Genomic DNA, 57,671 nt, shown 5'->3' on the forward strand with positions numbered 1-57,671 from the left:
CAAGCCTCACTATGAGAAGTTTATTGAGGTAGCCAAAGCTAACGACCCTACTAAGTATAAGGAAGGTTTGGTTGAGGCTAACAAGTATCTGGGTTACTACTACTATCAGAAAGGTGAGAAGGCCACTTCACTGCCTTACTGGAAGGAAGTAATAGCGCTTGACCCTAATGACACGCAGGCTAGCACTGCTATCACTGAGATTACGAAGCGTAAGAAGTAATTTGCTTCAACGATCAATAAAAAAGCCCCCCAGCAAATGCTGGGGGGCTTTTTTATTGATCGTTGAAGCAAGCCAGCTTAATTAAGCTATTCATCGACATCGGCGGCAAACTTCTCCCACTTATCCAGCACGGCAGCAAAATCGGCCGGCAATTCTGATTCGAAGTGTAGGTGCTGACCGGTATCAGGATGTTCAAAACCTAAGGATTTGGCGTGCAACGCTTGTCGTGGCATTAGGGCGAAAGCTTTCTCAACAAAGGCCTTATAAGCGCCTGTACGCTGTCCGTACAGTATTTTATCGCCACCGTAAGTAGCATCTGAGAACAGCGGATGGCCAATATGCTTCATATGCACCCGAATCTGGTGCGTTCGTCCAGTTTCGAGGTTGCATTGCAGTAGCGCTACGTGCCGAAACGTTTTGAGCACCTTATAATGTGTTACAGCAGGCTTACCCTGCTCACCATCGGGAAATACTGCCTGTACCTTGCGGTCCTTCACGCTACGGCCTACATGGCCCCTTATGGTGCCTTCCATCTCTTTCGGAACACCCCAGACCAGCGCCAAGTACGTGCGCTCAATGGTATGATGAAAGAACTGCTGCGAGAGGTGTGTCATTGCCCACTCCGATTTGCCTATTACCAGCAGACCCGACGTGTCTTTGTCAATGCGATGCACAAGGCCCGGACGTATCTCGCCATTGCGGCCTGTAGGCAGGTTTTGTAGGTGGTGCGCCAGTCCGTTTACTAATGTGCCCTGCCAGTTACCGAAAGCCGGATGCACTACCAACCCTGCGGGCTTATTTACAAGGAGCAGCGCCGAGTCCTCGTAAGGAATATCCAGTTCCATCGGTTCGGGCACCACCTTGAACTCGCGGGGAGGCTCTGGCAGCGTGATAGTAATAATATCATACGGCTTTATCCGATAGCTGGCCTTTACGACCTTTTCGTTCACTTGCACCGCTTCAGCTAGAATAGCATTCTGAATCTTGGTGCGGGAGGTATGCGAAAGTCGATTCAGCAAAAACTTGTCAATGCGCAGCATTTCCTGCCCCCGATCTACCTGAATGCGGTGGTGTTCATAAAGTTCGTCGCCGCCTTCGCCGAGTTCTTCATCAGTTAAATCATCGGGGGGCAAATTTTCAGTAAGCATAAGCGAATGGGTTGCTGTTGCTAATAAGGTCTCAAAAACAAGAAAGCCGGAACATTAAGTCCCGGCTTTCCTGATATGTAGCAGATGAAGTGCTTACTTCTTCTTGCTTTTTTTGCCTGTAGTAGCTGGTGCTGCCGCTGGAGCAGCAGGGGTAGTCTTAGCCGGAGCAGCTTGAGCCGAAGCTTGATTTGCACCAGGCGTTACGCCCATCTTCTTCAGTATCATGTCGGAGATGTCGCCTTCTTTCGGGCCGTGCAACAGCACAGGGCTAGCACCATCCGAATTCAATACATACGTATAGCCGTTTTCAGTAGCTACTGCATCAATCGTCTTTTGTAGCTTATCCAAAGCGGGCTTTAGCAGCGTTTGCTGCTTCTGCTGGAGTGAGTTGTCAGCGCTGCGCTGGAACTCCTGGATAGAGCCTTGTAGGCCCGTCAACTCCTTCTCCTTGTCAGCGCGTACAACTTCAGTCATCGCACTGGCACCTTTCTGATAAGCCTCAGCCTTCGTCTGATAATCAGCAATCTTGCTCTTTAGCTGAGCTTCCAACTGCGAGCTGTATGCTTTCAGATCTGACTCGATCTGCTTGCTTTCAGGCATCTGGCTGAGCACATAGTCCACGCTAGTATATCCGATCTTTAGCGGAGCCTGCTGCGCTAGCGTAGCCGTAGAAGTAGTGAAAATGAGGGCGGCCGCGGCCAAAGCAAAGCGGATTTTGTTCATGGTGGTCATTAAAAGGGAAGTTGCAAGTTAGAAAGTCAAAGTTAATTTTTTCGTTTTACCGGCTGAGCCGGTTGCCGAGTGCGGGGTGCCGGACGAGTTGTTGCCGGCGCGTCAGCAGCTTCAGCATTTACGCCATCGGTGGGCGTAGCAGGCGTTTCTACCGTCTGGACTGAGCCCTTGGTACCAAGTTGGTTTTTCTCTTCAGAAGCCAACCCCAACTCCTCCAATACGAATTCAGTGTAGTCATGCACTGGATTTGTGTAAAGCATGGTTAAATCACCAGCCTTATCAAATACAATCGCGAGTTGTTTTTTCTTAGCCACTCGTTCAATGGCTTCAAATACCTGGTCCTGAACAGGTTTTGTTAGTTCTTGACGCTTTTTAAACAGCTGTCCTTCAAAACCAAAAATCTTATTTTGATAAGCTTTAATCTCCTGTTCCTTTTTCAGAATTTCATCTTGCCGCTTCTTTTTTGCGGCTTCTGTTAGTAACACCTCTTCTGCCTGATAAGTGCGATATAGCTTATCAAGATCCTTCTTTTGATTCTCGATATCCTTCTGCCAGTTGCCAGACAGTGTATTTAACTCCTGCTGTGCAGCAGCATAGGCCGGCAATTTTCCCATCACGAATTCGGAATCTACGTACCCGAATTTTTGCGCCTGGGCTGTAGAAGCCGTTAGCAGTACTGCTAGTGAAAGAAAAAAAGAATAGAGTAGCTTTTTCATGGCGACGACTTTAAGAACCCAGCTAACTGGCTAATGAATTAGCGAATCTGCTGGCCGATTATAAAGTGGAAAATCCCCTCCTTTTTAGTCTGGCCAGGCACCGTATCAAGCGGCAGACCATAGTCAAAACCGAGCAAACCGAATGCCGACATGAATATGCGGGCACCAACACCTACCGAACGGTACAGCTTATAAGGGTTGTAGTTGGTGTATTGATCAAAGGAATTACCTGCTTCCGCAAAGCTCAAGACATATACAGTAGCTGCCGGATTAAGCGACACTGGATAACGTAGCTCCATTACGTATTTATTGTAAGCCACACCCCCACTTGATGACTGCCGAGCCGTAGGAATGGCGGTGGCGTCGCCGGGGTCACCATAGCCCCGCAAACCAATGAACTCGGTACCAACTAAGAAGTTGGCTGCTCCGCCAAAGCCCAATCCGGCACCACCCATCTTGAATCGCTCGAAAGGCCCTATCTGCCGGTCGGAGTAGGAGCCAATATAGCCGAAGTGTGCTCGAGAGTTTAATACTAGCTTACCTACAATAGGTGTAAACCACGAAGCATCAAACATCCACTTATGAAACTCAACCCATTCATTCACGGAAGGGTGCGCCCCTTTAAACACCGAATAAGGAGGAGTCAGGTTCAGACTTAGTGACAGCGACGAACCGCGACGAGTATACGTCGGATTGTCGATGCTATTGCGTGACAAAGTTGTATTCAGCGTGATATTGTTGGCATTACCCGTACCATTTTTGAAGAACTCAGTGCCAAAAGCAGAGTAATTATTCAACTTATATTGGCTAATGGAAAGCGAGTTAGTCAACGTGAAATAATCATCAGGAAAGCGTAACTGCCGTCCTAGGCCGATAGATGCGCTATTCACTTTTATAAAGCGATCTGAACTAGCATCTAATGCTTGTCCCAAACGCTGAATACTTTTGTTTAGGCTAAAGGTGAGCGAGTTACGTTTGCGACCACCCAGCCAAGGCTCTGTGAAGGAAAAAGAATAAGCTTGGTACTGTAATCCGTTTGCCTGAATATTCAGTGCCAACCGTTGGCCATCACCGGCTGGTACGGGTTTCCAATTGCTAAAATCCCCCGCTTTACGAAGCGAAAAGTTGTTGAAAACCAAGCCTACCGTACCAATGAAGCCAGCAAAGCCACCCCAACCGCCCGAAAGCGTAATCTGGTCAGAAGGCTTCTCAACTACTGTGTAGTTAATATCTACTGTGCCTTCAGCAGGATTAGGGACAGGATTAATGCCGACTTTTTCTGGGTCAAAATAGCCAAGTGTAGAAATCTCCCGCTGTGAACGAATCAATAACTCCCGATTGAATTTATCACCCGGCAGCGTACGCAGTTCACGGCGCAATACATGGTCACTGGTTTTTGTGTTACCAGCAATATTTACTTCTTTAATACGAGCCTGAACACCTTCACTTATGCGCATCTCTAAGTCAATAGAGTCACCTTCAATCTTGGTTTCAACCGCATCAATATTGAAAAACAGGTAACCGTCATTCATGTAGAGCGACTGCACATCTTGACCGGTAGGGTTGTAGCTGATGCGCTTCTCAAGCTCTTCCTTATTGTAAACGCTTCCCTTCTTGATACCTAGCACAGAGGCTAGCGTCTTATCATCGTACAGATAGTTACCGTTCCAGGTGATATTGCGGAAGTAATACTTCGGTCCTTCATCCACAGTAATTCGCAAGGCCAGACCGTCCTCCTGCCGAATCAAAGTATCAGCAACGATAACAGCATCTCGGTAGCCTTCAGCATTATAGAATTCTAATAGCTTCAGCTTATCCTCTTCGTATTCAGCACGCTGGAATTTACCAGCCGTCAGCAGCTTATATGACTTTTTAGCCTTTGTTTTCTTTAGCTTCTTTTGGAGCTTACTATCAGAAAACGCCTCATTACCTTCGAAAGCAATGTCACGAATGCGGATTTTATCACCTTTATCTACTTTAATTTTTAGTACTACGCTATTCGACAAGCTCGAATCGGGTACCTGTGTGATGTTTACTTTGGCATCCAGAAAACCCTTATTCGTGTAGAATTTGCGCACCTGAGTGCGCGTGTTATTCAATAGTGCGTCCGTAACCACTTTACCCCGGATAAGCTTGATCTTGTCCCGTAGCTCATCACCCTGGCTCTTGCTGATGCCTACAAAATCGAACTTAGAAAGGCGAGGACGCTCACTCAGGAAGAAGTCGAGAAAAACGCGCTGTCCGTCTATGCGAGTAACAGACACGCTCACATCACCGAGGATGCCTTGCTCCCACAAGCGGCGAATGGCTTTACCAATCTCCTCCCCTGGAATAGTTATCGGGTCGCCTACCCGCAGTCCAGTTATTCCAATCAGCGTATTTGCATCCAGATAGCGCGCTCCACTAATAGTAATGCCCCCCAGCTCGTAACGCTGAGGCTCGGCAGGCGCTGATGCAGGCGCAGGCGTTTGGGCACGCAATTGTCCAACGCCAACTAATCCAAGCGACAATGTGAGGGCTAACAGCCTGATAAATCTATTGAGAGAAGCAATCATTCTAAAAACTTACGAAACGGTTAGTTGCTCACTGGTTTTGCCAAAACGGCGCTCGCGCCGCTGATAGGACTGAATGGCATCATAGAAATGTTCACGCCGAAAGTCAGGCCACAACAAATCAGTGATATAAAGTTCAGTATAAGCCAGTTGCCAAAGCAAAAAGTTACTGATACGCTGCTCTCCGCTAGTCCGAATAAGCAACTCAGGGTCAGGAATGCTCCCCGTAGCAAGGTATTGGGCTATTGTGGCCTCATTTACAGCGGTAGGCTCCAATCGGCCAGCAGCCACCTCTTCGCTAATGCGGCGCATGGCCTGAGTCAGGTCCCAGCGCCCGCTATAGCTTAAAGCCAGTACAAGCGTCATACGGGTGCCGGCGCGGGTCAATTCCTTCGCTTCAGCTAGTTCACGCTGACAGGATGCTGGCAAACTATCAATCTGCCCAATAGACTCGAGCCGAATACCATTTTTAAGTAAAGTCGGTGTTTCTTGGCGAATAGTATGTACCAACAACTGCATCAGGGCTGTCACTTCATAGGCTGGCCGGGCCCAGTTTTCGGTCGAAAAAGCGTAGAGCGTTAGGTACGCAATGCCCAGTTCGGCTGCCGCTTCCACTGTATCCCGCACAGCCGTAATGGCGCTCTGGTGACCAAAAATGCGTAGGCCACCTTTTTGCTTAGCCCAGCGGCCATTACCATCCATGATAACGGCTACGTGGGCGGGTAAATTCTGAGAGTCAACTTCGGACCTAGAGGCCATTGCTATTTTTTGCGTAAAGAGGCTGCAAGTTACGCAAATGGTTGCATTTGCCTTCCGTCGGAATGAGCGCTACTCCTCTGCGCTTTAGTCGGGGCAATAAATTTTATAGAATGTATAGGAGATGCTTACACCATTATAGAAATACCAATCCTTGGTATTCCGATTTGCTATGAATGCATTTTCGTTGCTTAGATGATCTAATTTATCTGTAAAGGTTTTGCGAGCCCCAGCTTCCAACCCCAGGTTCCACCTAGGTGATAATGCATACTTTATTCCCGCACCAACTGGAATAGCAACACCTAGCATACCTCCACTGGTATTGGGAATATTAAAGCTTTGCCCTTCGAAAGTCGTTTTTGTATTGGCATAAAATCCTGCAACGCCAATAAACACATAAGGCGTGAAGTGAATCTTATCCTTTCGGTTATGATAATTGAAAAAGTTGTATTCCAATACGCCAGACACCTCAGCCAGACCACCCTTCATAGTAGCTTGCCGATAACTATGTAATGGTGCTGTCGCATCATTTACGCCTTGTACATTCTCATCGTTCGCTTGGAGCATGCCGCCTGTAAAAGCCCCCCGGAGTGTAATTGGCACTGAGATATCCTTTCGATAGAAAATAGTCAGAGCCGGCCTATTATTCTCGAACTGATAATTGGGTGAGAGCTCACCTTTATAATTCAGCCCCCCAATACCAATACCCAACTCACTGGTATTTTGAGCATTAGCAGAAGCAATAAAAAAAACACTCCCTACTTGCAAAAAGCAAGTAAGGAGTGTTATGCGGAGAAGCAAATGCAGCATCAGACTGACTCTTGAGTGGAATAGACAGCCAGATATTATACGGCTATCGGAATTTAGGACTCTTCACGCGTGGCTGAAGAATGTAGTTGAGCGTGATACCAGTAACGATATACCAATCATCTTCATTGCTCTTGCCACGCATATTTCCTGGATCATTGAAGCCAGCAAACTCGCCAGTGCGGCTAAGCGTTATATCACGACCGAAGTACTCAGCAGCAGGGCTACGAAGATCAGCGTCGGCAGCAAAGTTACCGCTTACATCATCAAGGTAGTCAGTGAATGTCTTGCGCCAGCCTATCTCCAAGCCGATATCAAAGTCTTTATTGATTTTGTAACGAACGCCACCGCCAAATGGAATGGAGATCTGGGTTTTGCTGTAGCCTTCTGTCTGGCCTTCTGTATTCAAGGACTGAAGCTCTACATAATCACCAGGAGTCAAAGTCGTTGCGTTATCCTTTACCAAACCCTTGGGGTTATGATAGAAGGCAGCAATACCAGCGAACACATAAGGCACAAAATCAGGGCGCTTAACGTAGGTATTGCGGTTTTCGATCAGATCGAAAACTCCGATAGCTGACAATTCAACTATATCATTGCGGAAAGCGAAATTACGGTTGTAGCGATACTTGGCATCCGAATCGTTCTGGTTAGCAGCTTTCGTGTCATCGCCGGTAATACGGCCATAAGACAGACCAGCCCGACCAGATATCCGGGGGGCAAAACGGCGTGTGAAAGTCAGGCCTATGTTGGGCCGGGTAGCAGCAAAACGGAAACTGGGAACACTGGCCTTCGGTACTATATCACCGAAATAATTCATAGCGTTCAGGCTTACTCCTACGGAATTGTACTGTTTCCGTTTGTTAAACTGCTGGGCGCTTGCCTCATTGGCTACCAGTGCAAGCACGAGCAACACAGCTAAGGTGTGGGTAAAGAAATGCTTCATAATCAAACCAAGGTTAGTAATATCAGATTTTGAGAAAGCGAGGTAGCCAATAGGCACAAGTAGCAGTCAGCGACAAAAGTAGGGTTTGTAAGGAACTTTAAAAACAAATATTACAAATAGCCCTTCACTTATACGGGGGCTCCAGCAGGGTTACGTCGATCTAAGCCCCAGTTTAATTTACTGCGCAAGGTGGTCAGAAAATTAACGTGATTCAATTTGACCAGTCGTGCCCCAAAGTTTTCACGTCTTACAGCAATCTGCACATTAGCCTCTACCGGAACTGAGCGTGAATCGAGCGACAGCAAGAAATTGTTGCTTCTACCTTCTATTTCAAAGGAAATAACGCTACGGTCTGACACGATTAGAGGACGCACATTAAGATTGTGTGGGCACACGGGTGCGATAATAAAGTTGTTGGTTTGTGGCAACATCACGGGTCCTCCACAGCTCAAAGAATAGCCTGTAGAGCCGGTAGGAGTAGCTACAATCAGGCCATCTGCCCAATAAGAATTCAAATATTCGCCATCGATATAGGTATGCACCACAATCATAGACGACGTGTCTCGCTTGAGAATGGAGAATTCATTAAGACCAAAATTGATCTTACCGAAAACATCCGGATCGGTTTCTACGCGGATCAAACTTCGTTCCTCAATTACGAAATGTCCTTTATATAAGGCGTCTATAGCCTGAGCTATACGCTCTGGCGTGATGGTAGCCAAGAAACCGAGCCGACCGGTGTTTATACCTAAAATCGGAATTTGTAGGCTCCCAACATAGGTTACTGTATCTAATAGAGTACCGTCACCACCAATGCTAAGAACGAATTGTACGCCTCGCAAAGAATCGCCACGCTGAAAAATCGTGATTTTTTCAGGCAAGTGGAGCCGGGATGAGAGGGAGGAATGAAACGACTCGGCAATGAGAATTTCGGTCTGACGAGATACCAGATCGTTTAGCAGAGCCTGCACGAATGGCAAGTTAGAATCGTCTAGGGGCTTACCAATTATGGCGATTTTCATAACAAAAGAGTAACCTTCGGTAAACCGTCGGGATAGAGTTTAGATAGGAAAATCGCTGCGAAGGAAGAAACCGCCTTCTCCTCGACCATTTCGGGTGTACTCCACCGTTAGCACCCGATCGTAGTAGGTGACGAAATGCAGCCCGACCCCGGCGGCCCCCAATAGTTGGTTGGGCAATCTGTTTTCTGGGAAAGTTGTTCGGGCTAACACGTACCCGGCGTCAGTAAAGGTATTCAAATAAATAACCAAGGGTAAGCTGTTTATCTTGGAATTAGTTATGCCCTGCAGCTTGATTTTACCGGCATCAAGAAGTCTATATGACACACTTTGCCGCGCTAATCCATAGTGACGGCCGTCTATAACATAGGCATCATACCCCCGCACATGTGAGTCGTAGCCAAGAGCTCGGTTATCGGCGTAGCCAATCCGTTGGGCAAACCGCAGTTGACTCTGCAAATTGAAATTGTAGTAAAAATTGCCCCCCAGCGCGAAATATTGGGAATACCGGCCCACGAGGGTAGTAAAATTGGCGTTACCTGATGTCAGGAAAATGCGATGTGACAAGACTACTTGAGCGAATCGGCCGGTAAGGGGATAGGCAAACGTATTCCGTTGATTCAGGGTGCTGGTGAGTTTAAGTTCCAGATACTCCCGCCGCGGCCCATTTAGAAAATATACAGGATTGAGTTCGACAACCGAATCGGAAACCTGCTCCTTATAATAAGCTACATCTAAGGCAGAGAAACGCTGCACCGATTGGCGCCAACGTAGCCCCAATGAGCCATACTGGCGCATAAGCGGTAAGCCATCTTCGGGGCGAAACGTGACGAGTCGGTCGCGAATGGTGGCGTAGTCGAGGGCACGGCTACGCGTGTATGAGATGCCCGCCCCAAAACCGATACGCCGGCGCGGACCATAGCCTGGCGCTTCGTAAAACAACTCGTAGCGGCGGTTGAAGCCTAACTGCACATTAGCGCGTACTTCTTCATTCCGGCCCCGGAAGTTTTTGCGCACAATGTATAGCCCGTAGTTGACCCGGCGCAATCGGTCGGGGCGGTCAAGCCAGGCGTTAAAATTACGCTCAGCAAATGAAAGCGTTGGAATGGGAAAGGTGTACCATCGTTCCTGGACCGCAAACAGCACGGTAATTTCGCCGTTGCGACAAACTGTTTGCTGAATGACGCTGTGGAACAGCCGCAGGTTGAATAGTCGCAGGCGGTTATTTTCAAGCCGAGCAGCCAACGTAGCAGCATCAAGGGTATCTCCTTCGTGGAAATCTAGTTCAGCACGTAGTACTACCTCCTTGGTGACCTCATTGCCCGCAAACAAAATGGTACCCACGCGCACCACGGCATACTGCGGGCATTGCGTCTGTAGCAGGCTATCAGTTGGAGCGCGTTTTAGAGAATCGGGAACCAGCCTGGAGGGCAAAATGCTGCTGCCCAGCAGTAAGGAAAGCAAACAGGCGAGCAGGCTCAAGTAAGTAGCATTAAGAATGGAGTATCAGGCGAAACACAAGTGTCGTTCCGCAACGCCAAGAATAGCTTAGAGCTTACAGCAGTGCACGGCTAAGCTATTATTCTTTGCGAATACAACTCTCTTACCCAGAAGAGGTTAGGCTCACAAACTCAAATACTTCAAAAGAGCATCGAAGCGGTCCTGCTCGCCTTCGCCTACATCGGTAGCGCCGCTAAACTGAGCGGTGATAACGTACCCGAACCGCTCCAGCGTAGCTACGATGCGGGTGAGCGAAGGTGTGTTGAGCTTCAGCGTCAGCCGAATTTTATATGGGTCGCTTTCATCCTGCGCAACGTGGGCACTCAGGATTTTGGCGTTATTTTCCTCTACGTACCGGCTGATTTGGGTGAGAGAATAATCGCGCTCATCCATAGAAAGCACCAAAATCCCCCCCTGCCCTACGGCAATGGGCATCTGGCCAAGCGCGGCCAGCGTATCGCCTACCGTCACTACACCCATATATTCGCGCTGCTCATCGAGGACGGGCACCAGCTGAATTTTATTCTGGATAGCTATTTCCATGATGCTATAGAAATGTTGATCGTGCTGCACGTGCACATCGGCGTAGCCCAGCGTCAGGTGGCTGAGCAACTCCTCCGTCTGGTCATAGTCCAGCAGATCAGATTCGGTAATAAGACCGCGATACTGGCGGTTGTCGACGACGGGAAGCTGCCCCACGTGAAACTCCTCCAGCCATTTGGCAGCCTTCCCGGTCGAGTCCGTCACTTGTAGTGCCGGAATCATATGGTTGAGCAATTCTTCGGCAAGCATAGAATGCATGTGTAGGCTGAGAAACGGAAGTAAACGTGGATAAGCTACAAACCAAAAGGCAAACAAGCGCCAAGGAGCAAACTTTGTTTAGCTAAGTTGGCCCCGAATTACAAATTGAAACGCAATTTGCCTTCTATGTTACGGAGCTAATGACCTGCTGGTGCTTAGTGCTATGCAGAAACTGACGGAGCCGTGCATTAAATGCCTCGGGGCGCTCCATCATGGGCGCGTGACAACAGTGGTCCAGAAAATGCAGCTCGGAGTTGGTGATAAGGCGGTGAAACTCGTGCGCTACTATTGGGGGGGTAATCGTGTCGTTCAAGCCCCAGACGAGCAGGGTTGGCACCTGAATTCGGCCTAAGTCTTTGGCTAAATTATGGCGTTGAGCTGAGCGAGCGATGTTGATGATACGAAGTACCTTGATGTTAGAGTTCGTAACGTTGAACACCTCATCTACTAAGTCTTTGGTCGCTAACGAAGGATCGTAAAATGTGTAAGCCACCCGCTGCTGCACGAAACCGTAGTTGCCCCGTTTTGGAAACGAGCTGCCCATCGAGTCTTCAAACAAACCACTGCTGCCAGTGAGCACTAGGCGTTGCACCTGCTGCGGATTGTGCAGCGTATAAACCAGTGCCACATGACCACCCAGCGAGTTACCAAGTAGTGTAAAAGGCTGATGCAAGCCCATTTCGGCCACAAATTCCTCTACGTACCCCACCAATCCAGGTACGCCAGCCTTGGTGAGGGGCATCTCATAAATTGGCAGCATCGGAATGATGACGCGGTAGTCGCGCGCGAAATCACTTACAACGTCCTGCCAGTTGCTCAGGGCGCCAAACAAGCCGTGCAGGAGCAGGAGCACCTCGCCGGTGCCTTCCTCCACGTACTGAAATCCATTCTTTTCCTTAATCTGCAATTCCATCATCTCGGCTTCTCAGCGGGCAGACGCGGGTACGGCGGGTGCCGACCGGGCGTCCATTGCAATGATACAACACTTGACCCAATTGCCGAGCAAGGCTAAGCCGTGACTCGTCAGTAATGCTTCGGGATGGAACTGTACGCCGTAGAGCGGCAATGAGTGGTGACGCAAGGCCATTATTTCCTGATATTCATCCGTAGTGTGGGCCAATGGCACAAGTACTTCGGGCAAGTCCTTGATTATTAAGGAGTGGTAACGGGTGACCATCAATCTGGGGGGCAAATTTTCGAATAACGACTCTTGGGGGGCAATTTCGATTTCCGAAACTTTACCGTGCATAGGCCGCACAGCACGTTGCAGTTTTGCCCCAAAAAATTCGCCTAATGCTTGGTGCCCTAGGCACACGCCCAGCATTGGTACCCGCTGATGATACGCTTGGATTAGTTCGGGCATTACGCCTGCCCTGCCCGGTGTACCTGGCCCCGGCGACAACACGATTGCATCGAACTCAAGCTCCCTGATATTCGCCAAAGGCACATCGTTGCGCACGACTTGCACCTGCACATTCAACTGCTGCAAGTAGTCTAACAGGTTGTAAGTGAAGGAATCAAAGTTGTCGAGCAGAAGAAGCCGCACAGGATAACTAACTAGTTGAATAACTAAGGGACTGAGCTGTTGATGGGTTGAAAGGTTGCAAGCTTAAAGCCTTGATTGTTCACCTTACAAGCGACAAACAAATTAGCTCCAGTAATGGCTCAATAGTTCAGCTCTAAAATACCCCCCGCAAGCGGGTTAGAAGCGTACTGGCGAATGGCATTACAAAACCCACCACCTCCAAGGCTACCGGGGTGGCCTGTCGCACAACGGTGAGCATCTGCGAGTCGCCAGTTAGGGTGGGGGAGAGCAGATTTACGCCAGCTAAGCCCAAACCGTGTAGGAGCAGACTTAAGCCCAATATCCATTTCAACGCCCCAGCAGCGCCGCCCAGCAAGTTGTCGAGCAAGCCGAGCGGGGTCAGATGCACGGCGCTCTTTACGAAGCTGCCTAATAAATGAACTCCCCAACCAATGAGCACGCACACCAACAAGAATGACACGATGGGCAGTAGCCCAAAGGCCTCACCCACATAATGCCGAACCAGCGGAATAGCATCGTTGAGCAAGCTGAGCCCGCCTACCACCCCTAGCACAAAGGCCAACAGTGACGCGACCTCCAACACTAAGCCCCGCCGAAACCCCTTCACTGCGCCCACGCCCACCACCAAAAGCAGAAAGAGGTCGAAACCAGACATTTTGGAAGGGGCTAAAAAATTAGGAGTTGGAGCTAGAAATAGATTCAGGCAACTTCCAGGTTCAACTCCTTAAAAACTAGACGTTTGTATTGTTCAGTAAGTGACCTACAACTTGCGAAATCATGCGCCCGTCTGCTTGGCCACCTAACTCGCGAGCTGCTACCCCCATTACTTTGCCTAGGTCTGAAGGACCAGTGGCGCCCACGCGCTGGATAATATCAACGAGGCGCTCAACCAAATCGGCTTCGGAGAGTTGCTGAGGTAAGTATTCTTCGATGATGGCCAACTCCGCCAGCTCAATTTCTTCGAGATCGGAGCGAAACTGCTTCTGATACATTTCGGCAGCTTCTCGGCGCTGCTTGGCCTGCTTGGTGAGCAGCTTGATTTCGGCTTCGGGCGTGAGGGCTGCGCCGTGGGCGCCTTCAGCTGTTTCGGCCAGCAATATCTGCGATTTGATGCTGCGCAGAGCCGTGAGGCGTACTTTATCTTTAGCAAGCATCGCTTGCTTGATAGCAGCGTCGATAGTTTCTTTCAGGGCCATAATAGAGGAATTGTAAAGTAAAAAAAGCCGCCTGTGACGAACGGGCGGCAAGCCAACGAACCCAAAAAAGCTCCCGTAAAATCGGCGTACTTTCGCGGTGCGCTGGCTTCAGATCAAAGCCAATTTTCGCTTTCTAACGAGATGACAAAACTAAGCGTAAACATAAACAAAATCGCTACCCTGCGGAACGCCCGCGGCCACAACCGCCCCGATGTGCTGCAAGTGGCCCGCGACTGTGAGCGGTTCGGGGCCCAGGGCATCACGGTGCACCCACGGCCCGATGAGCGCCATATCCGCTACCAGGACGTGCGCGACCTTAAGCGGATTGTGACTACAGAGTTAAACGTGGAAGGCAATCCGACACCCGATTTTATTAATCTGGTGCGAGAAGTGCGCCCCGAGCAGGTAACCCTCGTGCCAGACGCGCCTGATGCTATTACTTCCAATGCCGGTTGGGACACCATCGAGCATCAGATTTATCTGCTGGGCGTCGTGACGGAGCTTAAGGCGCTGGGGTGCCGGGTTTCTATTTTCCTAGACCCCAATCCAGCTATGGTGAAAGCCGCCGTAGGTACCGGCACCGACCGCATTGAGCTGTATACGGAAGCGTATGCGCAACATTTTCATGCTGATCCGGCCGCTGCTATTGCCCCTTATCGTACTGCGGCTATTCTGGCGCAGGAACTCGGTATCGGTTTGAATGCCGGCCATGATTTAGACCTGGATAACCTTGCTTACTTAAAGCAGAATTTACCCGGGCTGGAAGAAGTGAGCATCGGGCACGCGCTCGTCTGTGATGCGCTCTATTTCGGGTTGGAAAACACAATTCAGCTGTACCGCCGGCAATTACTGTAGGAACGCATCACGCCCGCTGCGGCGTTAGACCTTGCGCTTTTGGCTTATTTTATCAGGCTGCGTTTCTACCAAATTCTACTACATGCCTCGTCTTTCTCTCTCCGATTTTCTGCAAGGCCCGCCCGAGGTGCCCATTCTGGATGTGCGGGCTCCGGTAGAATATGCCCATGGTCACATTCCGGGGGCCGTGAGTTTGCCGCTGTTTACGGATGAGGAGCGGGCCCGCATTGGCACTACTTATAAGCAGGTCAGTCAGGAGAAAGCCATCCATATCGGTCTGGATTTTTTTGGCCCAAAGATGAGTAAGATGGTGAAGCTGGCGCAGAAAATTGCCCCCCAGAAGGAAGTGCGTCTGCATTGCTGGCGCGGGGGCATGCGCAGCGGAGCCGTGCTGTGGCTGCTGGAGTTGGCCGGCTTTAAAGTGCATCTGCTGGACAAAGGCTACAAAGACTATCGCCGCTGGGCACTAACTCAATTTGCCCAGCCGCGTTCTTTATTCGTGCTTGGCGGCCTGACGGGCAGCGGCAAAACCGACGTGCTGCACGAGTTAGCCCGTCAGGGCGAACCTATTGTTGATCTGGAGGGTTTGGCCAGCCACAAAGGCTCTTCGTTTGGCAGCATTGGGTTGTCGCCGCAGCCTACGGCCGAGCAATTTGAGAATGAGTTAGCCCTTGAGTTGTCAAATTTGCCCCCCAATGCCATGCCGTGGTTCGAAGACGAGAGCCTGTCTATTGGCCGCGTGACGATTCCAAAGCCACTTTTCGAGCAAATGCGCCTCGCCCCACTCGTGGTGCTCGACATTCCGCGGACGGTGCGCACCAGTAAGTTAGCAGCTGAGTACGGTCGCGAAGACCCCGCTGAGTTAGCCGGGGCCATTCAGCGCATTAGTAAGCGATTGGGTGGTTTGGCAACGAAGGAAGCGTTGGCGGCCATTGAAGCGGGCGATATGGAAAAAATGGTGGACATCGCCCTCGATTATTATGACAAAACCTACGGCCACGGGTTAAACACCAAAATCAACAGCACCATTGTGCGTGTTCCTTCTCACACCTGCGACCCGGTGGTGAACGCGGAACTGGTGCGGGCCGCGGCCAAAACGGTAGTTGCCCAGTCTCTTTTTGCTTCCCGAGGCGTAGCTTAATTCCAGGTTCTACATCAAGCTACGAAGCACCACGATAACCTCCTTATTGAATTTATGATCTCCGAAGAAATCGACCAGATTCGCCTTACTCAGTATAGTCATGGGGCAGGCTGCGGCTGCAAAATCGCGCCGAAAGTGCTTGACCAAATTCTGCACACCAGCATTCCGCAGCCTCAAAACGATAAGCTGCTGGTGGGCAATAGCTCCCGCGACGATGCGGCTGTGTTCGATATCGGCGGCGGTCAGGCCATTATCAGTACCACCGACTTTTTCATGCCCATTGTAGATGACGCCTACGACTTTGGGCGTATTGCCTCGGCCAATGCCATCAGCGACGTGTATGCCATGGGCGGCCGACCGGTTATGGCTATTGCCGTGCTAGGCTGGCCCATCGATAAATTGCCCCCTGAGGTGGCGCGCCGCGTTATTGAAGGTAGCCGTAGCATCTGCGCCGAAGCGGGCATCCCGCTGGCGGGCGGCCACAGCATTGACTCACCAGAACCCATTTTCGGCCTAGCCGTGACTGGCATGCTTGATATTGCCAACCTCAAGCGCAACGACACGGCCACGCCTGGCTGTGAGCTTTACCTTACCAAACCGTTGGGCGTGGGCATGATGACCACAGCGCAAAAACGCGCCATTCTGCGGACTGAGCACGAGCAAATTGCCCCCCAGCAAATGATGCAGCTCAACAAAATTGGCTACGAACTTGGGCAACTAGCCGCCGTGCACGCCATGACCGACGTGACTGGTTTTGGTCTGCTCGGGCACTTGGCGGAGGTATGCGAAGGCAGCAACGTGACGGCAGAAATTGACTTCGCGAAAGTGCCTTTGCTCAAGGAAGCAGAGGAATACCGTCAGCAAAAAGCAGTTCCCGGCGGCACTATCCGTAACTGGGACAGCTACGGCCACAAAATCGGGCCGGTGACAGATGAGCAGCGCCAGTGGCTTTGCGACCCCCAAACGTCGGGGGGCTTGCTGGTGTGCGTAGCGCCGGAAGGACGCGAGGCGGTGGGGGGCATTTTTGCCCAGTACGGCCTTGACTTGCAATCCTTTGGCACGCTGCGGCCACATACGCCGGGCGAGGCCTGGATTCAGGTTCGGTAAGCGGTGAAGATATTCCAGATACTGCGGCCCCTGCTGGAAATTGGGGTGGTCGTGTTTGCCATTGTCTTCGGGCTACGCTTTATCACCAGCTTTTTCTCACAGAAAAGCAAAGTCTATCGGCCTACATTTCTGCGGCAATTTTACCTGCTATTCTGGCCGTTGCTGTGCCTAGGCGTGGGCTTGCCTAATCTGGGCTTCTACTTTTACACGACTCACTTAGCGCCCCACGAGGCGGTTTTGCTGCTGGCTCTGGCAGCCGTACTGCTGGGCTTTTCGATGCCAGCATTGCTGCTGCACGCTCAATATTACGCTCGCAATCTGCACACCACGCTGGTTTTTGACCCGAAGGACAATCGCTTGGAAGTGTATGAGGGACGTGTGCGAATTCCGTTCCGACAAAGCGAACTGGTGCGCGTGGAGCGCGTTACTTGCAAGTCGAAGCGATTATTTTGGAGCAACTACGACTTTCTGCGCCTGCACCTACGCACTGGCGAAGTACTCACGCTTACGTCTTTGCTACTCAACCTCGCTCCGCTGACAGAATTCTTGCGTAATACGCCCCTGGAGCACCGGCAGCGCTGGTTTTGCTGGACCTGAGTGACCGAATTGGCAACGCATCATCCCCAAACGCGTTTGCTTACTAGAAGATTTGAACCTCGCTATCTATGCAATTACACTACCGCGAACAGGGCCAAGGCACACCGCTAGTTATTCTGCACGGCCTTTTTGGCACTCTCGACAATTGGCAAACCTTGGCTAAACGCTGGGCGGAACATCATCGGGTTATTGCCGTGGACTTACGCAACCACGGCCGTTCGCCCCATACCGAGGAGCATACCTATGAGTTGATGAGTGAGGACGTGCGGGAGCTTTTCACCCAACTCCAGCTCGAAGCCCCTACCCTACTCGGTCACAGCATGGGGGGCAAAGTAGCCATGCGCTTCGCCCTCGATTACCCCGATTTGCTAGCGCGACTGGTGGTGCTGGACATTGCGCCCAGCTTCTCGGATATGCTCCACCAAGACAACATTTTGGCGGGCCTTCACGCTGTAGATCTACCGCGCGTAGAAAACCGGCAGCAGGCCGACGAGATGATGGCCCAGCATATAAAGCAAGATTCGGTACGGCAGTTTCTGCTAAAAAACCTTTACCGCCGCGAAGACCATTCGTTTGGATGGCGCCTTAACCTAGAGGCGCTCACCTCACATATGGCACACGTCGGTGCGGAGATAAAAGCCCCCCAGCCTTTCCTGAAGCCCGCTTTATTTGTTCGGGGGGGAAAATCAGACTACATCACGACGGAGGACAAGCTGCATGTTATTCCGACGCTCTTCCCCAATTCTCAGGTTGAAACCATTCCTGATGTGGGTCACTGGCTCCATGCCGAAGCTCCAGACAAGGTGTTTGAGCTGGTTAATGCCTTTATGCAAGGTTAGGGTACTAACCTCTTGCACTACATCTTAAATCTCACTTCTCTTGCCCGGCATCCTCTATCTTATTCCCACTATTCTAGCCGATGATACGGCCGCGCAGGTATTGCCAGCGCCGGTAGCTACCCATGTGGCTGCACTCTCGAATTTTCTGGTAGAGAATGCTCGCACGGCCCGGCGCTTTGTGAAAAGTGTAGCCCCAGCGCACGTAATCGAAGATCTACGCTTCACGGTGATTGACAAAGACTCATCGGAAGCAGAAATTAGAGCAGCGCTGAAGCTGGTATCCGCCGGCCAAGATGCGGGCATATTATCGGAAGCAGGCTGTCCTGGTGTGGCTGATCCGGGCGCAGAAGTGGCCCGGGTGGCGCACCAATTAGGTATTAAGGTGGTGCCGTTGGTGGGGCCGTCGTCGCTGCTGCTGGCTTTGATGGCTTCGGGTATGAATGGGCAAAGCTTTGCTTTTCACGGCTATTTGCCCATCGAAAAAGCCAAGCGAATCGCGGCGTTAAAGCAGTTAGAACGGACGGCTATTGCGCAACATCAAACGCAGCTTTTTATCGAAACGCCTTACCGCAATATGCCGCTGCTGGATGACTTGCTGGTGCATTTACAGCCTACTACCCGCTTGTGCATTGCTGCCAGCCTTACGGCTCCAAATGAGTTTGTCCAAACTCATACCGTAGGTGATTGGAAAGGCAAGCTACCCGAGATTCATAAGCAGCCAGCGGTGTTTCTACTAGGAAAGTAAACGGTACTAGAACGCCTTCTACTTAAACACCTGATACACAATCAGCGACGACACGTAAGCCAAGCCTGTCATGTAGACTAGCTGCATCAGGGGCCATTTCCAGCCTTTGGTTTCGCGGTACACAACGGCCAGCGTACTCATGCACTGCATGGCAAATACATAGAACACTAGCAGAGAAAACGCGCGTGCCGGTGTAAAAAATGGCTGCCCATTTTCGTCTTTCTCAGCGGCGAGCTTTTGTTGCACTGTGCGCATATCTGCATCCTGTCCTACGCTATAAATCGTAGAAATGGTCCCCACAAATACTTCGCGGGCCGCAAAAGACGTGATCAACGCAATACCAATTTTCCAGTCGAAGCCCAAGGGACGAATTGCTGGCTCCAACGTTCGGCCAAACAGCCCAGCATAAGAGTTCTCGAGCTTCTCAGAGGCAATTCGGTTGTCGGTTTCCTCCGGCGATAGTTGCTGCTGGGCGGCTATAACACGGGCCTGCTGCTCAGCTTTATCTAGGGCATCGCCCGGACCATATGAGGCTAGTACCCATAAAATAACGGAAATGGCCACAATGACTTTACCTGCCTGAAACACGAAGGTTTTTACCTTCTCAACGATGGTAATACCCACGTTTTTCCAGCGTGGCCAGCGGTACACCGGGAACTCCATAATAAAGTAGCTCCGCTCCTGGGTTTTGAGAAGGAATTTCAAGGCTAAAGCCGAGAAGATAGCCGACAGGAAGCCTAGTAGATACAAGCCCATCAGCACCACGCCTTGCAAATTGAAGAAGCCCAGCACTTTTTCATCAGGTACCACTAAAGCCGTCAGAACCGTGTATACCGGAATCCGGGCCGAGCAGCTCATCAGCGGCGTAACGAAGATGGTAATAATACGGTCCTTCCAGTGCTCAATGGTGCGGGCGCTCATGATAGCGGGCACTGCGCAAGCCACGCCCGAAATGAGTGGAACCACGCTCTTACCGTTCAATCCGAACTTGCGCATAATGCGGTCCATCATGAATGTGACGCGGGCCATATAGCCTGTCTCTTCCAATACCGCGATGAACGCAAACAGCAAGGCAATCTGTGGAATAAAGATCAAAACGCCCCCCAGACCTGCAATAACCCCCTCAGTCAGCAGATTTATCAGCGGCCCGTTGAAGTTGGTTTGGATAAGTGAGTTGATCAACGCAATGCCCTGATCGATCAGGTCCATGGGGTAGCTGGCCCAGGCAAAAACGGCCTGAAACATCATAAACAGCACCCCAAAGAAAATCAGGTAGCCCCAAACCCGATGGGTCAGGATTTTGTCTAACTTATTGCTGTACGGCTCATTGCGCTCCGTACGCGTCACTGATACCGCGTTGAGCAGAATCTCATTGATGCGGGCGTAGCGGGCAATGGTTTCCTGCGCCTGGCGAGCGGTAGGCTCGAAGCCATACTGCTCAACCAACTCCTGCACGTACTGGCGCTGATCGGGCGTTAAAAAGCTGATATGCCGGAACTGGTGCGCATAGTGCAGCGCCAGATAATCGTTGTGCAAATTGAAATAGTATCGAATCTGCCGGATCATGGGCAGCAGTTCCTCCGCGGGCTCATAAAAGCTTACCGTAGGTGCGTCCAGATGCTGCGCCATTACAATCTTGAGTGCAGCCACTCCAATGCCCTTCCGGGCATTCATAGGTATCACGGGGACACCTAACTCCTGCTGCAGCTCAGCAGTATCGATATGCACGCCATGCTGCTCGGCGACATCCATCATGTTGAGAGCCAATACAGCAGGCAATCCCAAATCGGCGAGCTGAGTAAACAGCAATAGGTTACGCCGCAGATTGGAAGCATCAACCGTTACTACTACGAAATCAGGATACTGAGCCGATTCACGGTCGTAAAGCAAGTCCGTGATTACCTTCTCGTCCAAGCTTTTCGGGTACAGTGAATACGTACCCGGCAAGTCGATAATCTCGGCGCGGTGCTGGGGTGTAAGCTGGCTGATGCCGGTCTTCCGATCAACAGTTACCCCGGGGAAGTTACCTACTTTCTGGTTCAGCCCCGTAAGCTGATTAAACAGCGAGGACTTGCCCGAGTTAGGATTGCCCACTAAGGCAATCCGCGTAAGCTCTCCACGGGCGTGAGGCGTAGGTATGCTATCAACGCCTGAGGCGACGGCCGCCGGAGCGGACAATGTATGTATAGTTGCCAGGCGAGCCATCCGCGCCGGTTAGTTTTTCAATAAAATAGTAGCCGCCTCGCTTACTCGCAGCGAAAGCGTGTAATCTTCGTCGCCGAGTACCAGCGTGATGGGGCACCCCAACGGAGCGCGGCTATTCAGGCGCACTTGCGTACCCGGAATGCAGCCCATTTCTAACAGTTTCAATGCCATCTCGGGATCCTGCAGACAGCAAATCGTCCCGCTCTCGCCCAGACGAAGGTCTTTCACACTACGTTGGGTCGTAGGGGCAGCGGTAGTAGAACGAATAGCCACAGGCAGGATTGGTTATTTAGACAGGATTCAAACAAAGGTACGCCCCATTTAGGTTTCGGCCAAAAGATGGTTTTCTTCAACCACTTATAATATGGTACAAGAATCTGCTTAGAATTATTCCATCAGAAAATTGCACAGGTATAACTATTCAAGGAAAACAGGGATCACATTGGCACATTCATTGTAGTTTTGGGGTACAACTACTCATTTTCAATATGTTTAAACGTGTACTTTCTTTAGTCGTCTTTGCTGTGATGCTGCCTTATTTCAGCTTCGCGCAGGCCGACCGAATTTCAGGTCGAGTAGTTAATAAAGAAACCCAGGAGCCTATTCAGTACGCTTCCATCGGGTTGAAAGAAGAGCAAGTAGGTGCTTTGACCAACGAATACGGCTATTTTCAGATAGCCATGCCAGAGAAAAATCAGAAAGACTCGCTGATTGTGATAGCGCTGGGCTTTAAGCGCACAGCCATTCTGGTAAGAAAAAGCGATAAGAATCTGGAGGAAATAATTCTTGAGGTGCCCAAGCGCGAATACTTGCTCAACGCAGTTAAAGTTGAGGCTAGCAAGGTAAAGCCAATCGGACTTGGAGCGCGCTCCAATACGCCCGGCGACGGCATGATTCAGGGCATGCCCGGTACTCAATATGCCTTCTATGTCAAGAATGACAAAGGCAAGAAACTAGGCTTGGTACGCACCGTGTCATTCTTTATTGGTGAGCATGGCTTTCCTCGCGAGCCGTTCCGCATTCGTATTTACGCCCCCGACGGCAACTATAGCTCGCCAAACTCCGACTTACTGACTGAGAACGTCGTGGTATCGGCTATGAAAGGTGGCGCCTGGTACACCGTCGATTTGACGCAGTACAACATCGTGGCGCCGGACGAAGGGTTCTATGTCGCCATGGAATGGATCGTGACGGGTGACAAGTTTTACACCACCAACTTCATGGACACCTACACGCCCTACGGTCAGATCCTGCGGCCGACGTTCGAATTCAAAGAAAGCCGCACCTGGAATTACACTATCGGACGCGGCTGGAGCTTAATCACCTTGGCTAATAATGGTATGCGCTACAATGCCATGATTAAGGCCGAGGTAGACATGTATAAATAGAGCATAGCTGCTTTCTCCTCCTTATCAAGCTGTTTTTAAACCCCTGTCTCTACTCGTAAGTCGGTATTTAATTATACTAAACGCCGCTTTACGCGCTTTTACAAAGCTTCATTAAACAAGTCCCTCTCACAGCCCTCTCTCTCTTACAAACTTGTCTCCCGGTCTGTAAACCTCCCTTTATGTTCCAACGCGTACTATTCACCTTTACCTTCTGTTTGCTGCTTCCGGCACTAAGTATGGCCCAGGAGACTCGGCTATCCGGCCGTATCATCGACAAGAAGACGAAAGAGCCCATTCCCTTCTCTTCCATCGGTTTGAAGGATGAGCAAAGCGGTGCTCTTACCAACGAAATCGGCATCTTCCAAATGAGCGGTCCTACCAAAAATGCCCAGGACTCGCTGATCGTTCTAGCCTTGGGTTACGAGCGCAAAGCTGTGCTGGTAAAGCGTGGCGCGAGCCAGGCCGATATGGTAATTGAAGTTTCCAAACGGGTATATGAGCTGGCTGAGGTTAAAGTACAGGCCAGCAAGGTGAAAGACCTGAAATTGGGAGCCCGCTCTAACACACCCGGCGATGGCATGATTCAGGGCATGCCCGGCAGCCAGTATGCATTTTTCGTGAAAAACGAAAAGGGCAAAAAGCTGGGTAACGTGCGCTCCGTTTCGTTCTATATTGGGGAGCACGGCTTCCCGCGCGAACCATTCCGGGTGCGCATCTACGCTCCCGACGGCAACTACAGTTCGCCAAACTCCGACTTGCTGACTGAGAACGTGGTGGTGTCGGCACCGGGCGGCGGACAGTGGTTTACGGTTGATTTGACGCAGTACAACATCGTGGCGCCGGACGAAGGATTCTATGTAGCCATGGAGTGGATTGTAAGCGGTGACAAGTTCTACACCACCAACTTCGACGACAACTACACTCCTTACGGACAGATCATGCGTCCCACGTTTGAATTCAAAGAAAGCCGCACTTGGAGCTATACGCTCGGTAAAGGCTGGACACTGATGACCATGTCGGGAGCTGGTGGCTTGCGCTACAACGCCATGATCAAGGCCGAAGTTGACATGATTAAGTAGACTTTATTTCGTTCAATAGCTATTTTATTCTTACAAAAAAGCCCCCCAGACATCGTTTGGGGGGCTTTTTTGTAAATCTGAGCTTGAACTCAGCAATTTCTTTTACCTGTTGATCACGGCTATTTCAACGCGACGGTTTTGCTGGCGGCCAGCGGCCGTAGCGTTAGAAGCCACAGGTTTCGACTCGCCCATAGGCTGAATAGCTACGCGCGAAGCTTCGATCTTGCCATTCTGCACCAGCCAGTTTTTCACTGCTTCGGCGCGCTGCTCGCTTAACTCTTTGTTGTACGACTTGGTATCGCGCGAATCAGCATGACCAATAATATGCAGCTGCTTACCAGCCGAACGTTGCCCAATAGAAGCGGAGATCTGCTCCAGCGCTTTGGCTGCGCCCGGCTTAATCGTGGCTTTGTCGGTATCAAACAGCACCGTTTCCTTGATGCCATACACGCTGTACTGGTCATTGCCGCGCACAGACACGTCCGGAAGATTAACCTCCGGAAAATCGACGTCGGGCAAATTCAGCGCGTCGGTATCGATCAAATCGCCCTCGGCAACGGCGACAGCGGGGCCTTCTTGGCCTTCACGATAAACTATAGCTGTATCGGCGCTGGCTTCTTCGGGCTCGTTTTTGGTAGCCGGATTTTTCAGGTTGTCGCAGCTAGCCAGCAGGACAGCGGCACTGAGAATCGTAAGGAGGAACTTTTTCATAGCCTCGGTGAACCGTTGTGGAGCCCTGTTCTACGAACACGACCCCACAACGGTTCACCGAGGCTATTGCCTTGCTTTCCTTTTACTTCGCTTTCTCCGTGGCCTGCACTATAATCCACTGCCGGATTGCCTCCTGCGCCTGGGGCGAAAAAGTAGGCTGTGGCTGGCCATTCACCACTGCCCACTCCGATGGATCCGCCTGAAACATATGGTTTACGCCAGTCAATTTGCGGGTATTCACCGAAGAACTACTTTTCAGACCTCTCTGCAAGGAATTAAGATTAAGTTCAGCTTCAATATACGTGTCGGCAGTACCAGAAAGCAGTAATACTGGGCACTTCACACTAGGCAGTTTATCGGCAGGGTTAAAATCCAGAAAGTAGCGATACTTATCAGTAGTTAACAAGCCAGCACTAATCTTAGCTGTGGCCATATCGATAGATGGATTCGTTTCTCTTAGCATGATAGCCACTAAGCGCTGAGCCTTAGTGTTATCAGGCGTTTGACGAATTACATCAAGAATAGCCTGTCGGCGCATAACTCCTATTTGCATTTGCGTCAGGCTGGCGCCCAAGGAGCGATGCAATTCGGCTTGCTGCTGCAGTACCAAGTCGCGGCCAGATAACCCACTGGCGGCCATGGTAACCACGAAGTTGGGAGCGTCTTCTTGGGCGGCGGCGAGCAAAGCAAGATTGCCCCCCTCACCGTGTCCAACAAACCCAACTTTGGCAGCATTGATCTCGGGCCGACTACGCAGCGCACGCATAGCTGCCTGTAGGTCGGTTAATAAGGCCGGAGGTGTAGCCTCATTATAGTCACCGCCTGATTTGCCTACGCCCCGGTCATCGAAGCGAAGCACGGCAATACCACGACGGGTCAGGAAGTCGGCCAGCACGCCCATGGGGCGGTAGTCACCTACAGCAGCATCACGATCTTGGGCTCCCATATCCGAAATCAATACGACAGCAGGAAATGGACCTTCACCCGCCGGTACCGTGAGCATTCCTCCCAAGGTCAAATTGGCTTCGGTGTTAGTCACAGCTACTTCCTCCTCGCGATAAGGAGGCGTTAGTCGGGCACTTTTGGCCGTGCTTATCGGGGCCGACGTGTAGCCAAGCGTCAAAGCCACTTGGTAGCCAGGCTGTTGCCAGGTACCAGTCAATGCTTTGCCATCTGCTGACACCAAGCCCATGAATTGACTGCCCGCTTCGGGAGCCATAAATACGATGGTATCACCTCTTACTTCAACGCTGACAGCCATGCGGCTAATCTTTTGCTGCGGCACGTCAAGCGTAGCGAAGAAAGAGCCCCCAGTGAGGGCTACTACTCTAAATACCACCTCTAGCTGGCCGCCTGGCACAGGTAAAGGCCCCTTCCACAGACCATCTAATGCAGGCGCTGCCGCACGAGCTGGAGTGGACAGAAGCAGCCCAATAACCATACAGAAGCTTAAACAAGATGAGTAGAGAATTTTCTTCATGCAAAAGGAAGTGAGGAATGAATGTGGGTAGCTTAAGATAAGCGTGTGGTAAGCCAAGGACGCAATGCGTTACCACATCAGATCGGAAATTTCGGCTTATACAAAACGTGCACCAGAGGCACACAAAAATGGCATTAAGGCCAGAAAAAAAACTTTTTCTGGCCTTAATGCCATTTTATTTATAAACTAAGATAAGAAAGTTGTCTTAATGCTTACAAATTAACGAAATATAACATGACTCAATCGGATAGTGCATTTGCAAAAGCATTCGAAGTCTACCCATTCATACTTATAAACGGATTATTTTGAATTTAATCACCCGTTAGCATCCTACTATATTTTGGGACTTACATCAACTCAGAATTATCTATTTCAATTTCTATTTTTTAAATTATACTAAGGAATATACATAGCATATAAAGACATATAAGCAGAGATTAACTATTCAGTTATGAATATGCGCTTTACTCGCTCGCTCACATTTGTCAATAGCTCGTAGGGGATGGTGCCGATGCGGGAAGCCAGTTCAACCAAGGGCATCTCCTCACCAAATACAACTACTGAGTCGCCGGCCTGCACATCGGGAATGTGGGTTACATCGACCATGCACATATCCATGCACACGTTGCCCAATATTGGAGCCCGTAGGCCGCGTATTACTACTTCGCCCACGCCATTGCCGAAGCGCCGATCATAGCCATCGGCGTACCCGATGGCTATTGTGGCAGTGCGCCGCTCAAAGTTGGTGGCAACACCCCGGCGTCCGTAGCCAACAGTTTGACCAGCAGGCAGTTTTTTAACCTGAGAGATGACTGTGCGCAAGGCGCTAACTGGTCGCAGAGCCGCTGAATCCTGCCCCGAGGCTTCTACTCCATAAAGGCCGATGCCCAGCCGCACCATGTCCAGATGAGCCTCCGGAAAGCGTATGATGCCAGCAGAATTTAACGCATGCTTCAATACAGGATAACCAAGAGCGGCTTCCACAAGCGGAGTCATTCGCTGGAAAGCGGCTAGCTGCTGGTGCGAGAAATCGTTGTGCTGCTCTTCGTCAGCACCTGCCAAATGGGTCAGCATGCTGGCTATGCGCAGTTGGGTGGCTTTTTCGCGCAATAGTTTGCACAGCTCTTCCAGGTCCTCCTCAGCAAAGCCTAACCGCCGCATACCTGTATCGAGCTTCAGATGAATGGCCGGCATGGACTGATCCTGGGTGGCCAACAGGTAATCGTGCAGACGCTCGAAGGAGTAGATTTCGGGTTCCAGATGATACTGATGCAACTTTTGAAAGCTGTCGGGCGAAGGATTCATCACCATAATCGGCAGACTAATACCGTGTTGCCGCAGCTCGACGCCTTCATCAGCGTATGCCACGGCCAGGTAATCGGCGCGGTGAAACTGGAGCAGGTTGGCCACTTCGTAGCTGCCGCTGCCGTATGCAAAGGCTTTTACCATTACCATCAGGCGGGTGCCGGGCGCGAGGCGGGCACGGTAGTAGTTGAGGTTGTGAACCAGCGCATCCAAGTTCACTTCCAGTACGGTACCGTGAATCTTTTGCTGAAAAGCGGCCACAATCCGCTCAAACTCAAAGCGGCGGGCACCCTTCACCAGAATCGTCTCGTGGCGAAACTGCTCGGGCTGAAAAGCAGCCAGAAACGCTTCGGTACTGTCATAAAAAGCCCCCCGGACCTCGCCAAACAGCTGCTGATGCGCGCTTATTGCCTCGCCAATGCCAATGATTCGACCTACACCGTGAGCGGGCAGTTGAGCTGCGATTCGAGTATATAGATCCGCTGCCGGTAAGCCTGATTCGAGCACGTCGGAAAGGATAAGGGTGCGTTGCCCACGGCGCGGCTGACGAGCCAAGGCATCAAGGGCCAGCGTGAGGCCGGCTAAGTCATTATTGTAAGTATCGTCGAGCACGTAGCAGTCGTTGAGGGCCTGCTTCATCTCTAGGCGCATGGCCACGGGCAGCAGGCGGTCGAGGCGGCGCTGAATCTCGGCGGTGGGCACGGCGTACCAGAGCAGCACAGCCAAACAATGCAGGGCATTTTCTACCGAAGGCTCATCGGCGAAGGGCAAGGTAAACGTATATTCTTCAACTCTCGGGCGGACCAGATTCACATGCACCACCGTGCGTTCGGCACTGGCCTCCGTTATCGTAACGCCCAAATTTGCTCCCCGCTGCTGTTGCCGGCTCCAGGTAAAGGTTCGGGCCGGATTAAGCCTCTGCTGGGCAGCATTGTGAATGGCTTCATGGTCGCGGCAGTAAAAGAGCGTATCTACAGCTTCAAAAAGCTGCATTTTTTCCTGCACTTTCTCTTCTGCCGAGGCAAAGCCCGCATCGTGGGCCGTACCAAGATTGGTGAAAATGCCGAGTGTGGGCTGAATGATAGCGGCGAGTTTGGTCATTTCGCCCCGCTCTGAAATGCCTGCCTCAAAAATTCCGAGCGTGTGCGTTGCGTTCAACTCCCACACCGACAGAGGCACGCCAACTTGCGAATTATAGCTACGCGGGCTTTTACAGATCAGCTCATCGGAGCTAAGCAATTGGGCCAGCCACTCTTTTACAATGGTTTTGCCGTTGGATCCTGTGATCCCAACTACCGGAATATCAAATTGTCGCCGGTGCCAGGCTGCCAGCGCCTGCAGGGCCGCCAAACTGTCTTCCACTTGCAGAAAGCCTGCTTCGGGAAAGGCCGATTTGCCCCCCGGAATCTCTTCGACACTATCGACAACAAACAGGCGCACGCCGCGCTGATACAAGTCGGGCAGGTAGCGGTGGCCGTTGTGCTGGGCTCCGCGGATGGCAAAAAACAGGGACCCGGCCGGCTGCCCCACGCGCCGGCTGTCGAGCAGCAGGTGTTGCACGCGACTCGCCTCGGGAGGCGTTTGGAGCAAGGTGCCGCCGGTGAGAGCGGGCAAATCGGAGAAGGATAGCATGGAGAGCAAAGGTACGGCGTGTGGTATCTTTGCGGTCTTTTACGTTTGTTTCTTCCTCGTGCAACTCACTCGCTACCACCTGGCCGCCCTTGCGGCTTTTCTCATTTGGGGGTTTTTCCCCATTCCGCTCCGTACGCTCACCAGCTACAGCAGCGGACAGATTCTGTTTTTTCGGGTGCTCATTTCCCTTCTAATTCTACTGATTATTAACCTACTGTTCCGCGCTTCGGCCGTGCGCACAACCTGGCGAAAGTGGCGTGCAGCGCCAGTAGGTGAACGACGCGGAGTGGCCGGCAGCACCTTGCTGGGGGGCATTTTGCTGACGTCCAACTGGCTGCTGTTTATTTATGTCATTAATAAGGTAAGTGTGCAGGCGGGCTCGTTTGCCTACCTAATCTGCCCTATTCTGACGGCGCTACTAGGATTTTTGGTGCTCCGCGAAAAGCTGCGGCGTAATCAGTGGCTAGCCATCGGGCTGAGCGCTTTGAGCTGCGCGTTGCTGGGTACGGGCTCGGCGCGCACTTTACTTATGAGCTTGGTCGTAGCGGCCACGTATGCCTTGTACCTCATCACTCAGCGGCGCCTGCAAGGCTACGACCGGCTGGTGCTCCTCACTGTGCAGCTTTCCCTGGCTGCCGCCTTTATTCTCCCCACTGCGAGCTTGTTAGGGGCTTCTCCCCTGGCTGGTTTCCACGACCTGCATCTGCTCCTGATGACGGCCATTCTGAGTGCCGTGTTCACGGTGCTACCGCTGTTTCTGAACCTGTATGCCTTGAATACGTTGCCTTCAGGCACGGTGGGTATTCTGATGTATCTCAATCCGGTCGTGAGCTTTCTGCTGGCTTTCCTTTATTTCAACGAGGCCGCGACTACGCTGCAGGCCATTGCGTACGCGATTATTCTAGGCTCCGTTGTGCTGTATAATATGCGTTTTGGAGCCAAACTGGCCAGTAAAGAGCTCGGTAGTTGACCCTTTTTCGCTTCGGCTGAGTTAAAACCCGTACAGGTTACCAACTTCCATTTCCAACGCATGCAGCAGCCCGCTAAGAAGTTTTATACACCGCCTGAAGCGCTTCAGAAAATAGCCGCTTTCTGCACCTACCAAGAACGCACGTTCAAGGAAACCGAGGAAAAGCTACGTAGCTATGGCCTTACAGAGGATGAAGCTGGCGAAATCATTATTCGGCTGAGCCGGGAGAAGTTGCTGGATGAAGAGCGCTACGCCAAAAGCTTTGTGCGGGGCAAATACCGGCTCAAAAAGTGGGGTCGCCGCCGCATTCTGCAAGACCTCAAGTTCAAGGGCATCTCAGAGTACTGCATCAAGGAAGGCATGAAGGAGATAGACGGCGATGAGTACTACCAAAATCTAGTGGATGTGCTGGAAAAGAAGGACCGGCAGGAAAAGGAAAAGAACCCGCGCATCCGCCGCCAAAAGCTCCAGCTTTTCATGACCAGCAAAGGCTACGAGTCCGACCTAATTAAGATGGCCCTAGAGGATCTGGGTAAGGAAAAGACCGACGACGAAGACGAATAGCAGTATTCACAAAGCAAAAAGCCCCCCAGACTAAGTCTGGGGGGCTTTTTTACGACTATCTGCTATTAATATGGCCGTGCGTCGTGAGCCATTTCTTCGGCTTGTGCCACGGCTTCAGCGCTTTTGCTTTCGTTAGCCTGCGTGGCACCTTGGGCGCCGCTAGCGGTTTGCTTCAGCCCTTCGGCCAGACGATTGCCCCAATCCGGGTCGCAGTTGGTGCACAACTCGATCATCTTTTTCTGGATCACCTCATTGGCATCGCTCAGAGCGCCTACCATATTGCTGATCAGATCGTTGCGCTCCCAATCTTCGTGCAGACGGTACCGCTCACCGGCTTGCTTGAAGTTGTTCTGACGGTCAATGGTCTGACGAATCAGGCGGCCCGTGTACTCCGGCGTGTGGTCGGGAGCCGAGCGGGGAGCTTCTTTCAGGCCGTTCAGCGAGGAAGGCTCATAGTTGACGTGCAGGTTCTGGCCAGGCGCCGAATCGACGTGATAAGCCATCTGACCATCACGCTGATTTGTAGCTACGTGCTTCTTGGGCGCGTTGATGGGCAGCTGCAAATAGTTGGTACCCACGCGGTAGCGCTGCGTATCGGAGTACGAGAACGTACGGCCCTGCAACATTTTATCATCGGAGAAGTCCAGTCCATCTACCAGCACACCGGTACCAAAGGCTACCTGCTCCACCTCCGCGAAATAATTCTCGGGGTTTTTGTTGAGCGTCATCTTTCCCACGGGCAAGTGGGGGAACTGATCTTCGGGCCAGATCTTGGTATCGTCGAGCGGATCGAAGTCTAGCTCCGGATGCTCGTCGTCGCTCATGATCTGCACACGCAGTTCCCACTGCGGGAAGTTGCCGTTCTTGATATTATCAAACAGGTCCTGGGTGGCGTGGTTAAAGTTTTTGGCCTGAATGGCTTCTGCTTCGGCTTGCGTCAGGTTTTTAATGCCCTGAAGAGGCTCCCAGTGGTATTTCACCAGTACAGCTTCGCCGGCTTGATTTACCCACTTATAGGTGTTTACGCCTGAGCCCTGCATCTGACGATAGTTGGCTGGGATACCCCAAGGCGAAAATAGGAAGCTCACCATATGCATGGCTTCCGGCGTGTTGCTAATGAAGTCGAAAATGCGCTCCCCGGTCTGACGGTTGTGCACCGGATCAGGCTTCTGGGAGTGAATCAAATCCGGGAACTTCATCGCATCGCGGATAAAGAACACCTTCAGGTTGTTGCCTACCAAGTCCCAGTTACCGTCTTCGGTATAGAATTTCACTGCGAAGCCACGCGGGTCACGCAGGGTTTCAGGCGAGTGTCCGCCATGGCCTACCGTGGAGAAGCGCACAAATACCGGCGTCTCTTTACCCTTAGTATTGAATAGCTTAGCGCGGGTATACTTCTCAATTGGCTCGTCGCCTACTTTGCCGTAGGCTTCGAATACGCCGTGGGCACCGGCACCACGGGCGTGCACCACGCGCTCCGGAACTCGCTCCCGGTCGAAGTGGCTGATTTTTTCGATGAACTGATAGTTCTCCAGCGTAGCGGGGCCACGGCTGCCCACGGTGCGCGTATTCTGGTTGTTTGTGAGTGGATGCCCCTGACGGGTGGTGAGGGTCTGCGCATTTTCGCCGGCCGCCGTACGCGTATCGTGCGAAGTGCCAGCCCCGGTTACGGCCGTACCCGTACCGTTGCCGGACGTGGGATTCTGATCTTGGTCCATAGTAAGCTTTTGTTAGGTGATTGGTTACTTATACGAGAACCGTTGGAAGACAATCTTATATAATTTCCACCAAAGATGGTGTCAGTGCAAGTATAAATCAAATCATTTGTTTTGATAACAGTATCAGCAACGCTTATAGTTTAACTTCGCATCGTGAATCTTCAACAGCTAGAATATCTTATCGCTCTCGATACGCACCGGCAGTTTGTAGGCGCCGCCAATAGCTGCCACGTAACACAACCGGCCCTTAGTATGCAACTCCAAAAACTAGAGGATGAGTTGGGCGTGCTGCTCTTTGATCGCAAGAAAAAACGCTTGGAGCCAACTGCTGTAGGCGTTAAAGTAATACAGCAGGCACGCCATGTGATCCGCGAGGTACAGCTACTGCGCGAAGTGGTAGAGGTGGAAAAGGGAGAGCTAATTGGTGAAGTGCGGCTCGGCATTATTCCCACGCTGGCGCCCTATCTGGTGCCCTTGTTTTTAGTGCCATTGGCCGAACGTCACCCTCAGTTGCGGGTACGCGTGGAGGAACTACAGTCCGAAGAATTGGTGCGCCAGCTCAAAGCGCACCAGCTTGATATAGGGCTACTTATCACTCCCCTCGACGATGCGCAGCTCCGCGAAGTGCCACTGCTGGAAGAGCCGTTTTTGGGATATGTATCGGCCTCGCACCCGCTGTATGCGCACGCCACCCTACGCCCCTCCGATCTTTCGGGGCCCGGTTTGTGGCTGCTGCAGCAAGGCCATTGCTTCCGCAATCAGGTGCTCACTATCTGCGCGCCGCCGACTGGCGTGCACACCTATAGCTACGAAAGTGGCTCCATTGAGACCTTAAAAGAATTGGTGCGCCGCAACCATGGCTATACACTGGTACCCGAATTGTCGGTACTGGAAGAGGCCGAGGAGAACCCTATGGTGAAACGCTTCGAGGATCCTGAACCGGTGCGCGAAGTAAGCCTAGTGGTGCATCATGGCTTCGTGCGCACCCAACTGCTCACCAATTTGCGCCAGCTGATTCTGGAGCAGGTGCCCGAGCGGCTGCACGCAGGCTGGGCTACGCAGAAAATAAAATGGCAGTAAAAAAAGCCCCCTAGCGCTTCGCCGGCCGCTGCGGTGGGGCCATTTGCTGGGTCAGTACCACACGGCGGCCCGTCATGATTTCGAGCATGGGGCGCAGAATCTTCTCTGCATTTTGCGTGGTCTGGGGCAGGATACCCGACTGGAGCGCTGTTTGGCGCACGTTGCGCTCGGCATAGCGGTACCCTTCATCGATGAGTTCGGCATCCTGAAAAAACGAGTTTTCGGTGCTGTATACTTTGCTTTGGCTATGGTCGACGCGCCAGGTGCACAGCTCAGGCGCGGGTAACGCCACTCTTATAATAGAGTCGCCCTCAAACACCACATCCTGGGCGCGCACTTTGGTCATGTCAAGGCAGCCAACTGCCTCACCAGCTACGATAATAGCTACTTTGGAATCGGGCAGAAAGCGGTAGGTGCTTTTGTGGTATTCCACCACATCCTTGAAGCGAAAGCGCACCAGCTCCATGCGACCCAGGCTTTCCACCTTGGTTAGCACCGTGTTATGGGTCACGGTGATTTGCGGAGTGGGCCGCAATGGGTTTTGCAGCTCAGCCAGTGTGGGCTGCACTTTTTCCCACAAAAACCAGCCTAACCCCACCAAAAACAACAACGGTAATAAGCGGCGGAGTAAGCGGATCATTCAGGAAGGGAAAATAGTGGGCGGTGGACAAGGGTAATAGCTAGTCTGAATACGTTGCCGACTCCTATGTGGCACTGTTGAGCCGTAACAAATATTTGCTTGCTTTTAATTCATCCTACTAAAAGCTGCTTCCTCCTTAGTTAAGCTACTTCTGGCCACCAGGCACTGCGCCTTTCGAATCGGGCCCGAAACCCAGCCCAGGCTTGTAAACCACCCGTATGCACGGCTACCACGGTGCTACCTGCGGCGAAATAATCCTGCTGTAGCAAATCCAGGATGCCATACAGGAGCTTCCCCGTGTACAAAGGATCGAGCAACACCTCATGGCGCTGCTGAAACTGCTGAATAAACGTCATCAGCTCGGGCGAGAATCTAGCGTAGCCACCAAAATGATAGTGCGTTTGGACTGACCATGGAGCCGTAATTATTTGCCCGGCGGCCGTTGCTAACGCGTAGATATCATCTTGCAGAAAACCGCCATTCTTCAGCGCGGCTATACCGACGGCTTGCTGCTGAGGCTTCAGCGCTGTTAAAAAGCCCCCCAGCGTGCCGCCAGTGCCGCAGGCTACACACAGCGTATCAAAAGAAGTTTGGGCGCTCAGCTCTGTCACTAATTCGGCGCAACCGCGGAGAGCAAGCTCATTTGTACCGCCCTCGGGCAGTATATAAGCTGAGCCCGTTTGTTGAAGTAGTTCGGCCTGAAATGCTGGTTCCTGCTTCCGTTGGTACGTGTCGCGGGCGAGGTAGCGCAGGGTCATGCCGTTAGCTGCGGCCTGGGTGAGCGTAGGATTCAGCGGGCTTGTTGGCTCGCCCCGCACTATGCCGATTGTGCGGAAGTCATACAACCGTCCCGCAGCCGCTACTGCCGCCAGATGGTTGGAAAAAGCCCCCCCGAAGGTGAGCAATGTGTGGTGGCCTTGGGCGCGCGCTTCAAGCAAGTTGTACTTGAGCTTGCGCCACTTATTTCCCGGCAGTTCGGAGTGCGTTAAATCATCACGCAGCAAGATTAACCGAATGCCGCGACGGTGTGCGGCAGGCTCGTTCAGCTCTTGGAGAACCAGCGGAATTGGTGTTGTCATACGGCAATTACACCCAGCCGGAGCTTAGCTGCGAGATTCTTTGGCAGGGATTACGCGGCCACCAAATCCTGATCAGCCAGCACCGGCCGCTTTTTCCAGATATAAAAAGCCACACCTATCAAACCCAAAATCAGGATGATGGACGACACCAGCGACACGGTATTGCCGATAGCGTAGGACTGAGGCGCAAATTTGAACTCAATGGTATGCTGACCTGCTGGCACGGGCATGGCACGTAGCACATAGTTGGCCCGAATGTGCGGCACCAGCTTACCATCGATGTAGGCGTTCCAACCGTCCTTGTAGTAGATTTCGGAGAAGACAACGAAGCCGTCCTGAGCAGCATTGGCTTGATATTTCAGCGCGTCCGGCGAATAGTTGGTCAGACGGATGGTGGAGCCGGCGGCGTTGTAAGAAGTTTTTGAAACTGGGAATTTCGAGGTATCAACGACAGCCGTGGTAGCAGGATTGAAGTTGCTGAGGGCCGCTATTTCCTGGTCAGGGCTCTGCACTTTCTGAATTTCGCTTACAAACCACGCGTTCCCCAACGCAGCCGGATTGCGCTGTACCTGGGAGGGCTGATTGGTTTGCGGGTTGGGCGGCGTAATTAGATAACGGGTATTCAGCATATTGAGCACCTGCGTGTTATTCTGCGAAATCTGGCGCTCAATCAGATCCTGGTAGCGGCGTAGCTTAGCGCCGTGGTAGCCACCGATGCTCTTGTGGAAGTAAGAGGTGTTGGCTTCGTTGAACGGGTTGTTCAGATTCAGCACACGGTAGCTCAGGTCCTTATCCTGCAGAATCTGCTGGTCCTGAGGAGTTGGCACGAACTGCTGCGTCACGGTTTCACGCTGAAAGTTGGAATCGTTGAGGTAGCGCTTATCAACCGCCCAGAGGTCGACGAGGGTGAGCCCAGCCATAACTGCGGCAGCGGCCGTAGCGGAAAGCTTGCGTTGCAAAAAGAAATATAAAACGCCCCCCGCAGCCAGAATAAAGAACAACGAGCGCAACACGTCGGCGCGGAGCAGGCTAGCGCGGTCTTCACGAATGGCATCGAGCGGAAAGCCGCTTTGCTGCAATTGCGCATCGATAGGAGACGCATAATCAGCACCTAAGCTGAGTAGCCAAGCCAGGATGCACAAACCTGCCGTGCCAGCAACGGCATAAAGCAGCTTGCGCTTGAGGTCAGATGTTTCGGCTGAGTCGGCGGCGGGAAGCGTGAGGGCGGGTTGGCCAGCTACTGGTGCCGAGGTTGTGCGGTGGGCGCGCAGCACGCGGGCCAAGGCCAGTACAGCCAGCAAAGGCATAGCCAGTTGGGCAATTACCAATGCCATACTCACCGACCGGAACTTATTGTAGCCGGGGAAGTAATCGAACATGAGGTTGTTAAACGTCTCAAAGTTCTTACCCCAAGCCAGCACAATGGACAGAATGGTACCGATCAAAAGCCAGGTGCGCAAGCGACGGTCAGCCACAAACAATCCCAGCACAAACAGCATGCAGACCACCGCGCCTACATACACGGGGCCGCTGGTGCTTGGTTGGTCGCCCCAATAGAGGGGAAGTTGGCTTAGATAATCGCGGAGTTGAACAGGTGGTACGCCGAGTTGGGTGAGGGCTTTGCCAGTGGCCGAGCTTTCGCTTAGCGCCCCTTGGCTGGCGCCCCCGAAGTAATTGGGAACGAGCAAGGTAATGGTCTCACCTACCCCATAGCTCCAATTAAAAGCGTAGTCACGGTCGAGGCCGGAGCCGCTGGGAGCATCATCAGAAGCGGCCACGGCTGAGGCGCCAGGTGAAGGCGCAGTGAGTTCGGAGCGGCCGCGAATGGAGTATTTACCATATTCGGCCGTTACATACAGGCGACCGAAGCTGACCCCAACAGCTAATAAGGCGGCGGCACCTAACAGGGCCGTCCGACCGAGAAAGTCGGGTAAACGCTTTTCGCGGAAGGCATAAATCAATTCTACAATGCCGAACACCAACACCAGCAACAGCAGGTAATAGGTGATTTGAAGGTGATTGGAGCGCACATTCATGGTCAGGCCCAGAGCAAACAAGGCCGCGCCGAGCCAGCGATTGCGTCGAAATGTGACCAGCAGACCTGCTAGCACCAGCGGCGCATAGGCAATAGACAATGACTTGGTATTGTGCCCAGCGGCCAGAATAACGAGGTTATAGCTGGTAAAGCCCAACGCAATAGCGCCAACTACCGCCACCAAAGGCCGCACCCCCAACGTTATAAACAGGATATAGCCGCAGAGCAGCGCCAGAAACAGGTTGGCCACTACCGCCGGCAGATTCAGGGTAAAAACCTGGTGCAGATACGTGGATAAGTCGCCGGGGAAGCGGGTGCTGATGAGGTAAGTAGGCATCCCGGAGAACATGGAGTTGGTCCAGAGGGCTTCCTTGCCGGTTTCGGCCCGATAAGTGGCCGCTTCCTGCGAGCCGCCTCTGAACTGCACAATGTCGTGCTGGGCGAGCGTTTGGTCATCCAGCACCAAGGGCGAAAAGTAAACGAAAACCAGCGCTAGAAAAAACAACACAGCCAGCAGGTGAGGCAGCATCCGCCGCCACAAGGGCACGGCAACGGGAGAAACAGTAGTCATCAGCGAAAAGAAGAGTCGATTAACGGCCAAAAAGCCCCCCAGGGCCCGGCAAAGCACGCCGAAGGTAGGTCGTTTATTTTATTCCAGGAAGTGCGCCGTCTCGGCCGAACGATTTTAGCGGGCACAGAAATGCCCCCCAAGCGCATGGTTTAGAAACCGGGCGGCTGGGGGGCATTTCTGATGAGAGCTTATTTTACTTCCTCGTATTCCACGTAATCACCGCCGTTGAACTTGGTATCTGGGCGGGCTTTGGGCTGGGGCGGCACATACTCTACGCGCACCTGGCCGGGAGCCGGCGCGGGGCCGGGCGGCGGTCCGAAGGGCGAAGCTTGTCCGAAAGGCGGCGCCTGGCCAAACTGCTGCCCGTAGCGACGAACTTGCTTTTTGATGAACATGCCCACCACCAAACGCAGCACCACGGGCAGCACGAAGCGCACGAGCAGCGAAATGATGAGCAGGGTGAGGAGGAACTTGGTCATGGGCGGGAAGGCGGGGAAACGGGTTGAAAGTAAAAATCGGCCGTGACGGCGCTGCTGAGCTGCTCAGCCGAGCAGGCTACAAGTTCAGAACGCGGCGAAAGCATAAATGGTTTATAGCCCAGCTCCGCCAGCAAATTAACAACGGCCTGCCGATTCTCCAGGCCATTCAATTCGGTTTGAATAAGGGGCCGAAAACGACGCAACGTGGCTTGCAGGTGGCGAAACACTTCGTGCTCGAAGCCTTCTACATCGCACTTTACAAAATCCAGGCGTGGCAGATCGGCCAGCAGTTCATCGGGCACGCGCATGGGTACCTCGTAGGTGCGGGCGTAGGTTTCGTTGGGGTTGGAGGCCGCCACCTTGGTCATGCCGTGGTGAAGCAGACCGTCGCGCTCTGGCGTACCCATCTGCACAGTCGTATTTTGCCCCCCAAGCGCGTAAGGCAGCAGTGTCAGGTTGTTGTGGCCACTCAGGCGCACATTGTCGCGCCAGATTTTTTGGAAATCCGGGATGGGCTCTACGGCCAACACCTGCCCCTTCGCTCCTACCAAACGCGACAACGCCACGGAGTAATAGCCCAGGTTAGCGCCAATATCCAGGCACACGAAACCGGGCCGAATGATCTTTTCCAGAAAAAACAGCTCGGGATACTTCGCTTTACCCCAGCCCACGCTCACCAACCCCAAATACACGCGGCTCACGAAGCGGATATAGCGCTCGAAGCCGAGGGCCTGGACCAATAATTTGCGAAGCTGTTTTACCATAGCAGCGGCAAAGGTAGCACGTCCGGTTACGTGGTCGCACTACCATCAGCATTGCTAGGCCCAACAGCTACTTTCGGTGCTTGCGTGTTGCCCACGCTGCGCCCGCCGCCGCCAGCCCACCGATCAGGTACCAAGCTACCGTCATCAGCTTGGTTTGTGGGGTGCGGTTGCTGGGAGCTTCGCCCAGGCCCATTGGGCCGGGTAGCACCACGCCACCTATGCCAGCCGCCAAGCCGAGCACAATGCCGCGTTGCCAGGCATTTTTGCCAGTTCCTACCAAGCTGTAGTACAAGCCGTTGGAAAGTAGGTCGCCGGCCATGGTCAGGTTGAACAGGGTGTCGTGGTCGGGCTGGGGGGCATTTGCCTTGCCCAGTAGCTTGCGCAGGCCGCGCATACCCAGCACGTCCATACGCGGGGCAGTTTCGGGGATAAGATGACGGGCGGTTTCGTGCACAGCCGTCAGCACTGCGGCGCCCGCGAGGCCGTTGCTCAAGGCGCGTATTACAGTAGCATATTTCATGTGGCAGGAGGTTCAAAATAAAGTTAAGCTCAGCTATTGCGGCCGGACGCTTTTTCCAAACGCATAAGCGCTGCGGCACGTTGCCCGGCTCTGGGTAGCGGCTGAGGTTAGAAAAAAGCCCCCCGGCATTGCGCTAGTTTCCGGCGCCTGCCTATCTTTGTTGGCCTGAGCAGCTAGTGTTCAGCAGACGCCTCTTTAGCTCAGCTGGTAGAGCAGCTCATTCGTAATGAGCAGGTCGTTGGTTCGAGTCCAATAAGAGGCTCTTCGTAAAAAAGCCCCCCAAAGTCGCTGATGCGCCTTGGGGGGCTTTTTTGTCATGTTTTTTGGCAGCGCAACGCTAAAGAGATTCTCAAGAAATCAGCGCCGGAAGTACACGGAAAAGGCAGAGCCGATGCCTACTTCACTTTCTGCCTCAATTTTGCCCCCCGCATTCTCAATTATCTTCTTGACCATATATAGCCCAATGCCAGAGCCCTCTACGTGGGTGTGGTAGCGCTGAAACATGGCAAACAGTTGGCGTTCACGGGTTAGGTCGAGGCCTAGGCCATTGTCCTGCACTTTCAGAACATCATATTCAGCCTCCGTATGGCAGCTAATGCGCACTTGAGCCGGGCGGTCGGAGTGGCGGTATTTGAAGGCATTGCTCAACAGATTATAGACTACTGAGCGCAGGTTTTTCTTCGAGAAGGAAAGCGTAGGACACATATCTACATCTACTTCCAGATGCGCCTGCGCTTGCGCCATTAGAGGCACCAGATCGAGGCGTACGCCCTCGATAACTTCAGCTAAATCGACGGTTGTAGCGGGCTGATCGTGCTCCTTTTGCAGCTTCGAAACATCGGTCAGGTGGTCGATAGTGGTTTTGAAACGATCTACCGCTCCATGCATCATCGACAGAATAAAGCTTACGTCGCCCTCCTGACTGCTGGGGGGCAATTGTTGTTGCAGCGCGTGCAGCAGGCCCTCAATATTGGTAATCGGCGCTTTCAGGTCGTGCGAGGCAGTATAAATGAAGTTGTCCAGGTCCACGTTCGTGCGTCGGAGTTGGTCGTTGATGCTGCTCAGTTCTAGGTTGGTCGTAGCCAACTCTTGAGCCATTGCCTGCGCCTGCTGTCTGCCCTCTTCTATTACCTGGCGCGCCTCCACCGACTCCGTGATGTCAGTGACCATGGTGTAGAATCCGACCACGCTACCGTCCTGAATATCGGGCACGTAGCTGGTCCGAATATGCTTGACAAAATTCTCCCGGTACGGCATTTTGGCCTCAAAATCCAGCCGTTCTCCAGCCAGTGCCCGCTCGATATAGCCTTTTATGCCTTGGTAGGCCTTATCTCCCACTACATCTCGTACGGCCCTGCCCAGTAAGGCTTCGGCAGGCTGATTAAACCAGGCTTTATAGGCCTTATTGGTAAACTGGTACTTTTCTTCCCGATCTAAGTAGCCAATAAGTACAGGAAGAGCATCGGTCACGAGGCGCAGCTGCTGAGTGCTGGCCTCACTGGCTTTGCGGGCTTCCACCTGCTCTGTTACCTCAAAGGCAAACACCAGCACGCCATCCACCTCGCCGCGCTCATTGTAGCGAGCTTGTTGGATAAAATTGAAGTATCGGTCTTCCAATACGCCATCATCAGGCCGTGCGAAAGGAATGAGCAAGGCTTGTTCCTCGTGCGTGCCTCCTAATTCGTATATGCAACGAAACGTTTCGGCCACCCGATTATTCGCTATTTCTGATAGTGCTTCATAAATGGACCGGCCTAATAGTCGACGGTTAGGAAATAGTTGCTGGTAACTGGGGTTAACCAGTTCAAATACCAGATCAGGGCCGCTCAGGATGCAAATAGCGGCGGGAGCTTGCATAAACAGCCGCTCCAAGTGCAGGCGCTGCCGCTCCGTTTCAGCCTGAGCACGCTGCAATTCGTTCGTGCGCCTTTGTACCCGACCTTCCAGCTCCTTATTGAGCTGTTCAAGCTGGTGTTGGGCCCGGAATAGCTCAGCATTGTTGACCAGAAATTCCTCATTTGCGGCCTGAAGCTCTTCATTCGCAGTCGCCAGTTTCTCGTTCAGGATCTGCACCTGCTGGCGGCTTCGCTCTACCTGCTGGCGAGCTTTTACCTGCGCTGTAACCTCGTAAGCAAACACGAGGATGCCGTTAATCTGGCCGGCCAGATCGCGGGTAGCCTGGTAAATAAAGTTGTAGAAGTTCTCTCCCAGCTCATTGGTGCCCGTGTTGGCATGGTCGAGCTGCACCAGCATTTCCTGCGCGTAGAATGTTTCCCCGGTACGATACACCTTGTCGAGCAAGCCAAAGATCGGTTGCCCGGCCAGCTCCGGCATTGCCTCGCGGATACCCCGGCCTACCAACGGACGCTCGCCTACCAGTTGCTGATAATAAGGATTAACGAGGCGAAATCGATGGTCAGGGCCTTCGAATATGCAGATCATGGCCGGTGCCTGCATAAAAATATTGCGTAGCTGCTCGCGCTCAAGCTCGGTTTCGGCCCGGGCCACTTCCGCTTGCTGGGTGGCGGCCACCAATTCCAGATTAGTAGCTGCCAGTTGCTGGTTCAGCACCTGCAACGTCGCTTCATCCTGTTCCATCTGCCGGCGCGTCTGCACCAGCTCGCTCACCTCGTAGGCAAAAACCAGAATGCCATCAATGGTGCCTGTGGCATCGTGGGTGGCTTGGTTGATAAAGTTGAAATAGCGCGGATTGGGGCCTTCGTAATCGGCTTGGGAGAAATGAATAGGGATTTCGTTGCCGTAAAATGTCTCGCCCGTACGGTATACTTCATCGAGCAAACCAAAAAATGGCTCACTTTCCAGCTCGGGCAAGGCTTCCCGGATGGTTTTGCCTACCAACTGCCGCCCCCCGAAAAGCTGATGGTAGAGCGGATTGGCAACAGTAAAAACGTACGTGGGACCTGAGAGTCGGGCAATACAGGCCGGCGCCTGGCTAAACAGCGTATCCAGCTGCTGGCGCTGTGTTTCGATGCGGGCCAGCCCCTCCCGCTCCTTAATCTGACTTTCGCGCAAGGCCAGCTCCACAGCGCTCCGGTCCTGATCGGCGGTATCGGTAAAGCTTACTACCAACAGCTCACCACTGCGCTGGGCGGCCAGCTGAAAATAATTATCGAGCCCGTCGGCCTGGTAGTTCAGCTTATACTGGTCGGGTTTGCCGCTTGCAAATACCTGTTGGTAGAAAGCAAATACCCCGTTGGGTAGCGAAGCGGGGAAGCGCTCCTTTATGGTACCGTAGGGCTGTTCGAGCGGACCCACCATGCGCTGACCGGCCGGATTGATATAATCAATAGTAAAATCTATAATTTCATCGCTGCCCGCTTTATATACTGGGGAAAGCAGATTGACAGCCGTCAGGGATATATCCAGTAGCGTGTGAAGCAGGTCGCTGGGGTCGGCTAAGGCGGTTAACGGCACAGGCGGATCGGGCATAGCAAATACTGAAAGGTTCTAAGCTTTATAGATAGAGCAATACCCTGATAAATAGCGCTGTACGCAGGAAAACTGATCAAGCAATGCGGCGGAGTGCATCACCCCAGATGAGTTAACCAGCACACCCTGTAGAAATGCTTCTACCAAGGTAGTGTTTTGGCACTGGGGCTTTTTTAACTTATTAGCAAACAGCTACAGCGCTCCTTGGCTGGCACTGCTGACAAACTCCCGTCATCAGATACTCGCGCGATGCTGCCTGAAAGCCCCCCGGCAGCGCCACAGCCGGAATAGCCACTTGGTTGAGGCAATAGGTATGCTGACAGGCCGAGCACTTGAAGTGCACATGATCATCGGTATGCGCGTGGCGGGCACATTCGCGCGAGCAAAGTGCATAGCGCAGAATATCGGTGTTGTCGATAACGCGATGAATCAGCCCTTTTTCCTCAAAGGTTTTGAGGGTTCGATACAAGGTGATGCGATCGGTGTTGGAGTCCAGGCTTTGCTCCAGATCATGGCTAGACTGGGCGTAGGTTTTTGCCAGGAACGCCCGCAACACAGCCTGACGCACGGGCGTTTGGCGCAATCCATGTTGGGCAAGCAGGGCGGTAGCAGAATCGGCAGCGGACATAAGAATTCGGAAACGTAAACGAATAAGCGCTAATACCGGCAGTTTCGTTCGGCTAGTGAATTGTAAAAATACAACCAACTAACATTTCAGAGCCCTTTACACAGATTGCACAACGGCTACTCATGCGCCAGAAACACTAAAAAAGGGCCTGCTTTATAGAAGCAGACCCTTTTTACTTTCTATACAGAATGCCTACTTGGCGGGCATCAAGACGGCATCGATGGAATGTACGGTACCGTTGGTGGCTTTGATATCGGGGGTGGTTACGGTAGCCGAACCGCCTTTGGCATCACGAATCGTGACGGTGCCGCCCTCTAGGCTCACAGTCAGCGACTCGCCCTGCACAGTTTTGATGGTCTGACCATCCTTCAAATCAGCGGCCATCACGTTGCCCGGTACTACATGGTAGGTCAGAATCTTGGTAAGCTGCTTTTTATTGGCGGGCTTGAGCAGGTTGTCTACCGTGCCGGCTGGCAGCTTAGCGAAGGCTGCATTATCGGGAGCAAATACAGTAAACGGACCTTTTGCTTTCGCCTGTTCGGCTAGGCCGGCAGCTTTCAAGGCGGTTAATAAAGTAGTATGCTCCGTTGAGAGAGCGGCACTGCCGGCTAAGTCTTTGTTAGTAGAAGTAGACGTTGTAGCCGTTGCAGCAGTAGTGGCCGCCGGAGCAGGCGTCATTGTTTGGGCCGTGGCAGCGCCAGTAATACCCAAGAGAGCAATTGCAAGGATGATTTGTTTCTTTTTCATAGATGAAGACTAGTAGTTAAAAATGCGGGAAGTGATTGTACAACCACGGACCAGCTGAATGGTTGAGATTAATTTGTTTTAATGTCTTCACCATCAGCATTTTCCTTTTAATCCTCCGTTGGAAATACAAGCTACATCACATTATAATATTCGAATAAAAGCCCCCCGGGCACAAAAAAAGCCAGACGTGAGAGCGTCTGGCTTTTTTGTGCCCGGGGGGCTTTTTACTTAGACCTTAGAGGCTGCTATCGTAGTCGGACGAGCTGGATGAGCTGCTGCCCATGCCGCCGCGGTAGCCGGATTGATTGCCCGACTGGCTGCCAGAAGAGGAGCCATAGTCGCTACCACTGCTGCTACCCGAGCGGTAGCTGCTGCCGCTATTGCCGGAGCCGCTGCTTGGGGCCGGACGGTAACCCGACTTCGATTTGTCGGAGTCGGAGCCATAGCTGCTACCTGAACCATAGCTGCCGCCTGAACCGTAGCTGCTGGAGCCATAGCTACCAGTGGAGCCGTACTTACCTGACTCTGAGCTTACGTTACCGCGGTAACCAGACTTGTCTTTTTTGCCGCTCTTGCCTTTATAAGACTTGTAGCTTTTGTCGCTGCTCTTGGAGCGCAACGCCAGCCAGCTTAGGCCACCAATAAGCAGCGCGCCACCTACAATTTGCTGCGTAGTAGTCAGCTTACCGAATTGGCTGGTAGCCTTGCTGCTGAGGTCTTTTACCGACTGGGGAAGCTGGTTGAGCGTGTCATTTAAGCCCAACTGATCGACCCAGTTTTTGACAGCTCCACTGGCTCCGCCTTGCTCGCGGTTTTGGTCCTGATTGCTGCTGTCGTTCTGACGGTTCTGGTCACCCGAACTGCCACTAGCAGTGCTAGCCGAGCCCGCAGCACCCGATGCTTTGGTAGCTGAGCCTGGAGTCGAAGTAGATTTCTGGGAAGAAGCACCAGCGTTTGCGCCAGTGGAAGAGGGAGTAGATCCGGGGTTGGGTTGATTTGGCTTGTTTTCCATAGTAGTGGTGAGGGTAATAGAACGAATAATTACGTGCGACCGGCAGGTCACACTAGGTCTATATCGTATTTCCTTGAAGCCGGGTTGCGAATAAGGTATACTTTTTCCGGCAGTCGGGCCTCGGCCTTCATTCGTAGTCGTCAGTAAGTTAGAGCGCATCTAAGCTGAACAATTATGAGATGTTGTCGCTTTTCCTTCGCGAAAGGCGGCCAACCTCTTTTTTATTTTCTCTTGTCAAAAAAGCCCTCCAGCTCAGTGTATATGTCAAAACGGTTCGAGAATAAAGTCTGTATCGTTACCGGCGCTACGTCCGGTATCGGACGTGCGGTAGCCGTGCAGCTAGGGCGCGAGGGCGGCTGTGTGGTAGTGCTGGGGCGCAACGCCGAGGAGGGCCGCGAGGTAGTGCGTCAAATAAAAGCGGCTGGTGGCGAAGCCCTTTTCGTGCGGGCCGATGTGGGCAAGGATGCGCACCTGCAAGCGGCTGTTCGCAAGACCCTGGCACGTTGGCACCGAGTAGATGTGCTGATTAACAATGCCGCCGAAATGACCTACGTACCCTTGGTAGATTTGCCCCCCAAAGAATGGGATACGCTCATGAATGTAAATATGCGGGCCCTGTTTCGTCTCTGCCAGCTCTGTTTGCCCCACATGAAGCACGGTAGCATTGTGGCAGTCAGTTCCGTGCATGCCCACCAAACTACGGCCAACGTAGTGCCTTATGCTACCAGCAAAGGCGCTATAGAAGCCTTTGTGCGCGGCCTCAGCCAAGAAATTGCGCATACCCAAACCCGCATCAATGCCGTGGCGCCCGGCGCCGTAGATACTCCTATGCTCTGGGATAACCCCAACGTAAAAAGTGGCCGCGAGAAGATAACCGGCCAGGTAGGGAGCCCCGAAGAACTGGCCGCCGCCATCTGCTTTCTGGCCGCCGCCGAGTCCAGCTTTATCAACGGCACCACCTTAGTAGTAGACGGCGGCCGACTTGCCGCGCTATAGCGTGTAGCAGAGCGTGGTAATTTTTAAGCTATCACGCATTCAGGAAAAAGCCCCCAGCCGCTATTTATATACTACATACCTATCCACGGGCGCCCTTGTGCATCTGCTCCGGGTCGGGCAGAGGTTTGTTGCCAGCGTAAAGGTGGGCATCAAGGCGACCGGCGAGGCGGGCTTCGGCCTCAAACTTATTGTTGAAGTAGCCTACCCGCGCCGACTCAACTAAGTACCTCCACAAGAAAGTCGCGATGCCGTACTCCTGAAACTGTCGGATGTGGCACATCTCGTGGGCTACCCAATAAGGATCCTGCAAAAACTGCTCGCGGGTAGTTCCGCTGAGGTGAATACTGTTGCCCAAAACCATAGCCACACTCCGCGATTTCAGAACGATGCGGGCAATGCGGGCGAAGGGCGAATTCTCAATAATTCGGGGCGGCTTCATGGGTGGTTATTTGGGCGGCGTAGTATACGCCAAACGTTGAGCTTTTAGCCATGGTTCAGCTATAATTTTACCCTTATAAATTTATACTATTAGAAGTTTATTTACCCAATTAGGGGGTAAAACTTGGATGCCCAAATTTTTATGGCTTAGCTTTAACCTATGGGGCTCGCTACAAACGGTCGGTTTTGGCCCCCATACAACCGCTTTTTTATCACTTTTTTTCCTGGACAAACAGTCCGGTTTTTCGCTCATACGACCCACCCTTTCGCCGCTTGCGGCTACGCCCGAAAATTGATTTTGCCCCCCTACGACGGACAATGAAACATAGCCTTCTCTATTGCCTCGCCGCTGCCTCGCTCACGCTTTCCTTCTTTTACGACCGCACCCCTGCTGACGATACTACCGCTTCGGCCCCAGTCTTAGCCGAAGCCTCTCTTTTCCCCTCCTGGACACCGGATATGCCGGTGCCGCCTGCGGACGACTACACCGCGGCTAGTTCCCGCGATTCGCTTGCCTATAACTACTACGCACAGACTCTCGGTTTGAAGCTCGATTTCGACGAGAACAAAGCCCTGCTTCGCACCGTCACCGATTGGCTCGGCACCCCTTACCGCTACGGCAGCAGTACCCGCCGCGGCACCGATTGCTCCGGCTTTGTAAGCCGCGTTTTTCAAGAAGTTTACGGCATTACCCTTCAGCGCAGCTCGCGCTCCATGTTTCAGAACGTGAAGCGCATCAGCAAGACTGAGATGGAGGAAGGCGACTTGGTATTCTTCCGTCGCGGGCCCGGCCAGCCTATTTACCATGTTGGTATTTATCTCAAAGATGGCAAATTTGCCCACTCAGCTACCAGTAGAGGCGTAACGATAAGCTCCTTACAACAAGGCTATTATAATCGAAACTTCTATGCGGCTGGTCGCGTTGAAACCAATTAACTGGCCGCCACCCGTATTCCCTACATTAAGCCCTGCTCTTCGGAACGGGGCTTTTTTTGTGGCTTACTGTTGAGCTGCTGAGCCAAAACCATTTTGAGCAGTTACAGTATAGAACAGGCAAGCGCCAGCCCAATGCGGATTGGCAGCAATTCACTCTCAACTTCGCTTTTCTATGAATACTCCGAACCCCAAAGGCGAGAATATCGCCTCCTCTCCCCTCTTCAAAACTTTCCTTGGCAAGGCTGAAGAATATCTGAAAAAGCCCCTGCGCATCAAACAGCTTCTGAATGATGCTTACCAGAAAGCCAGCGAGAAAAACGACTTAGGTACGCTTGCTCACGAGGCTTGGGAAAGCTTGCAAGTGCTTTTCCGGTTGGTACGCACGTCCGTATCGGGTGAGTACACGGGCGTGCCTACACCTACTATCGTGGCGGCGGTGGCTGTGCTCATCTACTTCCTGAGCCCCATTGACCTGATTCCGGACTTTATTCCGGTGATTGGCTTGCTCGATGACGTGGCCCTGCTGGCTTGGTTCACTACCAAACTGAAAGAAGAAATGGACCACTTCGTAGCGTGGGAGCACTCGCGGCCGACTGTGGTTAACACCAGCAGTGCAATGGCCAGCACCAGCGGTCCGGTAGATAGCCCTTCCGGCGCGGCCGTATCTTTGACCTCAAGTGACGGCACCACGGCCGAAGCGGGTCCGAAGCCGCAAAATGCCCCCCAGAAGTCTCCCGACCATACGCTGGATCGGGGCGTGGAAGCACCGGAGTCGGCGAAGCGCATGGGCACCGTTGATTTGAACCACCCAGCCGCGGGTTCCAGCCACTCACAGTCAAACACCGATTCAGGCATTTCTTCGCCCGATAGCAGCAACCCCAATCCCAGCCTGACGGGCCCAAACGACACAGAACCTAAAACCGATGTGCGGCCTCACGCCGATGATACCTACAACACCGACGGCAGCCGCACTCGCAACGATAGCTCGAACGACACCGGCGGCAATGTACGCTAGACGCAATTCTTAAAAGGCAAAAAAGCCCCCCAGCTCAGGCTGGGGGGCTTTTTTATGTTCTTAATAAAACTCTCTGCCTAAGCCACCTGCCGAATTTTGGGTGTGTGAGAGGCTACGTAGCTTACAAAGTCGCCCACGGTGCTCAAAGGCACTTCATCGGGAATAGTGATTTTGAAGCTGCGCTCGAGCTCAAGAATAATGTCTACTACATCAACCGTGTCGAAGCCAAGCTCACGACTTAGGTTGCTGCCGATACGCAGGCGCGTGGGCTTAATAGCTTTACGCTTGCTGATGATGCGCAGCACTTGCTGCTCGATGGTAGAAGGGACAGAGGTAGATGAGGAAATCATATTAAGGGAAGAATACAGACAAGGGGACTGTAAGACCTGAGAAATGAGATTTAGTTTACCAGGGCGGCTAGTATAACGTCTCACTTCTCATTTCTTGTGTCTAAAGTTTAAGCTTCAGCTAAAACAGGTGGGCGAGTGGCGCGAATTTCTTCCGCGTCGGCGGGGGGCGTTACAGGGGCATCAGGGTCGTTTCCGGTAATCTTAGCACGGAGCCGTTCGTTGATCAAATACATTACAGGGACTACTACCAGGGTAATAATGGTTGCAAAGCTAAGACCGAAAATAATCGTCCAAGCTAGTGGGCCCCAGAACACAACTGACTCGCCTCCGATGAAGAAGTGCGGCTCAAACGAGTTGAACATCTCATAGAAATCAATATTCAAGCCAATTGCTAATGGGATAAGTCCTAGAATGGCTGCGGTGGCAGTCAAAATCACCGGATTCAGACGCGTCCGCCCCGCCAACACGATGGCCTGTCGCAGCGGCATGCCTTGAGAGCGAAGCATATCCGTAAATTCGACCAAGAGAATACCATTTTTCACCACGATACCCGCCAAGGCAATAATTCCTACACCGGTCATTACAATACTCACGTTCATGCCCGTGATGGCCAAGCCCAGCATTACCCCAATGATGGAGAAGATTACCTCCGTCAGGATGATGATCGGCTTGCTTACCGAGTTAAACTGCGTCACCAGAATAATAAAGATGAGGGCCAACGCACCGACGGCAGCTATGCCAAGGAAGTCGCTGGTCTCTTTCTGATCTTCCTGCGCACCACCCATCTTAATGGTATAGCCAGCCGGAGTTGGGAAAGCTTTCAACGCCGTTTCAATCTCGCGCACCACATCGGGGCCAGTGAAACCGTTGAGTACGTTCGACGAGATAGTAATCACTCGCTTCACGTCTTTGCGCTTAATGCCGCCATACGTAGTGCCGTACTTCACCTCAGCCACCGAAGAAATCGGCACCTGACGGATCTGACCGGTAGCATCGCGGAAAGTGAGCGGCGAGTTCAGAATGGCGTTCACGTCTTCGCGGTAAGGCTTGGCGTAGCGCACCTGAATCGGATAATCGTCGTCAGCGGTTTTGAATTTGCTGGCTTCGTAGCCGTAAATGGCCGTCCGCACTTCCATACCAATCTGGGCGGTGCTGATGCCTTCGCGGTTGGCCCGTACCCGGTCGATGTTCACGGCAATTTCCGGGTTGCGGTCTTCCAGGTTGGAGCGCAGATCTTCGATACCACCAATATTGGTGGAGTCGAGGTAGCTAATTACCTTCTTCGACAGCTTGGCAAGCTCCGGATAATCGTCGCCGGATACTTCAATAGCAATAGGCTTGCCGGTAGGCGGGCCGCTGGCCTCCTGGTCTACCGAAACCTCAGTTCCCGGAATGCCTTTCACCACTTCCCGAATCTTGTCCATATAGGTAGAAGTGGCCGGACCAGTCCGCTCACTCAACTCCTTGAACGCTACACCAACTTTGGCCAGGTGCGACTGCGACACGCCCGTAGCCGTAGCTTCACCGGGGTCGCCGGCACCAATAGCGACGTTCGAGATAACCGATTCCACGTCAGGGTTATTACGGCCGATGACGCCGTAGATGCGCTTCTCCAACTCGCGGGCTACCGAGTCAGTTACCTCTACCCGCGTGCCTACTGGCATTTTCAGGTAGGTGTACACGAACTTAGGATCACCTTTCGGGAAGAAGTCAACCTTAGGCTGGCGGGCGGCCACGGCAAAGAAAGAGCCGATGAATAGCACCACCATGCTACCCATTATCAGCGCCGGGTGGCGAAGCGCCCACGTCACGACGCTCGCGTAGCCATTCTGGAAGCGGGGCAGAATCTTGGTCTGGAAGCCCGCAATCATGTGCACGAACACGAACTTGTTCAGGAAGCACAGCACGATAACCGTAATCATTAGGTTGCCCACAAAAGGCGAACCCATCAAATACCCTATCAGAGCTATAAGCAGCAACACGCCCATTCCGATCAGGAAGTTCTTATCCAGCTTCGGCCGCTCGGCGTTATGGTGGTCTTCGCGCTCCATGAACGACACGGCAAACACCGGGTTCATGATGAAGGCTACAATAAGAGAAGCCATCAGCGTCAGGATGAGTGTAACGGGTAGGTAGAACATGAAGCTACCCACAATGCCCGGCCAGAACAGCAGCGGCACAAAGGGCGCCACCGTGGTCAGCGTACCGGCCAATACGGGCACGAATACTTCACCAGCTGCATACTTAGCCGCCTGCTTGGTCGTCATCTCGGGGTGCTCGTGCAGCAAGCGGTGCGTGTTTTCGATAACCACAATAGCGTCGTCCACCACAATGCCCAGCGCGAGCAGGAAGGCGAACAGCACAATCATGTTCAGCGAAAAGTCGAACGTCGGTAGCAGCACGAAGGCCAGGAACATGGAAAGTGGCACCGACAAGCCTACGAATAGGGCGTTGGTGGTGCCCATGAAGAACATCAGAATCAACGTTACCAAAAGGAAGCCGATGATAATGGTATTGATCAGGTCGTGCAGGGTTACGCGGGTGTCGTTAGACGTGTCGCCGGTTACGGTGATGTCCAGTTCCTTGGGCAGCGTCTTCTTCGAGTCGTCGATGATCTGCTTAATCTTGTCGGAGGCATCAATCAGGTTTTCACCCTGACGCTTTACCACGTTCAGCGTAATAGCAGGCTTGCCATCGAGGCGGGCGTAGCTTTCGCGCTCCTTGAAGGCGTCTTCTACCGTAGCAATGTCGCCGAGGCGAACAGCAGAGCCATTCAGGTTTTTGATCTGAATATCAGCAATGTCGGCGGCGCGGACATACTGACCAGCCACACGCACGGCGCGCTTCTGGTTGCCCACATCAATAGAACCACCTGAGATGGTGATGTTTTCGCCGGCAATAGCCCGCTGAATGTCCGTGAAGCCCAAGCGAGAAGCGCGGAGCTTATTCAGGTCTACGTCTACGTTTACCTGCTGCTCCAAGGCACCTACGATATCTACCCGGGTGATTTCGGGCAGCGCCTCAATCTTATCCTGGAAGTCATCGGCGAACTTCTTCAACTGAATCACCGACAGATTACCTGCCAGGTTGATGTTCATGATAGGCAGCTCGGAGAGGTTTACCTCCTGCACCGTGGGGGGCGTGGGCAGGTCGCTGGGCAACTCCGAAGACGCCTTATCGACGGCATCCTTGATAAGCTGCTTGGCATACTGCACATCCACGTCGGAGCTGAACTCCACGTCTACGATGGCGTAGTCCTGGTTGGAAGTGGAGTTGATTTTCTTCACTCCATTCACCGACTTAATTTCCTTCTCGAGCTGGCGCGTTACCAGATTCTCGATGTCGGTGGGGGAAGTACCGGGGTATACCGTGGCCACAATGATGCGCGGAATCACGATATCCGGAAACTTCTCCTTGCCTAGCTTGATATAGGCAAATACCCCAGCCACGCATAGCAGCAGCGTGATAATATAAACGCTGGTCTTATTATCAATAGACCAACTGGTGGGCTTGAATTCTTTTTCGATGTCCTGCATGGCTTAATTCCTAACTTCTTACAGGCTTACAACCTGTCCTTCGTTGATATTCTGATAGCCCGCTGAAATAACTTTGTCATTGGCGCTCAGGCCGCTGGTTACTTCTACTTCGCCATTATAAGTGGCACCGGTCTTGATGACGCGCTTGCGAGCTACCGGCTGGTTGCCCTTTTGCTCCACCACATATACATAACTGTTTTGCTCGTCACGTTGCACCAAGTCAACTGGAATTACCGTGGCGTTCGGGCGGTTGTAGTTCAGGATGCGCACGGTAGCTACCATGTTGGGGCGCAGCTGTAGCTTCGACTTGCTATCGAGGCGCAGCTCCGTGGTGAAAGTGCGGCTCGTAGGGTTGATGGAACTGCTAACCACGCGCACGGTAGCTGGGAACTCCTGATTGCCCAGATCAGGGATAGCAACTACGGCCTTGTCGCCGGCCTTAATGCTGCCGGAGTAGCTTTCCGATACGTCGGCCAGAATTTTGCCCCCCGTACCACTTACGAGGCGCACTACCGGCGTACCTGGTGCTACTACTTCGCCCAGCTTTGGCAGAACTTCATCGGCAGTGCCTGCGAAAGGAGCAGTTACGTTGTACAGCTCGCGCTGACGGCCGAGGGTGCTCAGGTTGCGTTGCAGCGCTTCGTAGTTGTTCTTAGCCTGCAAAAACTGAATCTCGGTTCCAATTTTCTGGTCCCAGAGGCGCTTTTGCTTTTCATATACCACGCGAGCTAAGTCCAAGCGGGTGCGCAACTCGGCAATGTTGGATTCGAGTACACCAGCGTCGATGGTGGCGAGCACCTGTCCTTTGCGAACCCGGTCGCCGCGCTGTACGCGCAAGCTGGTAAGCGAACCACCGGAGCGGGCCGATACGGTAGCGTTCTGATCGAAATCGACGCGGCCCTGCACCTCTAAGTAGCTCTTAAAGTCGGCGGGCTTCACGTTTAGCACCGATACGGGCACAATCTGAGCGGCAGCGGCAGTTGCAGCTGTATCAGTAGAACCAGCTTTGGCTTCCAGAGCGGCAATCTTAGCCTGATTTTCGGCCTGTTCTTTTTTCAGCGCGGCCAACTCAGCCTGCGGGTCCTTCTGCCCGCAGGCAGCTAGCAGCGTTAGGGCAAGAATGGCGGGAGTGATGCTGTATTTCATGGAGGGGAAGCGGTTCACTAACTAACTGAAAGGATGAAAAAAGGTGCGACTGGGGGGCTTTTTTGTGCCCTATCAGGAGCAAAAAGCCCCCCAGTCGCAGCTATGATTATTTGGTGCTTTGATATAGCGTACCAGCGGCCTTATCGAAATCGACTTTAGCTACCAGCGCATCATAAAGCGAAGTGTAATAGTTGGTCTGAGCTTGGCGCAAATCAGTTTCAGCCGTAATCACCTCCAGGTTGGAGCCTACGCCCTCCTGAAACTTAATCTTGGCTACCCGCGCTACTTCCGTGGCTAGCTCAAGGTTAGCCTTTTGATTGGCTAGCACGTCAAGCGTGTTTTGCAAACTAGTCTCGCTCTGACGGCGCTCCAAGTCGATGCCTTGCTGCAAAGTGGTGAAGCCCTTTTGTACTTGCTCCAGTGCTAGTTTACCTTGCTGAATAGAGGCGCGCTTACGGAAGCCATCGAACACCGGAATCTGCAACGCCAAGCCGTAGTTGCCGAAGCCAAACCAGTTCTGATTCAGAACTTGCCGCCCACTGGGCGTGGTAGCTCTGGAATTGGGTCCGCGAAAATCAAGTAGCCCGCCCAGGCGCGGATCAGAGCCAATGAAACCGTAGTTGGCGGTGAGATTGAGCGAAGGCAGGTAGCCTGCCCGGCGGTTGCGCACATCAAGCGCGGCCAGGTCACGCTGGGTTTCCAGCACTTGGTATTCAATGCGGCGGCTATAGTCGAACTCGTTGCCGGCGCTTTGTAGGCGGTTGCGCTCAGCCTCTACCACGGCCGCGTCGAGGCGGTCGGTGAGGTTGACGGCCTGACGCTGGTCGAGGCCCATCTGAAACTTAAGCAGGGCCACACTCAGATCAATCAGGCGGGTGGCATTTTGCTGCTCAATGCGCAGGTTATTGAGCTGCACCTGCAGGCGCTGCACGTCCAGCTTTTCGACAAAGCCTTCCTTAAACGTCTGCTCGGTCTGGTAGAGCAATGTATCGAGGCGCTGCACGTTACGGGCTAGCAGCTGTAGCCGCTCACTAGCCACCAAGGTGCTATAGTAGGCTTTTGATACCTGCTCCACCACCTCAATTTCCGTTTGCTGGCTTTGGCGCACCGCTAGCTTCTCATACACTTTAGCGGCTTTCAGTCCCAGAAAAACGGAAGCATTGAACAGAGGCTGCGAAGCATTAACCGCAGCATTTCCTTGATAGCGTAAACCAAACGCAAGCGGCTGAGGACCAGACGACTCCACTTGTGTATAAGCGGGCTCCAACACTACACTCTGGCCGCTTTGCACGTTGCGCAACTGATCGGGCGTGAGGGTGGTACCATTGAGAGTGCCAGCTCCACCTGCGAAAGCGCCAAAATCGACGAGCTGGCGCTGAAGCTTGAAATTGTCCGTTACGCCACCCCCAATGTTGATCTGAGGCAAGCCACTGGCCTTTACTTCATTCACCCGCGCCGACGCAATCTGCTCGTTGAGGCGCTGTGATTGGAGGGTTGACTTGTTCTGCAAGGCATAGTCGATGGCCTGCTGTAAGCTCAGCGTCATAGGCGCGCTAGAAGCCGGCGACTGGCCCGTGGAGGGCGTTTGGGCGAGTAATTGGTGCAGCCCTAGAAAGCTCAGCACCACAGCGAGCATTAGAAGGCGAAACGTGTTTTTCATAAAAAGCGGGAAGCAGTAAGCGAATCGTTGTTCTTATTCCTGTTCCGTCACCTGACGGTACTCATTAATCAGCTTGTGGCCCCGGAGCGTGGCCGACCCAATCATAAAGTGCTCGAGGCAAATGCTTTGCACTCGACCTGGATCAAACTGGCGGGGTGGATAGAGTTCAGCGTTGAAGGCTAGTTCTATTTGGGCTAACCTAAGGCGGGACAGCACTGCTATATCAAGGTCGGCGCGGTAAAGGCCCTCGCTGATGCCACGACGTAGGTTGTCGGTAATCATTTCGAGGATAAATTGGTTTTTGTGATCGACCCACACTTGCCAGGCTTGGGGATGATATTTCTGGAGGTCGTAGAAGATACTGGGATGAATATTGGTCATGAGGTGCTTGCTCCACTCCATCATCTGAAACAACTCTTCCAGCGCATTGTCTGCCTTAGCTGCCATGCCGGCGCAGTCAGCTTCTTCATGCGCCAGAAAGTGAACCATCACAGCATGCACGATCTGATCTTTATTCTCAAACCATTTGTACAACGTCTTTTTCGACATGGCCAAGTTTGTAGCAATGTCGTCCATCGATACACTCTTGATACCGTTGCGCATGAATAGCGCTTTAGCTGATAGTAAGATGCGGTCTTTGATTTCCATAATTCCGGTACAAAGATACACAGGAAACTTTTATTGAATCCAAAGTTTCCATTAATTTTTTGAAATCTTTTGCCCGGCTATCTAGTAGCTAGGCAGACGCTGGGGGGCAAATCTTACTTTACACTTCGCCAACTTTATTTTTCGGGGCCGCAAATTTGCCCCCCACACGTTGCTTTGGGGCTTCCTCTCTACTTTACCGTACCTTAGGCTCGTCATTCATTCCTCCGCCCCAATTTCTGCTTCCATGAAAATTCGTACCGGCTTCGGCTACGACGTACACCAACTCCGGGAGGGCCTGCCCTTCTGGCTCGGGGGCATTCAGGTGCCGCACACCCACGGCGCCCTGGGCCACTCCGATGCCGATGTGCTCATCCACGTTATCTGTGATGCGCTGCTAGGCGCGGCCAATCTGCGCGACATCGGCTTTCACTTCCCCGACACCGATCCGCAGTACAAAGGCATCGACAGCAAACGTTTGCTGGCCCAAGTGGTGCGCCTGCTCCACGAGCGCGGCTACACCATAAGTAACATCGACTCGACCATCTGCCTGGAGCAGCCGAAGGTTAATCCGCACATCTCGGAAATGCAGCGCGTGTTAGCTGAAGTCATGGGCATTGAAGCTGATGATATCTCTATTAAAGCGACCACCACCGAAAAGCTCGGCTTTGTGGGTCGGAAAGAGGGTGTCGCGGCTTATGCTTCCGTGCTTATCATTAAGCTGTAAGGCTTAAGCTAAAAGCAATTTTTTCGCACTTCCTGCGTCATTTCCTTCCTGATTCATTCACTTTTTCCACCCCATGCAGAAAAACACGTTCTACGCCCTGCTGTTGGCGGCCTGCTGTGCTACCTCCGCTGTAGCCCAGGATGCGCCCACCAAGCGTAAAGTCAAAGTAAAGCGCAAGCAGAAAACGGAAGCCCCTACCAAAGAGGGCGCCGAACCCAACGTCAGCGCTGCCACAGCCACTGCCACCGATTGGGCCGCTACCTATGGCCCCACCATTACGCAGGCCGATCTACGTCAGCACCTCACGATTCTGGCCTCCGACGCTTACGAGGGTCGCGAAACCGGTGAGAAAGGTCAGAAAATGGCCGCTGAGTACATCAGCAAGCAGTTTAAAGACCTGGGCCTAACTGGTCCCGTTCAGGGTTCGGACAATCCATATCTTCAACACTTCACCATGGTGCGCTCCACCTGGGCTGATGGTGCTACCATGAAAGTAGGTGGCCAGACCTATAAGTGGCTGACTGATTTCTACGCGATGGGCGCTTCGCCATTCCAGCAGGAAACGGCTATTCAGCCGGTATTTGCTGGCTACGGCATTGAGCAGGATGGCTACTCTGACTATGCTAGCTTGGGCGATGTGAAAGGGAAAGACCTGATTATTCTCTTGGGCGAGCCGATGAACGCGCAGAAGCAGCCGGTACTCGGTAAAGATGGTTCTCCGAGCAAGTGGGGCACCGACTACCGCGCCAAATCGGCTATGGCTACGCAAAAGGGTGCCCGCAGCGTCTTCTTTATTGATACCGACCCGAACGGCAACTTCCCCAAGCTGGCCGCTCGCATGGCGCCTTACATCAGCCGGCCAAGCATCACGTTCAAAGAAGCACCCGCGGCAGCTAATCCTCGGGTAGCTACTTTCTTCGTTTCGCCGGTCGTGGGGGGCAA

At 52.7% G+C, this 57,671-nt stretch carries 53 protein-coding genes and 1 tRNA gene (2 of these 54 running past the window's edge); 18 read left to right on the forward strand and 36 right to left on the reverse strand.

Annotated features, from left to right (window positions below; all coding sequences use genetic code 11):
• Positions 1–220 carry the 3' end of a tetratricopeptide repeat protein gene (locus tag H8B13_RS17095; RefSeq protein WP_187312037.1) on the forward strand. The gene continues 1,379 nt to the left of window position 1, outside the view, so only the last 220 of its 1,599 coding nucleotides appear in the window; its start codon lies off the left edge, out of view; its stop codon occupies positions 218–220.
• Between the two features lie 86 nt (positions 221–306).
• Here H8B13_RS17095 and H8B13_RS17100 read toward each other — a convergent pair whose 3' ends face one another.
• The 14 genes from H8B13_RS17100 to H8B13_RS17165 all read right to left on the reverse strand — a co-directional run bounded on the left by H8B13_RS17100 (position 307) and on the right by H8B13_RS17165 (position 13,939).
• Positions 307–1,368, reverse strand: a complete 1,062-nt coding sequence (locus H8B13_RS17100; RefSeq protein WP_187312038.1) for an RluA family pseudouridine synthase — start codon at positions 1,366–1,368, stop codon at positions 307–309.
• 93 nt (positions 1,369–1,461) lie between these two features.
• Positions 1,462–2,091, reverse strand: a complete 630-nt coding sequence (locus H8B13_RS17105) for an OmpH family outer membrane protein (RefSeq protein WP_261990434.1) — start codon at positions 2,089–2,091, stop codon at positions 1,462–1,464.
• A gap of 41 nt (positions 2,092–2,132) precedes the next feature.
• Positions 2,133–2,816, reverse strand: coding sequence for an OmpH family outer membrane protein (locus H8B13_RS17110; RefSeq protein ID WP_187312040.1), 684 nt, complete (start codon positions 2,814–2,816; stop codon positions 2,133–2,135).
• A 38-nt stretch (positions 2,817–2,854) separates the two neighbouring features.
• Entirely contained in the window at positions 2,855–5,371 is a 2,517-nt protein-coding gene (gene bamA / locus H8B13_RS17115) for an outer membrane protein assembly factor BamA (RefSeq protein WP_187312041.1), read from the reverse strand.
• 9 nt (positions 5,372–5,380) lie between these two features.
• On the reverse strand, positions 5,381–6,127 hold the full coding sequence (locus tag H8B13_RS17120) for an isoprenyl transferase (protein ID WP_187312042.1): 747 nt from the start codon (positions 6,125–6,127) through the stop codon (positions 5,381–5,383).
• Positions 6,128–6,211: 84 nt separating this feature from the next.
• The gene (locus H8B13_RS17125; RefSeq protein WP_187312043.1) at positions 6,212–6,934 is read right to left on the reverse strand and encodes a DUF6089 family protein; all 723 of its coding nucleotides are present in this window, start codon (positions 6,932–6,934) and stop codon (positions 6,212–6,214) included.
• Between the two features lie 43 nt (positions 6,935–6,977).
• Positions 6,978–7,877, reverse strand: a complete 900-nt coding sequence (locus H8B13_RS17130) for a DUF6089 family protein (protein ID WP_187312044.1) — start codon at positions 7,875–7,877, stop codon at positions 6,978–6,980.
• 128 nt (positions 7,878–8,005) lie between these two features.
• Positions 8,006–8,899 carry an NAD kinase gene (locus H8B13_RS17135; RefSeq protein ID WP_187312045.1) on the reverse strand — a complete coding sequence of 298 codons (894 nt, stop codon included), beginning with the start codon at positions 8,897–8,899 and terminating at the stop codon, positions 8,006–8,008.
• Between the two features lie 39 nt (positions 8,900–8,938).
• The gene (locus H8B13_RS17140) at positions 8,939–10,378 is read right to left on the reverse strand and encodes a BamA/TamA family outer membrane protein (protein ID WP_187312046.1); all 1,440 of its coding nucleotides are present in this window, start codon (positions 10,376–10,378) and stop codon (positions 8,939–8,941) included.
• A gap of 141 nt (positions 10,379–10,519) precedes the next feature.
• Entirely contained in the window at positions 10,520–11,197 is a 678-nt protein-coding gene (locus tag H8B13_RS17145; RefSeq protein WP_187312047.1) for a CBS domain-containing protein, read from the reverse strand.
• A gap of 124 nt (positions 11,198–11,321) precedes the next feature.
• Positions 11,322–12,110: an alpha/beta fold hydrolase gene (locus tag H8B13_RS17150; RefSeq protein WP_187312238.1), complete on the reverse strand. Its 789-nt coding sequence runs from the start codon at positions 12,108–12,110 to the stop codon at positions 11,322–11,324.
• A gap of 12 nt (positions 12,111–12,122) precedes the next feature.
• Positions 12,123–12,743: an anthranilate synthase component II gene (locus tag H8B13_RS17155; RefSeq protein WP_187312048.1), complete on the reverse strand. Its 621-nt coding sequence runs from the start codon at positions 12,741–12,743 to the stop codon at positions 12,123–12,125.
• A 133-nt stretch (positions 12,744–12,876) separates the two neighbouring features.
• Positions 12,877–13,398, reverse strand: a complete 522-nt coding sequence (locus H8B13_RS17160; RefSeq protein ID WP_187312049.1) for a CvpA family protein — start codon at positions 13,396–13,398, stop codon at positions 12,877–12,879.
• Positions 13,399–13,474: 76 nt separating this feature from the next.
• Positions 13,475–13,939 (reverse strand): GatB/YqeY domain-containing protein, encoded by a 465-nt coding sequence (locus H8B13_RS17165; RefSeq protein WP_187312050.1) that lies wholly within the window; start codon positions 13,937–13,939, stop codon positions 13,475–13,477.
• A 141-nt stretch (positions 13,940–14,080) separates the two neighbouring features.
• Between H8B13_RS17165 and H8B13_RS17170 the strand changes: the two genes are divergently transcribed.
• The 6 genes from H8B13_RS17170 to H8B13_RS17195 all read left to right on the forward strand — a co-directional run bounded on the left by H8B13_RS17170 (position 14,081) and on the right by H8B13_RS17195 (position 19,223).
• Positions 14,081–14,794, forward strand: a complete 714-nt coding sequence (locus H8B13_RS17170; RefSeq protein ID WP_187312051.1) for a pyridoxine 5'-phosphate synthase — start codon at positions 14,081–14,083, stop codon at positions 14,792–14,794.
• A gap of 82 nt (positions 14,795–14,876) precedes the next feature.
• On the forward strand, positions 14,877–15,935 hold the full coding sequence (gene mnmH / locus H8B13_RS17175) for a tRNA 2-selenouridine(34) synthase MnmH (protein ID WP_187312052.1): 1,059 nt from the start codon (positions 14,877–14,879) through the stop codon (positions 15,933–15,935).
• Between the two features lie 54 nt (positions 15,936–15,989).
• Positions 15,990–17,042, forward strand: a complete 1,053-nt coding sequence (selD, locus tag H8B13_RS17180) for a selenide, water dikinase SelD (protein WP_187312053.1) — start codon at positions 15,990–15,992, stop codon at positions 17,040–17,042.
• A 3-nt stretch (positions 17,043–17,045) separates the two neighbouring features.
• Positions 17,046–17,639, forward strand: coding sequence for a hypothetical protein (locus H8B13_RS17185; RefSeq protein WP_187312054.1), 594 nt, complete (start codon positions 17,046–17,048; stop codon positions 17,637–17,639).
• 68 nt (positions 17,640–17,707) lie between these two features.
• Positions 17,708–18,478 carry an alpha/beta fold hydrolase gene (locus H8B13_RS17190; protein WP_187312055.1) on the forward strand — a complete coding sequence of 257 codons (771 nt, stop codon included), beginning with the start codon at positions 17,708–17,710 and terminating at the stop codon, positions 18,476–18,478.
• A gap of 40 nt (positions 18,479–18,518) precedes the next feature.
• The gene (locus H8B13_RS17195) at positions 18,519–19,223 is read left to right on the forward strand and encodes an SAM-dependent methyltransferase (protein WP_187312056.1); all 705 of its coding nucleotides are present in this window, start codon (positions 18,519–18,521) and stop codon (positions 19,221–19,223) included.
• An 18-nt stretch (positions 19,224–19,241) separates the two neighbouring features.
• Here the strand turns inward: H8B13_RS17195 and feoB are convergent, their stop codons facing one another.
• Both feoB and H8B13_RS17205 read right to left on the reverse strand, forming a co-directional pair.
• A complete protein-coding gene (feoB, locus tag H8B13_RS17200; protein WP_187312057.1) occupies positions 19,242–21,428 on the reverse strand; it encodes a ferrous iron transport protein B in 2,187 nt (728 codons plus the stop codon).
• 9 nt (positions 21,429–21,437) lie between these two features.
• Positions 21,438–21,701 (reverse strand): FeoA family protein, encoded by a 264-nt coding sequence (locus H8B13_RS17205; RefSeq protein WP_315985158.1) that lies wholly within the window; start codon positions 21,699–21,701, stop codon positions 21,438–21,440.
• Positions 21,702–21,916: 215 nt separating this feature from the next.
• Between H8B13_RS17205 and H8B13_RS17210 the strand changes: the two genes are divergently transcribed.
• Together H8B13_RS17210 and H8B13_RS17215 are read left to right on the forward strand one after the other, a co-directional pair.
• Positions 21,917–22,816, forward strand: a complete 900-nt coding sequence (locus tag H8B13_RS17210) for a carboxypeptidase-like regulatory domain-containing protein (RefSeq protein ID WP_187312058.1) — start codon at positions 21,917–21,919, stop codon at positions 22,814–22,816.
• Positions 22,817–22,995: 179 nt separating this feature from the next.
• Positions 22,996–23,895: a carboxypeptidase-like regulatory domain-containing protein gene (locus tag H8B13_RS17215; protein WP_187312059.1), complete on the forward strand. Its 900-nt coding sequence runs from the start codon at positions 22,996–22,998 to the stop codon at positions 23,893–23,895.
• 102 nt (positions 23,896–23,997) lie between these two features.
• On the opposite strand, the gene H8B13_RS17220 is transcribed toward H8B13_RS17215, so the two are convergent.
• The 3 genes from H8B13_RS17220 to H8B13_RS17230 form a co-directional block, all read right to left on the reverse strand.
• Positions 23,998–24,606: an OmpA family protein gene (locus H8B13_RS17220; RefSeq protein WP_187312060.1), complete on the reverse strand. Its 609-nt coding sequence runs from the start codon at positions 24,604–24,606 to the stop codon at positions 23,998–24,000.
• 82 nt (positions 24,607–24,688) lie between these two features.
• Positions 24,689–26,086, reverse strand: a complete 1,398-nt coding sequence (locus H8B13_RS17225) for an alpha/beta hydrolase (protein WP_187312061.1) — start codon at positions 26,084–26,086, stop codon at positions 24,689–24,691.
• A 441-nt stretch (positions 26,087–26,527) separates the two neighbouring features.
• Positions 26,528–29,023: a bifunctional UDP-N-acetylmuramoyl-tripeptide:D-alanyl-D-alanine ligase/alanine racemase gene (locus tag H8B13_RS17230; RefSeq protein WP_187312062.1), complete on the reverse strand. Its 2,496-nt coding sequence runs from the start codon at positions 29,021–29,023 to the stop codon at positions 26,528–26,530.
• A gap of 58 nt (positions 29,024–29,081) precedes the next feature.
• On the opposite strand from H8B13_RS17230, the gene H8B13_RS17235 reads away from it, so the two are divergent.
• Positions 29,082–29,993: an EamA family transporter gene (locus tag H8B13_RS17235; protein ID WP_187312063.1), complete on the forward strand. Its 912-nt coding sequence runs from the start codon at positions 29,082–29,084 to the stop codon at positions 29,991–29,993.
• A gap of 60 nt (positions 29,994–30,053) precedes the next feature.
• Entirely contained in the window at positions 30,054–30,557 is a 504-nt protein-coding gene (locus H8B13_RS17240; protein ID WP_187312064.1) for a regulatory protein RecX, read from the forward strand.
• 65 nt (positions 30,558–30,622) lie between these two features.
• Here H8B13_RS17240 and H8B13_RS17245 read toward each other — a convergent pair whose 3' ends face one another.
• Positions 30,623–32,275, reverse strand: coding sequence for a catalase (locus H8B13_RS17245; RefSeq protein ID WP_187312065.1), 1,653 nt, complete (start codon positions 32,273–32,275; stop codon positions 30,623–30,625).
• Positions 32,276–32,428: 153 nt separating this feature from the next.
• Between H8B13_RS17245 and H8B13_RS17250 the strand changes: the two genes are divergently transcribed.
• Complete coding sequence (locus tag H8B13_RS17250) at positions 32,429–33,355, forward strand: hydrogen peroxide-inducible genes activator (protein ID WP_187312066.1); 927 nt, start codon at positions 32,429–32,431, stop codon at positions 33,353–33,355.
• A 10-nt stretch (positions 33,356–33,365) separates the two neighbouring features.
• Here the strand turns inward: H8B13_RS17250 and H8B13_RS17255 are convergent, their stop codons facing one another.
• From H8B13_RS17255 to H8B13_RS17280, 6 genes are all read right to left on the reverse strand, one after another.
• Entirely contained in the window at positions 33,366–33,995 is a 630-nt protein-coding gene (locus tag H8B13_RS17255; protein WP_187312067.1) for a DUF4230 domain-containing protein, read from the reverse strand.
• A gap of 140 nt (positions 33,996–34,135) precedes the next feature.
• Positions 34,136–35,074: a 1-aminocyclopropane-1-carboxylate deaminase/D-cysteine desulfhydrase gene (locus H8B13_RS17260; protein ID WP_187312068.1), complete on the reverse strand. Its 939-nt coding sequence runs from the start codon at positions 35,072–35,074 to the stop codon at positions 34,136–34,138.
• Between the two features lie 50 nt (positions 35,075–35,124).
• Positions 35,125–37,680, reverse strand: coding sequence for a YfhO family protein (locus tag H8B13_RS17265; protein ID WP_187312069.1), 2,556 nt, complete (start codon positions 37,678–37,680; stop codon positions 35,125–35,127).
• Positions 37,681–37,868: 188 nt separating this feature from the next.
• Positions 37,869–38,159, reverse strand: a complete 291-nt coding sequence (locus H8B13_RS17270; RefSeq protein ID WP_187312070.1) for a DUF4834 domain-containing protein — start codon at positions 38,157–38,159, stop codon at positions 37,869–37,871.
• Positions 38,156–38,923 carry an FkbM family methyltransferase gene (locus H8B13_RS17275; RefSeq protein ID WP_187312071.1) on the reverse strand — a complete coding sequence of 256 codons (768 nt, stop codon included), beginning with the start codon at positions 38,921–38,923 and terminating at the stop codon, positions 38,156–38,158. The genes H8B13_RS17270 and H8B13_RS17275 overlap by 4 nt, the downstream gene beginning before the upstream one ends.
• Before the next feature lie 67 nt (positions 38,924–38,990).
• Positions 38,991–39,443 (reverse strand): hypothetical protein, encoded by a 453-nt coding sequence (locus H8B13_RS17280; RefSeq protein WP_187312072.1) that lies wholly within the window; start codon positions 39,441–39,443, stop codon positions 38,991–38,993.
• 189 nt (positions 39,444–39,632) lie between these two features.
• Here H8B13_RS17280 and H8B13_RS17285 point away from each other — a divergent pair.
• Positions 39,633–39,705 (forward strand) — tRNA-Thr (locus tag H8B13_RS17285).
• 95 nt (positions 39,706–39,800) lie between these two features.
• Here the strand turns inward: H8B13_RS17285 and H8B13_RS17290 are convergent.
• The 4 genes from H8B13_RS17290 to H8B13_RS17305 form a co-directional block, all read right to left on the reverse strand.
• Positions 39,801–42,893, reverse strand: coding sequence for a PAS domain-containing protein (locus tag H8B13_RS17290; RefSeq protein ID WP_187312073.1), 3,093 nt, complete (start codon positions 42,891–42,893; stop codon positions 39,801–39,803).
• Between the two features lie 181 nt (positions 42,894–43,074).
• Entirely contained in the window at positions 43,075–43,521 is a 447-nt protein-coding gene (locus tag H8B13_RS17295; protein ID WP_187312074.1) for a Fur family transcriptional regulator, read from the reverse strand.
• 192 nt (positions 43,522–43,713) lie between these two features.
• Complete coding sequence (locus H8B13_RS17300; RefSeq protein WP_187312075.1) at positions 43,714–44,268, reverse strand: fasciclin domain-containing protein; 555 nt, start codon at positions 44,266–44,268, stop codon at positions 43,714–43,716.
• Positions 44,269–44,503: 235 nt separating this feature from the next.
• Positions 44,504–45,280 (reverse strand): hypothetical protein, encoded by a 777-nt coding sequence (locus tag H8B13_RS17305; RefSeq protein WP_187312076.1) that lies wholly within the window; start codon positions 45,278–45,280, stop codon positions 44,504–44,506.
• A gap of 261 nt (positions 45,281–45,541) precedes the next feature.
• Between H8B13_RS17305 and H8B13_RS17310 the strand changes: the two genes are divergently transcribed.
• Positions 45,542–46,276 carry an SDR family NAD(P)-dependent oxidoreductase gene (locus H8B13_RS17310; protein ID WP_187312077.1) on the forward strand — a complete coding sequence of 245 codons (735 nt, stop codon included), beginning with the start codon at positions 45,542–45,544 and terminating at the stop codon, positions 46,274–46,276.
• 79 nt (positions 46,277–46,355) lie between these two features.
• Here the strand turns inward: H8B13_RS17310 and H8B13_RS17315 are convergent, their stop codons facing one another.
• Positions 46,356–46,715 carry a hypothetical protein gene (locus H8B13_RS17315; protein ID WP_187312078.1) on the reverse strand — a complete coding sequence of 120 codons (360 nt, stop codon included), beginning with the start codon at positions 46,713–46,715 and terminating at the stop codon, positions 46,356–46,358.
• Positions 46,716–47,032: 317 nt separating this feature from the next.
• Between H8B13_RS17315 and H8B13_RS17320 the strand changes: the two genes are divergently transcribed.
• Together H8B13_RS17320 and H8B13_RS21710 are read left to right on the forward strand one after the other, a co-directional pair.
• Positions 47,033–47,650: a C40 family peptidase gene (locus H8B13_RS17320; RefSeq protein ID WP_187312079.1), complete on the forward strand. Its 618-nt coding sequence runs from the start codon at positions 47,033–47,035 to the stop codon at positions 47,648–47,650.
• 172 nt (positions 47,651–47,822) lie between these two features.
• Complete coding sequence (locus tag H8B13_RS21710) at positions 47,823–48,665, forward strand: DUF1232 domain-containing protein (protein ID WP_410054438.1); 843 nt, start codon at positions 47,823–47,825, stop codon at positions 48,663–48,665.
• A gap of 77 nt (positions 48,666–48,742) precedes the next feature.
• Here the strand turns inward: H8B13_RS21710 and H8B13_RS17330 are convergent, their stop codons facing one another.
• The 5 genes from H8B13_RS17330 to H8B13_RS17350 form a co-directional block, all read right to left on the reverse strand.
• Entirely contained in the window at positions 48,743–49,015 is a 273-nt protein-coding gene (locus H8B13_RS17330; protein WP_187312080.1) for an acyl carrier protein, read from the reverse strand.
• A gap of 107 nt (positions 49,016–49,122) precedes the next feature.
• Positions 49,123–52,551: an efflux RND transporter permease subunit gene (locus H8B13_RS17335; protein ID WP_187312081.1), complete on the reverse strand. Its 3,429-nt coding sequence runs from the start codon at positions 52,549–52,551 to the stop codon at positions 49,123–49,125.
• An 18-nt stretch (positions 52,552–52,569) separates the two neighbouring features.
• Positions 52,570–53,697: an efflux RND transporter periplasmic adaptor subunit gene (locus H8B13_RS17340; protein ID WP_187312082.1), complete on the reverse strand. Its 1,128-nt coding sequence runs from the start codon at positions 53,695–53,697 to the stop codon at positions 52,570–52,572.
• Positions 53,698–53,803: 106 nt separating this feature from the next.
• A complete protein-coding gene (locus H8B13_RS17345; protein ID WP_187312083.1) occupies positions 53,804–55,357 on the reverse strand; it encodes a TolC family protein in 1,554 nt (517 codons plus the stop codon).
• Between the two features lie 33 nt (positions 55,358–55,390).
• Positions 55,391–56,005 (reverse strand): TetR/AcrR family transcriptional regulator, encoded by a 615-nt coding sequence (locus tag H8B13_RS17350; RefSeq protein ID WP_187312084.1) that lies wholly within the window; start codon positions 56,003–56,005, stop codon positions 55,391–55,393.
• 244 nt (positions 56,006–56,249) lie between these two features.
• On the opposite strand from H8B13_RS17350, the gene ispF reads away from it, so the two are divergent.
• A complete protein-coding gene (gene ispF, locus H8B13_RS17355; protein WP_187312085.1) occupies positions 56,250–56,729 on the forward strand; it encodes a 2-C-methyl-D-erythritol 2,4-cyclodiphosphate synthase in 480 nt (159 codons plus the stop codon).
• A 73-nt stretch (positions 56,730–56,802) separates the two neighbouring features.
• Positions 56,803–57,671, forward strand: partial view of a M28 family peptidase gene (locus tag H8B13_RS17360; protein ID WP_187312086.1) — the 5' portion only. The gene runs 832 nt beyond the window's last position; only the first 869 of its 1,701 coding nucleotides appear in the window; the start codon lies at positions 56,803–56,805; its stop codon lies off the right edge, out of view.

This window comes from Hymenobacter sp. BT188 (assembly GCF_014333585.1).
In the GTDB taxonomy this organism is placed as follows: Bacteria; Bacteroidota; Bacteroidia; order Cytophagales; family Hymenobacteraceae; genus Hymenobacter.

What these genes read in the sequence shown, in the direction of transcription:
- H8B13_RS17100 (WP_187312038.1), bottom strand. Translation starts at nt 1,368, where the DNA reads ATGCTTACTGAAAATTTGCCCCCCGATGATTTAACTGATGAAGAACTC.
- H8B13_RS17105 (WP_261990434.1), bottom strand. Translation starts at nt 2,091, where the DNA reads ATGAACAAAATCCGCTTTGCTTTGGCCGCGGCCGCCCTCATTTTCACT.
- H8B13_RS17110 (WP_187312040.1), bottom strand. Translation starts at nt 2,816, where the DNA reads ATGAAAAAGCTACTCTATTCTTTTTTTCTTTCACTAGCAGTACTGCTA.
- bamA (WP_187312041.1), bottom strand. Translation starts at nt 5,371, where the DNA reads ATGATTGCTTCTCTCAATAGATTTATCAGGCTGTTAGCCCTCACATTG.
- H8B13_RS17120 (WP_187312042.1), bottom strand. Translation starts at nt 6,127, where the DNA reads ATGGCCTCTAGGTCCGAAGTTGACTCTCAGAATTTACCCGCCCACGTA.
- H8B13_RS17125 (WP_187312043.1), bottom strand. Translation starts at nt 6,934, where the DNA reads ATGCTGCATTTGCTTCTCCGCATAACACTCCTTACTTGCTTTTTGCAA.
- H8B13_RS17130 (WP_187312044.1), bottom strand. Translation starts at nt 7,877, where the DNA reads ATGAAGCATTTCTTTACCCACACCTTAGCTGTGTTGCTCGTGCTTGCA.
- H8B13_RS17135 (WP_187312045.1), bottom strand. Translation starts at nt 8,899, where the DNA reads ATGAAAATCGCCATAATTGGTAAGCCCCTAGACGATTCTAACTTGCCA.
- H8B13_RS17145 (WP_187312047.1), bottom strand. Translation starts at nt 11,197, where the DNA reads ATGCATTCTATGCTTGCCGAAGAATTGCTCAACCATATGATTCCGGCA.
- H8B13_RS17150 (WP_187312238.1), bottom strand. Translation starts at nt 12,110, where the DNA reads ATGGAATTGCAGATTAAGGAAAAGAATGGATTTCAGTACGTGGAGGAA.
- H8B13_RS17160 (WP_187312049.1), bottom strand. Translation starts at nt 13,398, where the DNA reads ATGTCTGGTTTCGACCTCTTTCTGCTTTTGGTGGTGGGCGTGGGCGCA.
- H8B13_RS17165 (WP_187312050.1), bottom strand. Translation starts at nt 13,939, where the DNA reads ATGGCCCTGAAAGAAACTATCGACGCTGCTATCAAGCAAGCGATGCTT.
- H8B13_RS17170 (WP_187312051.1), top strand. Translation starts at nt 14,081, where the DNA reads ATGACAAAACTAAGCGTAAACATAAACAAAATCGCTACCCTGCGGAAC.
- mnmH (WP_187312052.1), top strand. Translation starts at nt 14,877, where the DNA reads ATGCCTCGTCTTTCTCTCTCCGATTTTCTGCAAGGCCCGCCCGAGGTG.
- selD (WP_187312053.1), top strand. Translation starts at nt 15,990, where the DNA reads ATGATCTCCGAAGAAATCGACCAGATTCGCCTTACTCAGTATAGTCAT.
- H8B13_RS17190 (WP_187312055.1), top strand. Translation starts at nt 17,708, where the DNA reads ATGCAATTACACTACCGCGAACAGGGCCAAGGCACACCGCTAGTTATT.
- feoB (WP_187312057.1), bottom strand. Translation starts at nt 21,428, where the DNA reads ATGGCTCGCCTGGCAACTATACATACATTGTCCGCTCCGGCGGCCGTC.
- H8B13_RS17210 (WP_187312058.1), top strand. Translation starts at nt 21,917, where the DNA reads ATGTTTAAACGTGTACTTTCTTTAGTCGTCTTTGCTGTGATGCTGCCT.
- H8B13_RS17215 (WP_187312059.1), top strand. Translation starts at nt 22,996, where the DNA reads ATGTTCCAACGCGTACTATTCACCTTTACCTTCTGTTTGCTGCTTCCG.
- H8B13_RS17220 (WP_187312060.1), bottom strand. Translation starts at nt 24,606, where the DNA reads ATGAAAAAGTTCCTCCTTACGATTCTCAGTGCCGCTGTCCTGCTGGCT.
- H8B13_RS17225 (WP_187312061.1), bottom strand. Translation starts at nt 26,086, where the DNA reads ATGAAGAAAATTCTCTACTCATCTTGTTTAAGCTTCTGTATGGTTATT.
- H8B13_RS17230 (WP_187312062.1), bottom strand. Translation starts at nt 29,023, where the DNA reads ATGCTATCCTTCTCCGATTTGCCCGCTCTCACCGGCGGCACCTTGCTC.
- H8B13_RS17240 (WP_187312064.1), top strand. Translation starts at nt 30,054, where the DNA reads ATGCAGCAGCCCGCTAAGAAGTTTTATACACCGCCTGAAGCGCTTCAG.
- H8B13_RS17245 (WP_187312065.1), bottom strand. Translation starts at nt 32,275, where the DNA reads ATGGACCAAGATCAGAATCCCACGTCCGGCAACGGTACGGGTACGGCC.
- H8B13_RS17255 (WP_187312067.1), bottom strand. Translation starts at nt 33,995, where the DNA reads ATGATCCGCTTACTCCGCCGCTTATTACCGTTGTTGTTTTTGGTGGGG.
- H8B13_RS17260 (WP_187312068.1), bottom strand. Translation starts at nt 35,074, where the DNA reads ATGACAACACCAATTCCGCTGGTTCTCCAAGAGCTGAACGAGCCTGCC.
- H8B13_RS17265 (WP_187312069.1), bottom strand. Translation starts at nt 37,680, where the DNA reads ATGACTACTGTTTCTCCCGTTGCCGTGCCCTTGTGGCGGCGGATGCTG.
- H8B13_RS17270 (WP_187312070.1), bottom strand. Translation starts at nt 38,159, where the DNA reads ATGACCAAGTTCCTCCTCACCCTGCTCATCATTTCGCTGCTCGTGCGC.
- H8B13_RS17275 (WP_187312071.1), bottom strand. Translation starts at nt 38,923, where the DNA reads ATGGTAAAACAGCTTCGCAAATTATTGGTCCAGGCCCTCGGCTTCGAG.
- H8B13_RS17280 (WP_187312072.1), bottom strand. Translation starts at nt 39,443, where the DNA reads ATGAAATATGCTACTGTAATACGCGCCTTGAGCAACGGCCTCGCGGGC.
- H8B13_RS17290 (WP_187312073.1), bottom strand. Translation starts at nt 42,893, where the DNA reads ATGCCCGATCCGCCTGTGCCGTTAACCGCCTTAGCCGACCCCAGCGAC.
- H8B13_RS17295 (WP_187312074.1), bottom strand. Translation starts at nt 43,521, where the DNA reads ATGTCCGCTGCCGATTCTGCTACCGCCCTGCTTGCCCAACATGGATTG.
- H8B13_RS17300 (WP_187312075.1), bottom strand. Translation starts at nt 44,268, where the DNA reads ATGAAAAAGAAACAAATCATCCTTGCAATTGCTCTCTTGGGTATTACT.
- H8B13_RS17305 (WP_187312076.1), bottom strand. Translation starts at nt 45,280, where the DNA reads ATGGAAAACAAGCCAAATCAACCCAACCCCGGATCTACTCCCTCTTCC.
- H8B13_RS17310 (WP_187312077.1), top strand. Translation starts at nt 45,542, where the DNA reads ATGTCAAAACGGTTCGAGAATAAAGTCTGTATCGTTACCGGCGCTACG.
- H8B13_RS17315 (WP_187312078.1), bottom strand. Translation starts at nt 46,715, where the DNA reads ATGAAGCCGCCCCGAATTATTGAGAATTCGCCCTTCGCCCGCATTGCC.
- H8B13_RS17320 (WP_187312079.1), top strand. Translation starts at nt 47,033, where the DNA reads ATGAAACATAGCCTTCTCTATTGCCTCGCCGCTGCCTCGCTCACGCTT.
- H8B13_RS21710 (WP_410054438.1), top strand. Translation starts at nt 47,823, where the DNA reads ATGAATACTCCGAACCCCAAAGGCGAGAATATCGCCTCCTCTCCCCTC.
- H8B13_RS17330 (WP_187312080.1), bottom strand. Translation starts at nt 49,015, where the DNA reads ATGATTTCCTCATCTACCTCTGTCCCTTCTACCATCGAGCAGCAAGTG.
- H8B13_RS17335 (WP_187312081.1), bottom strand. Translation starts at nt 52,551, where the DNA reads ATGCAGGACATCGAAAAAGAATTCAAGCCCACCAGTTGGTCTATTGAT.
- H8B13_RS17340 (WP_187312082.1), bottom strand. Translation starts at nt 53,697, where the DNA reads ATGAAATACAGCATCACTCCCGCCATTCTTGCCCTAACGCTGCTAGCT.
- H8B13_RS17345 (WP_187312083.1), bottom strand. Translation starts at nt 55,357, where the DNA reads ATGAAAAACACGTTTCGCCTTCTAATGCTCGCTGTGGTGCTGAGCTTT.
- H8B13_RS17350 (WP_187312084.1), bottom strand. Translation starts at nt 56,005, where the DNA reads ATGGAAATCAAAGACCGCATCTTACTATCAGCTAAAGCGCTATTCATG.
- ispF (WP_187312085.1), top strand. Translation starts at nt 56,250, where the DNA reads ATGAAAATTCGTACCGGCTTCGGCTACGACGTACACCAACTCCGGGAG.